This window comes from Nonomuraea typhae, assembly GCF_009760925.1.
GTDB classification, from domain to species: Bacteria; Actinomycetota; Actinomycetes; order Streptosporangiales; family Streptosporangiaceae; genus Nonomuraea; species Nonomuraea typhae.
Window position 1 is genome coordinate 169,048 of the sequence record NZ_VRLV01000008.1, and the last position, 55,893, is coordinate 224,940.

General features: G+C 70.7%; 55 protein-coding genes (1 of these 55 only partly in view). 26 read left to right on the forward strand and 29 right to left on the reverse strand.

All coding sequences use genetic code 11. The features are described from left to right. The 4 genes in view from FVE25_RS29490 to FVE25_RS29505 are tightly spaced (each overlapping or abutting the next) and all read right to left on the reverse strand, a layout consistent with a single transcriptional unit that may run on beyond the window. Positions 1-788, reverse strand: partial view of a thiolase domain-containing protein gene (locus FVE25_RS29490; protein ID WP_157250601.1) — the 5' portion only. The gene continues 361 nt to the left of window position 1, outside the view; only the first 788 of its 1,149 coding nucleotides appear in the window; it begins with the start codon at positions 786-788; the stop codon falls past the left edge of the window. Further along, positions 788-1,771: a thiolase domain-containing protein gene (locus FVE25_RS29495; protein ID WP_157250356.1), complete on the reverse strand. Its 984-nt coding sequence runs from the start codon at positions 1,769-1,771 to the stop codon at positions 788-790. The genes FVE25_RS29490 and FVE25_RS29495 overlap by 1 nt, the downstream gene beginning before the upstream one ends. Next, on the reverse strand, positions 1,771-2,667 hold the full coding sequence (locus FVE25_RS29500; protein ID WP_246267622.1) for a Zn-ribbon domain-containing OB-fold protein: 897 nt from the start codon (positions 2,665-2,667) through the stop codon (positions 1,771-1,773). Before FVE25_RS29500 ends, FVE25_RS29495 begins: the two co-directional genes overlap by 1 nt. After that, complete coding sequence (locus FVE25_RS29505) at positions 2,657-4,201, reverse strand: acyl-CoA synthetase (RefSeq protein ID WP_157250357.1); 1,545 nt, start codon at positions 4,199-4,201, stop codon at positions 2,657-2,659. The genes FVE25_RS29500 and FVE25_RS29505 overlap by 11 nt, the downstream gene beginning before the upstream one ends. 292 nt (positions 4,202-4,493) lie before the next feature. Between FVE25_RS29505 and FVE25_RS54460 the strand changes: the two genes are divergently transcribed. From FVE25_RS54460 to FVE25_RS29540, 7 genes are all read left to right on the forward strand, one after another. Continuing rightward, positions 4,494-6,056, forward strand: coding sequence for a hypothetical protein (locus tag FVE25_RS54460; protein ID WP_219825701.1), 1,563 nt, complete (start codon positions 4,494-4,496; stop codon positions 6,054-6,056). Positions 6,057-6,171: 115 nt separating this feature from the next. Further along, positions 6,172-6,804 (forward strand): class F sortase, encoded by a 633-nt coding sequence (locus tag FVE25_RS29515; RefSeq protein WP_157250358.1) that lies wholly within the window; start codon positions 6,172-6,174, stop codon positions 6,802-6,804. Between the two features lie 41 nt (positions 6,805-6,845). Next, positions 6,846-7,655, forward strand: coding sequence for a crotonase/enoyl-CoA hydratase family protein (locus tag FVE25_RS29520; RefSeq protein ID WP_157250359.1), 810 nt, complete (start codon positions 6,846-6,848; stop codon positions 7,653-7,655). Positions 7,656-7,690: 35 nt separating this feature from the next. Then, positions 7,691-7,972 carry a type II toxin-antitoxin system Phd/YefM family antitoxin gene (locus FVE25_RS29525; RefSeq protein ID WP_157250360.1) on the forward strand — a complete coding sequence of 94 codons (282 nt, stop codon included), beginning with the start codon at positions 7,691-7,693 and terminating at the stop codon, positions 7,970-7,972. A 16-nt stretch (positions 7,973-7,988) separates the two neighbouring features. Next, positions 7,989-8,369, forward strand: coding sequence for a type II toxin-antitoxin system VapC family toxin (locus FVE25_RS29530; protein ID WP_157250361.1), 381 nt, complete (start codon positions 7,989-7,991; stop codon positions 8,367-8,369). A 25-nt stretch (positions 8,370-8,394) separates the two neighbouring features. Next, on the forward strand, positions 8,395-9,303 hold the full coding sequence (locus tag FVE25_RS29535; RefSeq protein ID WP_157250362.1) for an RNA polymerase subunit sigma-70: 909 nt from the start codon (positions 8,395-8,397) through the stop codon (positions 9,301-9,303). Between the two features lie 37 nt (positions 9,304-9,340). After that, positions 9,341-9,742: a hypothetical protein gene (locus tag FVE25_RS29540; protein ID WP_157250363.1), complete on the forward strand. Its 402-nt coding sequence runs from the start codon at positions 9,341-9,343 to the stop codon at positions 9,740-9,742. Here the strand turns inward: FVE25_RS29540 and FVE25_RS29545 are convergent. Both FVE25_RS29545 and pgfA read right to left on the reverse strand, forming a co-directional pair. Continuing rightward, a complete protein-coding gene (locus FVE25_RS29545; protein WP_157250364.1) occupies positions 9,729-10,835 on the reverse strand; it encodes an NAD(P)H-dependent flavin oxidoreductase in 1,107 nt (368 codons plus the stop codon). The genes FVE25_RS29540 and FVE25_RS29545 overlap by 14 nt on opposite strands. 165 nt (positions 10,836-11,000) lie before the next feature. After that, the gene (gene pgfA, locus FVE25_RS29550; protein WP_157250365.1) at positions 11,001-11,912 is read right to left on the reverse strand and encodes a cell envelope lipid trafficking protein PgfA; all 912 of its coding nucleotides are present in this window, start codon (positions 11,910-11,912) and stop codon (positions 11,001-11,003) included. 134 nt (positions 11,913-12,046) lie between these two features. Between pgfA and FVE25_RS29555 the strand changes: the two genes are divergently transcribed. Together FVE25_RS29555 and FVE25_RS29560 are read left to right on the forward strand one after the other, a co-directional pair. Next, positions 12,047-12,766, forward strand: a complete 720-nt coding sequence (locus FVE25_RS29555) for a class I SAM-dependent methyltransferase (RefSeq protein WP_157250366.1) — start codon at positions 12,047-12,049, stop codon at positions 12,764-12,766. Next, a complete protein-coding gene (locus tag FVE25_RS29560; RefSeq protein WP_157250367.1) occupies positions 12,763-13,989 on the forward strand; it encodes an acyltransferase family protein in 1,227 nt (408 codons plus the stop codon). Before FVE25_RS29555 ends, FVE25_RS29560 begins: the two co-directional genes overlap by 4 nt. On the opposite strand, the gene FVE25_RS29565 is transcribed toward FVE25_RS29560, so the two are convergent. From FVE25_RS29565 to FVE25_RS29580, 5 genes are all read right to left on the reverse strand, one after another. Beyond that, positions 13,916-17,950 (reverse strand): alpha-(1->3)-arabinofuranosyltransferase domain-containing protein, encoded by a 4,035-nt coding sequence (locus tag FVE25_RS29565; protein ID WP_181019751.1) that lies wholly within the window; start codon positions 17,948-17,950, stop codon positions 13,916-13,918. The two genes, FVE25_RS29560 and FVE25_RS29565, sit on opposite strands and share 74 nt — an antisense overlap. Positions 17,951-18,054: 104 nt before the next feature. Continuing rightward, positions 18,055-19,182 carry a glycosyltransferase family 4 protein gene (locus FVE25_RS29570; RefSeq protein WP_246267623.1) on the reverse strand — a complete coding sequence of 376 codons (1,128 nt, stop codon included), beginning with the start codon at positions 19,180-19,182 and terminating at the stop codon, positions 18,055-18,057. Further along, the gene (locus FVE25_RS29575; RefSeq protein WP_157250369.1) at positions 19,179-19,982 is read right to left on the reverse strand and encodes a glycosyltransferase; all 804 of its coding nucleotides are present in this window, start codon (positions 19,980-19,982) and stop codon (positions 19,179-19,181) included. The genes FVE25_RS29570 and FVE25_RS29575 overlap by 4 nt, the downstream gene beginning before the upstream one ends. Positions 19,983-19,992: 10 nt before the next feature. Then, on the reverse strand, positions 19,993-20,127 hold the full coding sequence (locus FVE25_RS56445) for a hypothetical protein (RefSeq protein ID WP_281367923.1): 135 nt from the start codon (positions 20,125-20,127) through the stop codon (positions 19,993-19,995). A gap of 124 nt (positions 20,128-20,251) precedes the next feature. Continuing rightward, a complete protein-coding gene (locus FVE25_RS29580; protein WP_157250370.1) occupies positions 20,252-21,838 on the reverse strand; it encodes an MmpA family trehalose lipid delivery protein in 1,587 nt (528 codons plus the stop codon). Between the two features lie 85 nt (positions 21,839-21,923). Between FVE25_RS29580 and FVE25_RS29585 the strand changes: the two genes are divergently transcribed. Further along, on the forward strand, positions 21,924-23,744 hold the full coding sequence (locus tag FVE25_RS29585) for a DUF2339 domain-containing protein (protein ID WP_157250371.1): 1,821 nt from the start codon (positions 21,924-21,926) through the stop codon (positions 23,742-23,744). Positions 23,745-23,765: 21 nt separating this feature from the next. On the opposite strand, the gene FVE25_RS29590 is transcribed toward FVE25_RS29585, so the two are convergent. After that, positions 23,766-24,152 (reverse strand): nuclear transport factor 2 family protein, encoded by a 387-nt coding sequence (locus tag FVE25_RS29590; RefSeq protein WP_157250372.1) that lies wholly within the window; start codon positions 24,150-24,152, stop codon positions 23,766-23,768. A gap of 252 nt (positions 24,153-24,404) precedes the next feature. Here FVE25_RS29590 and FVE25_RS29595 point away from each other — a divergent pair, with 252 nt between their 5' ends. Both FVE25_RS29595 and FVE25_RS29600 read left to right on the forward strand, forming a co-directional pair. Beyond that, entirely contained in the window at positions 24,405-25,847 is a 1,443-nt protein-coding gene (locus FVE25_RS29595; RefSeq protein ID WP_157250373.1) for a serine hydrolase, read from the forward strand. A 55-nt stretch (positions 25,848-25,902) separates the two neighbouring features. After that, a complete protein-coding gene (locus FVE25_RS29600; RefSeq protein ID WP_157250604.1) occupies positions 25,903-26,568 on the forward strand; it encodes a response regulator in 666 nt (221 codons plus the stop codon). Here FVE25_RS29600 and FVE25_RS29605 read toward each other — a convergent pair. Continuing rightward, positions 26,503-27,663 carry a sensor histidine kinase gene (locus FVE25_RS29605; protein ID WP_157250374.1) on the reverse strand — a complete coding sequence of 387 codons (1,161 nt, stop codon included), beginning with the start codon at positions 27,661-27,663 and terminating at the stop codon, positions 26,503-26,505. The two genes, FVE25_RS29600 and FVE25_RS29605, sit on opposite strands and share 66 nt — an antisense overlap. A gap of 102 nt (positions 27,664-27,765) precedes the next feature. Between FVE25_RS29605 and FVE25_RS29610 the strand changes: the two genes are divergently transcribed. Then, positions 27,766-28,320: a DUF6461 domain-containing protein gene (locus FVE25_RS29610; protein WP_246267624.1), complete on the forward strand. Its 555-nt coding sequence runs from the start codon at positions 27,766-27,768 to the stop codon at positions 28,318-28,320. Positions 28,321-28,354: 34 nt separating this feature from the next. On the opposite strand, the gene FVE25_RS29615 is transcribed toward FVE25_RS29610, so the two are convergent. After that, positions 28,355-30,532 (reverse strand): acyl-CoA dehydrogenase family protein, encoded by a 2,178-nt coding sequence (locus FVE25_RS29615; RefSeq protein WP_157250375.1) that lies wholly within the window; start codon positions 30,530-30,532, stop codon positions 28,355-28,357. 60 nt (positions 30,533-30,592) lie between these two features. Continuing rightward, the gene (locus FVE25_RS29620; protein WP_157250376.1) at positions 30,593-31,696 is read right to left on the reverse strand and encodes a hypothetical protein; all 1,104 of its coding nucleotides are present in this window, start codon (positions 31,694-31,696) and stop codon (positions 30,593-30,595) included. Positions 31,697-31,840: 144 nt separating this feature from the next. On the opposite strand from FVE25_RS29620, the gene FVE25_RS29625 reads away from it, so the two are divergent. After that, complete coding sequence (locus FVE25_RS29625) at positions 31,841-33,262, forward strand: AMP-binding protein (RefSeq protein ID WP_157250377.1); 1,422 nt, start codon at positions 31,841-31,843, stop codon at positions 33,260-33,262. 19 nt (positions 33,263-33,281) lie between these two features. Continuing rightward, positions 33,282-34,364, forward strand: a complete 1,083-nt coding sequence (locus FVE25_RS29630) for a S1C family serine protease (RefSeq protein ID WP_157250378.1) — start codon at positions 33,282-33,284, stop codon at positions 34,362-34,364. On the opposite strand, the gene FVE25_RS29635 is transcribed toward FVE25_RS29630, so the two are convergent. Then, positions 34,361-35,002: an L-2-amino-thiazoline-4-carboxylic acid hydrolase gene (locus FVE25_RS29635; protein WP_157250379.1), complete on the reverse strand. Its 642-nt coding sequence runs from the start codon at positions 35,000-35,002 to the stop codon at positions 34,361-34,363. The two genes, FVE25_RS29630 and FVE25_RS29635, sit on opposite strands and share 4 nt — an antisense overlap. A 140-nt stretch (positions 35,003-35,142) precedes the next feature. Next, positions 35,143-36,324 carry an MFS transporter gene (locus FVE25_RS29640; protein WP_157250380.1) on the reverse strand — a complete coding sequence of 394 codons (1,182 nt, stop codon included), beginning with the start codon at positions 36,322-36,324 and terminating at the stop codon, positions 35,143-35,145. A gap of 58 nt (positions 36,325-36,382) precedes the next feature. On the opposite strand from FVE25_RS29640, the gene FVE25_RS29645 reads away from it, so the two are divergent. Then, a complete protein-coding gene (locus FVE25_RS29645) occupies positions 36,383-37,336 on the forward strand; it encodes an ArsR/SmtB family transcription factor (RefSeq protein ID WP_157250381.1) in 954 nt (317 codons plus the stop codon). Here the strand turns inward: FVE25_RS29645 and FVE25_RS29650 are convergent. From FVE25_RS29650 to FVE25_RS29665, 4 genes are all read right to left on the reverse strand, one after another. Further along, complete coding sequence (locus FVE25_RS29650; RefSeq protein ID WP_157250382.1) at positions 37,320-37,847, reverse strand: OmpA family protein; 528 nt, start codon at positions 37,845-37,847, stop codon at positions 37,320-37,322. The genes FVE25_RS29645 and FVE25_RS29650 overlap by 17 nt on opposite strands. Beyond that, the gene (locus tag FVE25_RS29655; protein WP_157250383.1) at positions 37,831-38,433 is read right to left on the reverse strand and encodes a hypothetical protein; all 603 of its coding nucleotides are present in this window, start codon (positions 38,431-38,433) and stop codon (positions 37,831-37,833) included. The genes FVE25_RS29650 and FVE25_RS29655 overlap by 17 nt, the downstream gene beginning before the upstream one ends. Positions 38,434-38,457: 24 nt before the next feature. Beyond that, positions 38,458-41,259, reverse strand: a complete 2,802-nt coding sequence (locus FVE25_RS29660; protein ID WP_157250384.1) for an AfsR/SARP family transcriptional regulator — start codon at positions 41,257-41,259, stop codon at positions 38,458-38,460. Positions 41,260-41,327: 68 nt separating this feature from the next. Then, a complete protein-coding gene (locus tag FVE25_RS29665) occupies positions 41,328-42,884 on the reverse strand; it encodes a serine/threonine protein kinase (protein WP_157250385.1) in 1,557 nt (518 codons plus the stop codon). Between the two features lie 127 nt (positions 42,885-43,011). Between FVE25_RS29665 and FVE25_RS29670 the strand changes: the two genes are divergently transcribed. Continuing rightward, positions 43,012-43,695, forward strand: a complete 684-nt coding sequence (locus tag FVE25_RS29670; RefSeq protein ID WP_157250386.1) for a DsbA family oxidoreductase — start codon at positions 43,012-43,014, stop codon at positions 43,693-43,695. On the opposite strand, the gene FVE25_RS29675 is transcribed toward FVE25_RS29670, so the two are convergent. Further along, on the reverse strand, positions 43,643-44,023 hold the full coding sequence (locus FVE25_RS29675; RefSeq protein ID WP_157250387.1) for a winged helix-turn-helix transcriptional regulator: 381 nt from the start codon (positions 44,021-44,023) through the stop codon (positions 43,643-43,645). The two genes, FVE25_RS29670 and FVE25_RS29675, sit on opposite strands and share 53 nt — an antisense overlap. Before the next feature lie 83 nt (positions 44,024-44,106). Here FVE25_RS29675 and FVE25_RS29680 point away from each other — a divergent pair, with 83 nt between their 5' ends. The 7 genes from FVE25_RS29680 (at position 44,107) to FVE25_RS56455 (ending at position 47,510) form a co-directional block, all read left to right on the forward strand. Beyond that, complete coding sequence (locus FVE25_RS29680) at positions 44,107-44,808, forward strand: helix-turn-helix domain-containing protein (RefSeq protein WP_157250388.1); 702 nt, start codon at positions 44,107-44,109, stop codon at positions 44,806-44,808. Positions 44,809-44,859: 51 nt separating this feature from the next. Further along, complete coding sequence (locus tag FVE25_RS29685; protein ID WP_157250389.1) at positions 44,860-45,411, forward strand: dihydrofolate reductase family protein; 552 nt, start codon at positions 44,860-44,862, stop codon at positions 45,409-45,411. Positions 45,412-45,500: 89 nt separating this feature from the next. Next, the gene (locus FVE25_RS29690; RefSeq protein WP_157250390.1) at positions 45,501-45,953 is read left to right on the forward strand and encodes a hypothetical protein; all 453 of its coding nucleotides are present in this window, start codon (positions 45,501-45,503) and stop codon (positions 45,951-45,953) included. 301 nt (positions 45,954-46,254) lie between these two features. After that, on the forward strand, positions 46,255-46,461 hold the full coding sequence (locus FVE25_RS29695; RefSeq protein WP_157250391.1) for a hypothetical protein: 207 nt from the start codon (positions 46,255-46,257) through the stop codon (positions 46,459-46,461). 71 nt (positions 46,462-46,532) lie between these two features. Further along, a complete protein-coding gene (locus tag FVE25_RS56450) occupies positions 46,533-46,661 on the forward strand; it encodes a hypothetical protein (RefSeq protein WP_281367910.1) in 129 nt (42 codons plus the stop codon). Position 46,662: 1 nt separating this feature from the next. Continuing rightward, positions 46,663-47,280 carry a TIGR00645 family protein gene (locus tag FVE25_RS29700; protein ID WP_157250392.1) on the forward strand — a complete coding sequence of 206 codons (618 nt, stop codon included), beginning with the start codon at positions 46,663-46,665 and terminating at the stop codon, positions 47,278-47,280. Between the two features lie 95 nt (positions 47,281-47,375). Then, positions 47,376-47,510 (forward strand): hypothetical protein, encoded by a 135-nt coding sequence (locus FVE25_RS56455; RefSeq protein ID WP_281367911.1) that lies wholly within the window; start codon positions 47,376-47,378, stop codon positions 47,508-47,510. Positions 47,511-47,664: 154 nt separating this feature from the next. On the opposite strand, the gene FVE25_RS29705 is transcribed toward FVE25_RS56455, so the two are convergent. From FVE25_RS29705 to FVE25_RS29725, 5 genes are read right to left on the reverse strand one after another with little or no spacing between them, the layout of a single operon-like run. Beyond that, complete coding sequence (locus FVE25_RS29705) at positions 47,665-48,663, reverse strand: amidohydrolase family protein (protein ID WP_157250393.1); 999 nt, start codon at positions 48,661-48,663, stop codon at positions 47,665-47,667. Beyond that, positions 48,660-49,418 carry an ABC transporter permease gene (locus FVE25_RS29710; protein WP_157250394.1) on the reverse strand — a complete coding sequence of 253 codons (759 nt, stop codon included), beginning with the start codon at positions 49,416-49,418 and terminating at the stop codon, positions 48,660-48,662. The genes FVE25_RS29705 and FVE25_RS29710 overlap by 4 nt, the downstream gene beginning before the upstream one ends. Next, positions 49,415-50,173 carry an ABC transporter ATP-binding protein gene (locus FVE25_RS29715; RefSeq protein WP_157250395.1) on the reverse strand — a complete coding sequence of 253 codons (759 nt, stop codon included), beginning with the start codon at positions 50,171-50,173 and terminating at the stop codon, positions 49,415-49,417. The genes FVE25_RS29710 and FVE25_RS29715 overlap by 4 nt, the downstream gene beginning before the upstream one ends. Further along, a complete protein-coding gene (locus FVE25_RS29720) occupies positions 50,173-50,904 on the reverse strand; it encodes an ABC transporter permease (protein ID WP_157250396.1) in 732 nt (243 codons plus the stop codon). The genes FVE25_RS29715 and FVE25_RS29720 overlap by 1 nt, the downstream gene beginning before the upstream one ends. Next, the gene (locus tag FVE25_RS29725; protein WP_157250397.1) at positions 50,901-51,869 is read right to left on the reverse strand and encodes an ABC transporter substrate-binding protein; all 969 of its coding nucleotides are present in this window, start codon (positions 51,867-51,869) and stop codon (positions 50,901-50,903) included. The genes FVE25_RS29720 and FVE25_RS29725 overlap by 4 nt, the downstream gene beginning before the upstream one ends. A 157-nt stretch (positions 51,870-52,026) precedes the next feature. Between FVE25_RS29725 and FVE25_RS29730 the strand changes: the two genes are divergently transcribed. Further along, positions 52,027-53,031 carry a LacI family DNA-binding transcriptional regulator gene (locus tag FVE25_RS29730; RefSeq protein ID WP_157250398.1) on the forward strand — a complete coding sequence of 335 codons (1,005 nt, stop codon included), beginning with the start codon at positions 52,027-52,029 and terminating at the stop codon, positions 53,029-53,031. Here the strand turns inward: FVE25_RS29730 and FVE25_RS29735 are convergent. After that, positions 52,997-54,163: an MFS transporter gene (locus FVE25_RS29735; RefSeq protein WP_157250399.1), complete on the reverse strand. Its 1,167-nt coding sequence runs from the start codon at positions 54,161-54,163 to the stop codon at positions 52,997-52,999. The two genes, FVE25_RS29730 and FVE25_RS29735, sit on opposite strands and share 35 nt — an antisense overlap. Positions 54,164-54,219: 56 nt before the next feature. On the opposite strand from FVE25_RS29735, the gene FVE25_RS29740 reads away from it, so the two are divergent. Beyond that, complete coding sequence (locus tag FVE25_RS29740) at positions 54,220-54,540, forward strand: ArsR/SmtB family transcription factor (protein ID WP_157250400.1); 321 nt, start codon at positions 54,220-54,222, stop codon at positions 54,538-54,540. On the opposite strand, the gene FVE25_RS29745 is transcribed toward FVE25_RS29740, so the two are convergent. Beyond that, complete coding sequence (locus tag FVE25_RS29745; protein ID WP_157250401.1) at positions 54,541-55,758, reverse strand: oxygenase MpaB family protein; 1,218 nt, start codon at positions 55,756-55,758, stop codon at positions 54,541-54,543. It abuts the gene before it with no gap. Positions 55,759-55,893: the final 135 nt, after the last annotated feature.

Below are 55,893 nucleotides of genomic sequence, written 5' to 3' on the forward strand. Positions count from 1 at the left end.
TGCCGGTAGACGTCGGCGGCGCAGTCCTTGCCGCCCTGGGGGCTGACCGTGTCGCGACCGGCCCGGAAGATCGGCTCGGACCGCATCGCCGTACCGTGGACCCAGGCGGGCGCGCCGGTCACGGCCGATTCCGCGGCGAGCACCATCGCGCAGGCGCCGTCGCTGGACGGGCAGGTCTCCAGGTAGCGGATGGGCTCCCAGAGCATGGGCGTGGCCTCGACCATTTCGCGGCTGATGCCGGGGATCTTCAGGTGGGCGTACGGGTTCTTCAGCGCGTTCTGCCGGTCTTTGACCGCGACGAGCGTGCCGATGTGCTCGGGAGCGCCGGAGCGGCGCATGTACTCGCGGATGTGCGGGGCGAAGTAGCCGCCCGCGCCGACGACCAGCGAGGCGTTGAACGGCAGGTGCGTCGACAGCGCCCACGTGGCGTTGGACTCCGACTGCTTCTCGAAGGCCACGACCAGCACCCGGTCGTGCACGCCGCCCTGGATGAGCGAGGCGCCGACCAGCGCGGTGGAGCCGCCGACGGAGCCGGCGGTGTGCACGCGCATCATCGGCTTGCCGGCGGCGCCGAGCGCGTCGGCGAGGTACGCCTCGGGCATCATGACGCCTTCGAACAGGTCGGGCGCCTTGCCGATGACGACGGCGTCGATGTCCTTGAACGTCAGCCCGGCGTCCTCCAGCGCCCGCAGCGCCGCCTCGCGCACCAGGCCGGCGATGGAGACGTCGCGCCGCTGGGTCGTGTAGCGCGTCTGGCCGACGCCGATCACCGCGCAGGCGTTTCCCATCATGCCTCCAGGACGGTCACGAGGTTGTGCTGCAGGCAGGGGCCGCCCGCGGCGTGGCCCACGGTGCGGCTCGCCCGGCCGTCGATGATCTGCCGGGCGGCCTCGCCGATGCGGATCAGGCCGGTGGCCATGACGGGGTTGGCGGCCAGCGGGCCGCCGCTGGGGTTGATCACCGTCTCCGCGGGCAGCTCCAGCGCCTCCTTGAGGATGATCTCCTCGTGGGCGAACTGGGCGTGCAGCTCGGCCACCTCGACGGGCCCCTTGCCGACCCCGGCCGCACGGGCGGCGTCGGCGGCGGAGGGCGAGCGGGCGAGATCGCGCATGCCGAGGTAGTGGGGTTCGATGCGGTGGGCGATGCCCCGGATGTAGGCGGGGTTCGCGCACAGCCCGCGGGCCTGGTCGCCGACCGCCAGGACCACGGCCGCGGCGCCGTCCGTTATGGGTGGTTCGTCGCCGTCGGGGGGAAGGTCCAGCGCGTAGGGGTTCGCCCGGCCGTCGGTACGGCTGCGCCGTACGATCTCGTCGAGCTGGGCCTGCGGCGCGCCCAGGGCGGCGCGCTGGAGCCCGGCCATCGAGAGCTGGTCGAGGCCCAGGGGCTCCAGGTAGTAGGGGTCGAGCTGGAGGGTCATGATCGTGCGCAGGTCGCCGAGCGAGGACTTGCCGAAGCCGTAGACCAGGGCGGTGTCCACGTCTCCGTGCTGAAGGCGGACCCAGGCTTCGTACAGCGCCCAGGCGGCGTCCATCTCGACGTGGCTCTCGGAGATCGGCGGCCAGGCACCGAGCGCGTCGAGCGCGGAGACGAACGAGAACGGCGCCCCGGCCAGGTAGTCGCAGCTTCCCGAGCAGGTGAAGCCGAAGTGGCGCAGCCCGGTCTGCTCGCGGACCGCGTCGATGACCGGGAGGATGAGCTCGGGTTCCGAGACGCCGCTGTCGTGGTCGGTGTGCTGGGTCTGGGCGAAGGCGACGACGGCCACATCGCGCATTAGAGCTCCGCGTCGGGTTCTCCGATGGGGGTGAACCACCGGATGTTGGACATCGACAGGGTGCGTTCTTCCTCGGGCACCCATTCGGCGCGCACGCGCATGCCCTGGCGTACCTCGTGGGCGGGGACGCCGCCGACGAGGGCGATCATGGGGACGTCGGCGCCGTCGAGGAGGATGTAGGCGGAGACGAAGGGCACTTCGGGGGCGCGGGGGTCGGGCAGGTTGTTGATGGCGAAGGTGGTGACGGTGCCGGTGTCGGGCAGTTCCACCTCGTCGGTGATGACGTTTCCGCATCCGGGGCAGGACAGGCGGTAGGGGACGTACACCTTGTCGCAGGTGGCGCAGCGGCAGCCGAGGAAGACGCCGCGCTTGATCCCCTCGAGGAACCGGGTGAGCGACTTGCTTGCCGTGATCTTGTAGGCCGCCCTGACCGGGGAGACGATCGTGGTGACCTCGGGGGCGAAGTGGGAAATGTCGGTGATGTGGCCGGTGCGGTCCCGCTTCCAGATCGGGCGCACCCGGGTGCCGTTCTTCAACGCCTTGAGGGTGCCCGCGTCCACCGCGTGCACCAGGGCGGTGTCGGCGCCGTCCATCGTGATCAGCGCCCAGGCGAACGGGCGGTCCAGCGGATGCCGTTCCAGCGGGGTTTCCACCCAGGTCCAGGCGGTGACCGTGCCCGCCGGGCCGACCTCGACGTACTCGTCGGTGACCGGCTCGCCACTGGCCGGGTCGTACTCCAGCGGCGGCACCAGCACCCTGCCCTCGACCGTGCGCACGCCGACGATCCGCCCGTCGCGCAGTTCGGTCAGGAACCTGCCGATCACCGGCCCGGTCGTGCGCGTGTAGCCGCCGGGGAACTCCAGGACGTGCTCGGCTACCAGCGGATCAGATGGCACGGCCGTGTCCCTCCCAGTAGGGCGCGCGGAGCTTGCGCTTGAGCAGCTTGCCGTTGGGCTCGCGGGGCATCTCGGCGATGAAGTCGATGGACTTGGGCCACTTCATCCGCGCCAGCCGCCCCTCCAGCGAGGCCAGGATCTCCCCGGCCAGCTCCGGACCCGGCACGCAGCCCTCGGCGGGCTCCACGACCGCCTTGATCTGCTCGCCCCACTCCTCGTCCGGGATGCCGAAGACCGCGACGTCGGCGACCTTCGGGTGGACCATGATCTCGTTCTCGATCTCGGCCGGGTAGATGTTCGCGCCGCCCGAGATGATCATGTCGGCCTTGCGGTCGCACAGGAACAGGAAGCCGTCCTCGGTCAGGTAGCCGATGTCCCCGACGGTGAAGTAGTCCTTGAGCCGGTTCGCCGCGGTCTTGGCCGGGTCGCCCTTGTACTCGAAGACGACGCCCATCATCTTCATGTAGATCGTGCCCGGGGTCCCGGCGGGCACCGGTTGCCCGGCGTCGTCCACGATGAGCAGTTCGCTGATCGGCCAGGCCTTGCCGACCGTGCCCGGATGCGCCTTCCACTCCTCGGGGGTGGCCAGGGTGCCGCCGCCCTCGGTGGCCGCGTAGTACTCGTAGATCACGTCACCCCACCAGGCGAGCATGTCGTGCTTGACCGGGACCGGGCAGGGGGCGGCCGCATGGATCATCCAGGCAAGCGATGACAAGTCGTACTTTTTCTTGGTTTCCGGGGGCAAGGCGAGAAGTCTCTTGAAATGGGTGGGGACCAGGTGCGAGTTCGTCACCCTGTGGCGCTCGCAGAGCCGCAGGGTCTCCTCCGCGTCCCACTTGTCCATGTAGACGAGCGTGTGCCCCATGTGCAGCGCCGTACCACCGAACTGCGTGACGGCGGTGTGGTAGTTCGGCGAGGTGACGAGGTGCGCGTTGGGCCGGCCCGGCGTGATGCCGAACAACGACAGCAGGAACGTCATCAGCTCCGCGCCGTCGTCGGGGTCCAGGCCGCTCAGCTTGCGGCGCACGCCCTTGGGCTTGCCGGTGGTGCCCGAGGTGTAGTGCATGGTGGCGCCCGCGGTGCGCTCCTCGGGCGCGGTCTCCGGACGGCCCGCGGTCAGCTCGTCCATCGGGCGGAAACCCTCGATCGGGTGTACGGCGAAGCGGCGGCCAGGCTCGATGGCCTCGGCGCCCCGGGTCCCTTCCTCGGCGAAGCGGGGGTGGACGAACAGGGCCCGGGCCTCGCTGTCCTCGACGATGTAGGCGATCTCGGGGCCGGTGAGATGCCAGTTGATCGGGGTGTAGTACCAGCCGGCCTGGAGCGCGGCCAGGTAGAGGACGAGCCCGTCGGCGCCGTTGGGGACCAGGCCGCAGAAGCCGTCTCCCGGCTTCAGGCCGAGCTCGCGCAGGCCGTGGACGAGCTGGTTCGATCGGGCTAAGAGGTCACCGGCCCGATGCTCGGTGCCGTCGGGGTCCACGGCGGCGATCCAGTCGGGATCCGCCTGCGCCAGCCGCCAGAATCCGAGCGTGCCCATCGCGCTCCCTGGTGTGTCGGGGGGTAGAGCTTCTGGCGAGCGTAACGCGGGAGCAAAGCCCCGAGCAAGCGCTTGATTTCACACATGTCACACCCAGCACCACGAGTCGACTAGAGTTGCCGATTTGTAGGTCTAGCTGCCTAAACGTAATGAAATAGTCAAGAATCTTCACTTATGTCCGCTTTGGGCACTTCTGTCACAGTTGTTGCGGGATGATGTTCGACGCGAGGCGGCGTGTTCCCGAGATCGGGGGTCTCCTGAAACCCCGCGCCGCCTCATCGATTGGGAGAACATGCGCTTCAACAAATCCCTGGCGGCCGCCGGTGCCCTCGGCCTCGCCGTACTGACCGCGAGCCCGGCTCTCGCGGAGACCCCCGCGGACATCCCCGCGGCCCCGGTCGAGACCACGTCTCCCGAGGCTCCTGTCGACAAGCCGGCCGAGCCGACGGAGCAGCCCTCCGAGAAGCCGGCCGACAAGCCCTCTGAGAAGCCCTCCGAGAAGCCGTCGCAGAAGCCCTCCGAGAAGCCTTCGGACAAGCCCGCGGCCAAGCCCACGGAGTCGGCCAAGCCCAAGCGGAGCGAGGCCAAGGCCGAAGAGAAGAAGGAGGTGGAGCAGAAGGGCTCCATCACCCTCAGCACCGCCACGGCCAAGCCGGGCGAGGTCATCACGGTCTCGGTCACCTCGACCCGCGAGGCGATCCGGTCCATTTCCTCGCGCGCCTTCTCACCCGGCTCGTGGAACGTGGAGGGCGACCGCCTGGAGTACCGCTTCCAGGTCCGCGTCTCCAACGAGCCCGGCAGGCACCCGGTCGACGCCCGCTTCGCCGACGGCTCCTACGCCCGCGCCGAGCTGACCGTCCAGGAGCAGTCCGCGGTCAAGACGAGCATCACCGTCGACCGGTCCACGGCCAAGCCCGGTGACATCGTCAACGTGAGCGTCAAGTCGGACGGCCCGGACGTCAAGGCCATCACGTCCCGCGCCTTCTCACCCGGCTCCTGGAACGTTCCCGCCGGCTACAAGGAGTACCGCTTCCAGGTCCGCGTCTCCAACGAGCTCGGCCGCCACGCGGTCGACGCCCACTTCGCGGACGGCTCCTACGCCCGCACCGAGCTGACCGTGAAGTCGGCCGACAAGCCGGTGCCGGTGACCGGGCTGAGCCTGGACCTTTCGCCCAGCAGGATCGTGGCGGGCCAGAGCTACTACGCCGGCATCACCACGCAGAACGTCGAGCCCGGCACCCCGGTCACCCTCACGGACCCGGCCGGCCGCAAGCACGTCGTGCGCGTGAACGGCTGGGGCGAGGCCCACGTCAGGCTGTCCTCGCCGAAGGGCACCGACCCGGGCCGCTACACCGTGCGCGCCTCGCTGCCCAGCGGGCAGAGCCACTCGGCCACCCTCACCGTGGTCAAGCGGCACCCGCAGACCCAGCTCGAGCTGATCCTCGACCCGAACCGGGTGTACGCCGGCGGCAAGTTCACCGCCATCGTCGCCACCTCGTCGTTCGGCAAGACGAACTGGGCGACCATCACCGACCCGTCCGGCAAGCGGTTCTCCGTGAAGATCGGCAAGTCGGGTGTGGGCGCGAAGAAGTTCCACGTGCCCTCCAGCACCCGCGCGGGCACGTACTGGTTCAAGGCCACGCTGTCCAACGGCAAGACCGACTGGGCCAAGCTGACCGTCAAGCCCAAGTACCGCGCCAGCAACTACTCGCTGACGCCCAAGGGCGGCGCGGCGACCGGCGGCGGCCTGCCTGAGGGCAACGCCGGCTTCGGCGGCGTGGCGCTCGGCGGCATGCTGATCGCGGGCGGCGCCGGCTCGGCGCTCTTCGCGCGCCGTCGCGCCGAGGAGTCCTGAGCTCCTGTAGCGGCGATCGGGGAGCGCGGTCCGGGCTGACACCGGGCGGCGCTCCCCTCAGGGGTACGGCCCCGCCGGGCCGTACCCCCGTTTTCGACAATCCGGGGGGAATGTCATGATCAGGAGCACCCTGATCCAGGCCGCGGCGGCCGTTCTGGTGTTCTCCGGCGGCCTGGCGATCGCCGGTTCCGTCAAGGGCGAGCCGGCGCCGGCACAGGCTGCCGAGCCGGCCACGACCACGGGGCAGGTCACGCAGCAGGCGCCGGCGTTCGCCGAGGCGGACACGTCGCTGGCGAAGTCGGAGCCGGTCAGCGTCTCGATCGAGAAGATCGGGCTGAAGGGGGCGCCGATCGACCCGGTGGGCCTCAACGCCGACCAGTCGGTGGAGGTGCCGCCGCTGGACCGGCCGGAGCTGGTGGGCTGGTACAAGCACCGGCCGACGCCGGGTGAGGCCGGGCCGGCCGTACTGCTGGGGCATGTGGACGCGCACGGCAGGCCGGCCGTCTTCGCCAAGGCGCACACGCTGCGGCAGGGCGACACCATCGCGGTGAAGCGGAAGGACGGCTCGACGGCGCGCTTCGCGGTGGACTCGGTGGAGCGGGTGGACAAGGACGCCTTCCCCACGGACAAGGTGTACGGCGCGACGGACGGGGCGGAGCTGCGGCTGGTCACCTGTGGTGGGGCCTTCGACCAGGCGAGCGGCCACTACGAGGACAACGTCATCGTCTACGCGCACCTCACCGTGTAACCTAACAAGCGCTTGATAACTCAGCATCCCGGAGGTTGCCCGTGGAACTCCTGCCGATCAGCACCCCGCACTGCCGGATCGAACGCGACGGCCACGTCGTCATCGTCACCATGAACCGGCCGGAGGCCCGCAACGCGCTCTCCTCCGACATGTTGATCGGCCTGGCCTCGGCCTGGGCCTACGTCTCGCGGGAACCCGGCGTGCGGGCGGCCGTCCTGACCGGCGCCGAGGGCACGTTCTGCGCCGGCGCCGACCTGAAAGCCATGGGCCAGCCGTCCGCCGACCCCGAGGTGCAGGCCCGCGCCGCCCAGATCCCGAACTTCCACTGGAAGGGCCTGCTGCGCGAGGACCTGCCCGCCAAGCCCGTCATCTGCGCGGTGGAAGGCTACGCGGTCGCCGGCGGCACCGAACTCCTCATCGGCACCGACCTCCGGGTCGTGGCAGAATCCGCGACCCTCGGCCTGTTCGAGGCGAAACGCGCCCTGTTCCCCATGGGCGGCGCCGCCATCCGCCTGCCCCGCCAGATCCCGTACTGCCACGCCATGGACCTCCTCCTCACCGGCCGCTCGATCACCGCCGAGGAAGCCCTGGCCATGGGCCTGGTCAACCGCGTCGTCCCCGACGGCCACGCCCTGACGACCGCCAGGGAACTGGCCGACGACATCGCCGCCTCCGGCCCGCTGGCCGTCCAGGCCATCCTGCGCACCTACCGCGACACCCTGGGCCTGGCCGAACCGGAGGCGCTCAAGGTCTCCGACGAGTACGGCTGGCCGGTCATCGGCTCCGAGGACGCCCGCGAGGGCTCCCGCGCCTTCAAGGAGAAGCGGCCGGCGGTCTATCGCGGTGCATAACACAGAGGGGCACACGTTGCTACGATGGTGGCATTATGCAGGTCATCACTCAACGTGAGTTCCGCAATAACTCAGCCGCCGTCATGGATCAGGTCGAGGCGGGAGAGACCTTCCACATCACCCGCAACGGCGTCGAGATCGCCGAGTTGCGCCCTATCCCGCGGAGGCGACACCTCAGCACTGAGGAACTTATCGCACGCCGCCGCCATCTTCCGAAGGTCGACTACGCGGAAATGCGCCGAGAGGCCGACGAGTTTTTCGGCACTGAAGATCGCATCGGCGACGACGACGACCCCTGGGAGCGGCGACGTGCATGACCGCCGTCCTCGAGGAGTGATCGACACCTGTGTCGTCATCGACTTGGTCGAGATCCCCATCGAGGACCTCCCCCGCATCTCCGAGATCACCGCCGTCACACTCGCCGAACTCCATCAGGGTGTGGCGATGGCGAAGTCAGCGACGGCACGTGCGATCCGGATTGAGACCCTTGAGCAGGCGGTCATGGACTTCGACCCACTGCCCTTCGACACTGAGGCCGCGGCTCGATACGGCAGTCTGGTCACGTTGACGCTCGCGGCAGGACGCGACCCACGCTCGAGACGCCTGGATCTGATGATCGCCGCGGTCGCGTCAAGCCGCGGCCTGCCTCTCTACACGCGCAACACCGACGACTTCGTCGGCCTGGAGAGCCTGGTGACGGTCGTTTCCATCTGAATCGGACGCCCGTTAGGGTTGGCGCGTGGTGGAAGAGGCGGAGCGGTATCGGCGGGAGTTGCACGTGCACTGTTACCGCATGCTCGGCTCCTACACCGAGGCCGAGGACGCCGTGCAGGAGACGATGGTGCGGGCCTGGCGGCGGGCCGAGACCTATGAGGGGCGTTCCACCTACCGGGCCTGGCTGTACAAGATCGCCACCAACGTCTGCCTCGACCTGCTGGCCAGCCGCAAGGACGTGGTGTTGTCCGAGGCGCCGATGTCGGATCTGCCGTGGCTGGAGCCGTACCCCGATGACCAGCTTCCCGAGGAGCTGGCCGTGGCCAGGGAGACCATCGAGCTGGCCTTTCTGGCGGTCATCCAGCATCTGCCGGCGCGGCAGCGGGCCGTGCTGATCATGCGGGACGTGCTGGGATGGCCGGCCGAGGAGACCGCCCAGGCGCTGGAGATGACGGTGGCCTCCGTCAAGAGCGCGCTGCAGCGGGGGCGGGGGACCCTGCGCAAGCATCTGCCCGAACGGCGCAGCGAGTGGGCGGCGGCGGTCGAGCCCAGCGCCGAGGAGAAGCTGGTGCTCAAGCGGTATGTCGAGGCGTCGCTCAAGGCCGACATGGGCACGCTGGCCGCACTGCTGCGGGAGGACGCGCTGCAGGCCATGCCGCCGTCGATGGAGTTCTTCCCGGGACGGCAGGCGATCCTGGAGATGTGGGCGCCGGTCATGTCCGGGCAGGAGGCGTGGGGCGAGTGGCGGGCGCGCACGACCACGGCCAACCGGCTGCCCGCCGTGGCCAACTACGTGCGGCGGCCCGGCGAGGAGTGGTTCAGCGCGGTCAATCTCGACGTGCTGCGGATCGAGGGCGGGCTGATCGCCGAGATCACCACGTTCCCGCCCTCGACGCTGGCCTCGTTCGGGCTGCCGGAGAAAATCTTCGAGTAGACCGATTCCTTTCCCGGCGCCGGCCGGTCATAAGGGCATGGAAACTTACGACAGGCTCGTCGGCACGTGGAAGGTCTCCGGCGGCACCACCGGGACGATCACCTACCGTTGGATGGAGGGGCGTCACTTCCTCATCCAGGACATCGCCATGGACAGCGACCACGGCCCGGTCCGGGGCATGGAGGTCATCGGGCGCGAGATGCCGTTCGGGGCCGAGGCGCCGAGCGCGGACGTCAAGTCGCGCTACTACGGCGCCGGCGGCGAGACCTACGACTACGTCTATGAGCTCGACGGCGACACGCTGACGATCTGGGGCGGCGAGAAGGGCTCGCCCGCCTACTACCGGGGCACGTTCAGCGCCGACGGCGACACGCTGACCGGCGCCTGGCACTACCCGGGTGGCGGCGGGTACGACTCGGTCTCCGTCAGGATCGCGTGATCCCGTCGAGCCGCTCGGTCGCCTCGACGTACTCCTCCACCAGCTCGAACACGACGTCGCTGACCGGCCTGACGCGGTTCGTGATGCCGATGATCTGACCCGCCGGGAACGTGGCCAGCTCGGCGGCCTCAGATCGGCCGATGCGCCGCAGCGCGTCGGAGACCAGCATGAACTGCAGCGGCATCGGCAGCGTGCCCGGGGAGTCCGCGGCTTCCCAGGCGTCGGTCCAGGCGTTCTTGAGCAGGCGGGCGGGCTTGCCCGTCCAGCTGCGGGAGCGGACGGTGTCGCGCGAGGTGGCCGCCAGGATGCGGGTCTTGGCCATGGCCGGGGTGTCGGCCTCCTCGACGGTGAGCCAGAGCGATCCGGTCCAGACGCCTTCCGCGCCCAGGGCGAGCCCCGCGGCCATCTGGCGGCCGTTGCCGATGCCGCCCGCGGCCAGAACGGGCACGTCCACGGCGTCCACGACCTGCGGGATGAGCACCATGGTGGAGATCTCGCCGGTGTGCCCGCCGGCCTCGGTGCCCTGGGCCACGACGACGTCCACGCCGACCTCGACCTGCTTGATCGCGTGCCGGGGCGTGGACGCCAGCGCGGCCACCTTCACGCCGTGCCGGTGCGCGAGCTCGACCACGTCGGCCGGCGGCGGGCCGAGGGCGTTGGCCAGGAGGGCGATCGGGTGCCGCAGGGCCACCTCGACCTGCGGGCGGGCGGTGGCGTCCGTCCAGCCGAGCAGCACCTTGCCCGCCTCCGCCGCGGCCGACAGCGGGGGCACGCCGTGCCGCTCCAGGAGGGACTCGACGAAGGCGCGGTGGTCTTCGGGGATCATCCCCTGGAGCCTGCCGACGAGTTCCTCGGGCGCGAAGTCGGCGCCCTCGTAGGAGGCGGGCATGACGACGTCCACGCCGTACGGCCGGCCGTCCACGTGGTCGTCGATCCACTTGAGCTCCGTCTCGAGCTCGTCCGGGGTGAAGTAGAGGGCGCCGAGCACGCCCATGCCGCCCGCGCGGCTGACCGCGGCGACGACGTCCCTGCAGTGACTGAAGGCGAAGATCGGCAGTTCGATCCCGAACATCTCCGTGACACGGGTTCGCATGGGTTGACGTTAATCCCGCCGTCGATTGAATTGCAACACGTTCTAGTCGAGTGCGAATCCTTGGTACTGGCGGGTAACATTCTGCGAGAACATGTTCTAGTTACGAATGGTGACAACGAAAAGGCCCGTCCCCGGATTTCGGGGGACGGGCCTCGCCGTACTCGATCAGCGGGCGGCGCGGCGGCCCAGCAGCGCACCGGCCAGCACGAAGGCGATGCCGACGATCAGCAGCACCAGCGGGATGGTGTTCTTGAGCAGGTTGATCTGGCTCTTGCCGCTCTTGGCGCTGGAGACCAGGTCGCTGACGGTCTGGTCGGTCATCTTGGCCGTGGCCACGAAGGCCACCGAGCGCTCGACGCCGTCCTGGGTCTTCAGCACCTCGTGGCGCTGCTGCTCCTGCTTGACCGGGGCGCCGGTGGACGGCTCGACCCAGAAGGTGTTCTTGCCGTCGTACCAGCGATCCACCTGGACGTCGCCCTCCTCGGTCATGCCGAGGACGGAGGCGGGGGCGGTCAGCGTGTCGGTCTTGGTGGCCGGGATCTGCTGCTCGAAGACGTAGGCGGGCAGGCCGTTGACCGTCTCCTCGCGCACGAACGTGGCGTCGAACGCCTTCTGCACGCTGCCGTTGAACACCTTGTAGGTCTTCTTCTCCACGCCGAACGGGAACTTGTAGATCTGGCCCTCGAGGGTGACCGGGGCCTTCTTGACGTTGACGGCGCAGCAGTTCACGCCGGCGCCGGTGTACTTGTCGAAGGCGCTGCGCCGGTCGGACAGGTCGATCTGGGGACGCCGGTTGGTGACGTCGTTGACCACCGTGGCCTCGTCCCAGACCACGACGTTGTCCTTGGACTCCTTCACGTCGCCACGCGTCGTGACGATGATGTCGAGGTCGGCGGTGAGGACCTTGAGATCCTGCCTGGAGAAATACTGCGCGCTCGTGGCGGTCAGCCGCGAGATGCCGAACTGGTTCGCGGGAGCGGCGATGATCCTTTCCGCGGCCCAGAACTTCACCAGCGGGGCTAATGCGATGAAGAACGCTCCGACCCCGATGAGAACGAGCGTGGAAATGCGACCCATCAACGGCTCCTAGAACGTGTTGTCGTATGACCCGGCGCTAGGGCACCAAAGTATGACAGTGAGTGACATGCGTCACCGGGCGGTATGGACCCGCAACCAAATCGATAGAAACAGGTTCTAACGTGGGTTGGGCTATGGAAGAGACTCCGGTGCGCGCCGATCTCGCGCGGTCCTTACGGCTGTTCCGCGCGTTCCGCTCCGAGCAGAGCGACGGGGACGCCTACTACACCACGCTGGCTGCGGACACTGCCGCTCAGGTCGTGAAATATGTGGACCTGGGTGGGCGGACCGTGCTCGACGTGGGCGGCGGGCCCGGGTACTTCGCCCGGGAGTTCCGGCGGCGGGGCGCCCGGTGCGTCTGCGTGGACGTCAACGCGGGCGAGCTGGCCGGGGGCGGACTGCTCGGAAGCGCCCTCGACCTGCCCTTCCGCGACGGCAGCGTGGACGTCTGCTTCTCCTCCAACGTGCTGGAGCACGTGCCCGACCCCTGGCGGATGGCCGGGGAGATGGTCCGGGTGACCCGGCCGGGCGGGCTGGTCTTCCTCGCCTACACCAACTGGCTGTCGCCCTGGGGCGGGCACGAGACCTCGCCGTGGCACTACCTGGGCGGGGAGCGGGCCGCCCGGAAATATCAGGAAAAACACGGGAAGCCGCCGAAGAATCGGTACCAGGAGAGCTTGTACCCCGTGTCCATCGCCGCCGGGCTCCGCTGGGCCCGCCGTACCGGAGAGGCCGAGCTGGTGGACGCGCTGCCGCGCTACCTGCCCGGGTGGTACCGCCCCATGCTGAAGGTCCCGATCATCAGGGAGTTCGCGACGTGGAATCTGGTGCTCGTCCTGAGGAAACGCCCGTGAGAAAGCCCCCGGAGGACAAACTCGTCTACGGCACCCCCGGCACGGGCCGCCGCCCCCCTGCCCGCCCCGAGCCGGCCGGCGGCGGGCGAGACGCCGCGCTCGACGGGATCCGGGGGCTCGCGGCGCTCGGCGTCTGGCTGCTGCACGTCGGCGGCAACACCGGCGTCATCTACCGCGACGGCATGTTCGCCTGGATGACCACCCGCCTGGGCATCGCGGTGCCGATCTTCTTCCTGCTCTCCGGCCTGCTGTTGTTCCGCCCGTGGGCGAAGACGTTCATCGAGGGCGGCCCGGCCCCGAGCACGCCCCGCTACCTGTGGCGCCGCCTGCTGCGCGTCTTCCCCGCCTACTGGCTGGTGACCGCGCTGGCGTTGTGGGCGTGGAGCTCCCTCGACGGGTACGGCTGGGCCACCTGGATGCTCATGCTCCAGAATTACACCTCCCAGGGCCAGGCCCCGGACGGCCTCTACCAGATGTGGACCATGCCCATCGAGCTCGCCTTCTACCTGGCGCTGCCGATCCTGGCCTGGCTGCTGGGCCTGTGGGCACGGGGCGGCAACCGGCCGGTCAGGCTGCTGGGCGGCATCGCCGTACTGCCGGTGATCTCGATCGCGACCGTGGTGGCCGCGCACGTGTGGGACCAGCCGCAGCTGGCCCTGTGGCTGCCGCACCACCTCATCTACTTCGCCGCGGGCATGGCGATGGCCGTGCTATCGGTGTGGATCAAGGAGTCGCGGGCGGTGGACTCGCTGGCCCCGCAGCTTCTGGTGCTGGCGGTGCTGCTGTACGCGATGCTGAGCACGGAGCTGGCCGGGCCGCGCACGCTGTCGCTGCCGTCGATGTCGCAGTCGCTGTGGCGGATGATCCTGGAGACGGCGGTGGCGGTGCTGGTCGTGGCCCCGTTCGCGCTGGCGCCCAGGACGGGCGCGCTGCGCCACCGGGTGCTGGGCAACCCGGTCTCCGCCTACCTGGGCCGCATCTCCTACAGCGTCTTCCTGTGGCACGCCCCGGTGATCACCCTGTACTACAAGGTGACCGGCGCCGAGCCGTTCAACGGCAACTTCTGGCCGGTGGCCGCGTTCACGCTGATCGGCACGCTGCTGGTCAGCGCGGGCAGCTACCACCTCGTCGAGGAGAGCGCGCTGCGCCTCAGCGGGCGGCGGCGAGCTCCTGCTCCGCCGCCTGCTGCCGAAGCCGGGGCGCCGGCGGCTCCGGCACGCTGACCAGCGCCCCGAACAACGCCCCCATCGCCCCGCACGCGAGGAGCTGGGAGACCTGGTCGGTCAGCACCGGCAGGCCGAAGCGGATGCCGGCCGCCACGGCGGCCCCGGCGGCCACGAGCAGCACCGCTCCCAGCCACGGCGACCGCAGCCGGAACACCACCACGGCCGTGACCACGGACACCGCGATCATGCCCGGCCAGTTCGCCACCCAGCCGCCGAAGACGAGCGCGAGCACGATCACGTACGGCACCCGCCACCGGCCCAGCCGGGAGTCGGCGGCAGGGGCGGTCTGCAGCACGTGCTCGGGCCGCGGCCCCCGCATCACCAGCGCGAGCAGGGCCAGCACCGCGATCCCCGCGAGCCCGGCGGCCAGGGCGTACCAGTAGGTGCGGTCCGGCAGGTACTCCATCCGGACGGTGCCCGTGGTGCCCGCGGGCAGCTCCCACGCCTGTTTCCAGCCGTCGATCCGCGCCGGGCGCAGGGTCTGGCCGTCCAGCTTCGCCTGCCAGCCCTGGTTGAAGTTCTCGTTGACGACGAGGAAGGAGTCCTTGGGCGCGGTGACCCGGACCTCGCGCACGGACGGCGTCCAGGTGCCCTGCACGGCCGCCCCGGCGACCGCGGGCGTCCCCGGCTGGACCGAGCCGATCATCAGGGTGGACAGCGCCCACGGCTCCCAGCCGGGCATCCTGACCCGGTTGTCGCCCGCCGCGACGGCGGCCCTGGCGCAGCTCACGAACCGCACCGGCCGTTGTTCCAGCAGGTCGGCGTAGGTGCCGCTGACCTTGGTGGCGACCCGCTTGCCGTTCAGCTGCACGGACGGCCCCTGCCCGCAGCCGAGACGGAACGGGATGCCCTCGGGCCGGGCGGCCGGCCGTACACCGGGGATGATCAGTTCGGTGACCTGCAGGCGCCGGGAGGCGGCGAAGAAGCGGAGCTTCAGGGTGCGCGTGGTCATGGGCTTGAAGGTGAAGTAGCCGGCCGCGGTCACCCGGGCGCCGCGGGAGACGCCCTTGTCGCCGGTGGCGATGACGTCCAGCGGCTCCTTGTCGCCGCCCGGGCGGGCGATCTGGATGCGCGAGATCGTCACCGGCTTCTTCCAGCCGAGAGTCAGCGCCGGCTCGGCGTCCGGTCCGGCGGGGATCCAGGTGGTGCTCGCGTCGGCGTCGAAGGCCGCGCGCGGGGCCACGACCGGATCCTTGCTGACCTGCGACGAGCCCTTCACGCTCGGCAGGTCGTCGGTCAGGCGGGTGTAGCGGTCGACGAGCGCAGGGTCGCGCAGGACGGCGAAGCCGCTCAGCCCGGTCTGGACGGCGTCGCCGGCGGTGAAGGTCCGGTCGAACCCGGCGCCCTCCTCCCCGGGCTTGTCCAGCAGCGGGTTGCAGACCCAGCGGGCCTGGTTGCGCATGCAGCGCGGGCGCTCGTCCACGCCGCGGTCCATGACGTACACCTCGCCGGTGGCGCGCGGCAGGCGGACGGTACGGCTGGGCAGCAGGCCCGGGATGGAGACCTCGCTGACGCCGATCCGCTGCACGAAGCTCCACGACTGCTCGACGGTGGCGACCACCTTGATCCGCACCCAGCTCGTGGCGCCGGACGGCACCCGCAGCGCCTGCGCGGAGTTGGTCTGCTCGACGTCTTGGACGATGCGCCCGGCCTCGGTCTCCACGGCCACCGTCTTGACGGACTGGCCGATCAGCACGTTGTTGGTGAAGGTGACCTTCATGCCGGGCAGCGTGCGCTCGCCGGGGAAGTCGATGCGCAGCCACTGGCCGGTGGGCGGCTCCCAGCCGCTGGTCTCCCAGTTGGTCTCGTAGTCGCCGTCCAGTGCGGCCCAGGGGCCGCGTCCGCTGGTGCTGATGCCGGGCACCGCGGCGGCGTCGGAGGCCGAGGAGGAGGCGGTCACGGCGGAGACGCCGTCGTACTCGGCGGTGGCGGTGTCGTCCAGCCAGCCGTCCTCCAGCAGGTCGAGGGCGCGCACGCCGGTGAACTCCTCGCGCTGGTCGGCGGTCAGGGTCGGCGAGTAGTTGGAGCGCATCTCGCCGAAGTGCCGTTCGCGCAGCCGGAGCGCGTCGCTGACCACGGCGGGCGCCTCGCGGGTGCCGGCGTCGCCGTTGACCAGCACGGGCGCGTCGCCGAGCAGGCCGAGGTCGCCCATGGACAGCAGCGAGTCCGGCCCGCCGCGTACGGCCAGCGTGTCGCCGGCCGGGAGCACGCCGACCACGCCCGAACTCCCGGAGACCTCGTACAGCTCCAGGGCGGGGAAGGGCCAGTCGACGGAGTTCTCGGCGTCGTCGGTGACGGTGTCGCCCACCTCGCCGCCGAACGCGTGCAGCCGGGTGATGCCGGGCGACTCGCGCAGCGCCTCGTAGATCCTGGCCGGGTAGGCGCCGGCCACGACGGCCCGGTTGAGGTCGTTGCGGACCAGCAGATAGCGCACGCCCATGCGGCGCAGCACGTCGGTCAGGCCGGGCGAGCCGTGCCCGGCGGCCAGGCGCTGGTCCACCGCGTCGAGCAGGCGGCTCAGGCCGACCGAGCCCGCCGCCGTCACCTGCCGGGTCGTCCAGCGTGCGGTGAACATCGGCTGCATCGGGTCGTCCATCGGCCGGCCCCACAGGTACTCGCCGAACTTCGCGCCGGGCACGATCAGCACCCCGTCGTCACCGGCGTTCTGGTTGAGCCAGGCCGCCGCCTCGCGCCAATAGAGCGGCACCTCCTTGAACGACCCGGGAGCGGCCAGGCCCTGGTTGAACACGGGCAGCACCAGCACCGCGAACGCGGCCACGGCGACCGCCTTGACCGGCACCCTGACGCGAACCAGCAGGTGGGCCAGGCCCAGCGCGAGCGGCAGCCGTACCAGGGGGTCGAACTTCCGCAGGTTGCGCAGCGGCGCGAGCGGCCCGTCGAGCAGCCAGCGCACGGGCTCGGCCACGACCGGCTCCAGCGCGCTCATGTGCCCGGCGGTCAGCGCCACGACGCCCACCAGGAACATCGCGATCACGAAGCCGCGGGCGGGCAGGTCACGATGGGCCAGACCGGCCAGGCCGAGCGCGGCGATCACCGCGGTCACCACGATCATGAGCGCGGAGGTCGCGATGGCGTACCCGGGCGGCTGGGTCTCCACGCCGTTGACGGTCAGGAAACGCACCCAGTCGGAGGCGCCGCGCAGCACGTTCGTCAGCGAGGTGACCTGGGTGGTGGCGCTGGTGGTCTCGGTGTAGGGCAGGAACGAGAAGGCGTAGCGGCCCACCAGCAGCAGCGGCAGCCACCAGAACACCGTGGCCACGCCCACCGCGCCGCCCCACCAGCCGAGCATCCGCCAGCGCGGCACCGGCTTCGGCCGGGTCAGGATGTAGATCACCGGCACGACCAGCACGGCCAGCACGGCCACCGCGTTGACGCCGCCGCACAACGCGACGGCCAGGCCGGACCTGACCGCCGCCCGGGCCCGCTGGCCGGTCTCCGCCGCGGTCAGCAGCGGCAGCAGGATCCACGGCAGCATCGCGGCGGGCAGCCACTCGGCGGAGATCTCCCCGATGATCGACAGCACCCGGGGCGCCAGCGCGTAGGCCAGGGCGCCGGCGATCCGGGTGCCGTCGCTGCCGATGCCGAGCTGCCTGGCCAGCCGCTCCACGCCCAGGAAGGCCACGCACATGAGCAGCGTCAGCCAGAGCCGCTGCGTCACCCAGGCGTCCAGGCCGACCAGGTCGCCGAGGGCGAAGAACGGGCCCATCGGGAAGAGGTACCCGGCCACCTGGTTCTGGAGCTGGCCGAAGTGCTGGGCGTCCCACAGGTGGGCCAGGCGCTCCAGCCAGCCGACCGGGTTGAGCGCCAGGTCGATCTTGGTGTCGGAGATGATGGCGCCCGGGCTCGTGGTGAAGGCGAGTACGGCGAAGCCGAGACAGCACAGCACCAGCCAGACCCGATGCCGGGCCCGCGCACCGACCGGAACACCAGGGCTCACACCGGCTCCCGGCTTCGCCCCGGCTGCCCGTGTCATACCGGCTCCCGGCTTCGCCCCGGCCTCCTGCGTCACGCCTGCTTCCGGTTTCGCCTCGGCTGACCGGGTCACGTCAGCTCCCAGCCGAACACCCGCATCCGGCCGACCGGGCGGCCGAGGGCCAGCGTCGCCAGCCGTTCCGCGCTGTTGTCCCAGCGGAACCCGGAAGCCCAGCTCCGGCACCTGTCGCTCTGGGTGCCGTCCAGTTCGTCGATCGCGGCCGCCACCCCTTTGGCCAGGTCGGCGCCCTCGGCCACCAGCCACCCGGTCTCGCCGTGCCGGATGGCGTCCCTGAGGCCGTCCACGTCGAAGGCGACCGTGGGCACGCCGAGCGCGGCCGCCTCCAGCACGCACAGCCCCCAGCCCTCCCCCTGGGAGGCGTTGACCTGCAGCCACGCGGTGGAAATGAGCTCCTCCTTGACTTCTTCCCGCACGTAGCCGTGCATGGTGACGCCTTCGGGCAGCCGTGCGCGCAGCCGCTCCTCCTCGGGGCCGCGCCCGACGATGTCCACGGTCAGCCCCGGCCAGCGCGCACGCAGGTCCGGCACGGCGTCGAGCAGCAGGTCCACCCGCTTGTGCGCGACCAGCCTGCCCACGCACACCAGCTTGGGCGCCCGGCTGCGCGCCGCCCGCGGGCTGCCGGGCTCGACCCCGTTGGGGACGATGGCGATCGGGCCCAGCCAGTTCAGCCGTTCCCGCATGGCCGCGACGGTCGAGGGCGAGACCGCGACGCTCTGCCGCCCCCGGTAGGTCCAGCGCGAGGCAGGGCCTTCGAGGAAGCGGCCGAGCATGGCCTGCCAGCGTGACAGGTGCACGCCGAACTGCCGGTCGTGCACGTGGTGGACGACGCAGATCACCCTGGTACGGCGGTGCAGCACCCACGGAGTGAAGAACGGGATCCCGTTCTGGCAGTCGAGCACCACGTCGAACCTGCTCCGGCGGCGCAGCAGCCACAGCAGCACCAGCGGGTAGACGGTGAACAACCCGCCCATTCTGGCCAGCCGTACCCCGTCGACCGTCTGGCGGCGGGCCTGGCCAGGCGCCCGAGCCGTCACGAAGCACACCAGGGCGCCCGCGGCGGCGAAGCGGCTGGCCATCTGCCAGGCGTACGTCTCCGCGCCGCCGGCCGCAGGGTGCCAGGGGTCTCGCCAGTTGACGACGGCGATCCGCTGACCGGCGAGTTCTGACGGGATCACGGAGATCCGACGGGGTCGGGCGCGTGCTCCCACGCGGGCCGCACGACACCGTGGGACTCGGCGTGCAGGCGCAGCCAGATCCGGCCGAGCTCCAGCACGATGCCGGCGCTGTGCCGGGCCGGGGAGAAGCGCGATCCTGGCATGTCCCGCCATTGGATGGGGATCTCCATCGCCTGAGCGCCTGCCGCGGCGCAGCGGGCCAGGAGTTCCACGTCGAAGGCGAACCCCGGCGTGCGCAGTCGCGCGGCGACCTCGCGGGCCAGGCGGCCGTCGAAGAACTTGAAACCGCACTGGGTGTCGCTCACCCCGCGCACCAGGCGCCGCGCGAGCGCGCGGAAGCCCACCGCGCCGAGTTCGCGCACCCGGCTGTGGCGGTTCTCGACCTCGGAGAAGGCGTGCGCCCGCGACCCGATGACCACGCGTTCGCCACCGAGCAGCAGCCCGACGGCCACGGTGATGGCCTCGAGGTCGGTGGCCATGTCGGCGTCGCAGAATCCGACGAGCGGGGCCTTCGTCACCAGCAGACCGGCGCGTACCGCGGCTCCCTTGCCAGGGATGGCGCACTGGACGAGCCGGACCGGCACCTCACTTTCCGGCCAGTTCCTGATGATGTCGGCGGTGGTGTCCGTACTGTTGTTGTCGACGACGATGACGGCGGTTGGGAACGGCATTTGGGCAAGCTTCGCGCACAGCTGCAATAGGCCCCCGGGAAGTCGCCGTTCCTCGTTGCGGGCGGGAACGACGATCTCCAGCAGTGGTGTTCGGCTCGTCCTCTCGTCCCCTTGGGGGGAGGGCGGCATGGCGTGTGGTCTACCGGTCGCCGTAGTTGTAAAGCGGCCTGTTGACAGGTGTGGCCGTAGAACCCGTCAGCGAAACGGTGGTGATCGTCGTCACCAGAGCGGCCACGGCGATGCCGATGATGGCTGCTAAGAGGATCTTCATCACGGGGGTTCCTCCTCTAGCGGGCTTGCGATGTGGGGGGCCGTCACAAACCTAGAACCAATTCTAGCTACTCGGAAGTAGCTAGACGGAATCTTAATATTCCGGACTTGTCGGGGAGGTGGTCAACCTAGCCCGTAATGCCCCCGCCGAGCTCATAAAGCCGCAGATCCGGGGCGTCCATCACCAGCCGCGCCCCCGGCAGCGGCCCCTCAGCACCCGGCACATCCACCACCACGAACCGGATCCCCGCCCCCGCCAGCCGCACGGGCTCCCCCAGCATCCCCGCCACCCTCTTGGCCCGCGCATCCTCCGTCCCCACCACCAGATCGCCGACCCTGACCGAGTCGTTGACCACCACGTCCCTGCCCGCGGTCGCGAAAAAGCGCTGCGCCGGATCCAGCACCGCCCGGCCGGCGTTCCACGGGAAGCGCCGGTAGGACTCGAACGGCAACACCAGCACGTCACCCGGCGCCGGGTTCCGTGCGACGATCTCCCGCGCCCGCATCCAGCTTTCCGGGTACGGCACGGCCGCCAGGGCGCCGGAAACCCCCCACGCCATGGTCGGCAGGACAGCCAGCGGCACCAGCGCCATGGCCACGGCCCACCGGGCGGTCACCCTCGCTGTCAGCGCCCCCAGCCCCACGGCCACCAGAAGCGCCAGGGGTGCCAGGTACTGCTGACCGTCACGGAAGACCGCGAAGCCACTCCAGACACCGATCAACGCCTTGAGCACCTCCCTGCCGGGTTCCACCGCTCCCAGGCAGGCGATCAGCAGCCCCGTCCCTGCCGCCACGGCCAATCCGCCAAGCCCTTGGCCGCCGGCCTCGCCGCCCGCCGGGCCGCCACGCCACGCGAACCAGAACCCCACGACCCCGGCCGGCACCAGGGCGAGCCTGGCCACCGCGCTCACCGGGTCGTCGAAGCCCGGCGGCACCGCCCAGGCGTTCCAGATGCCGCCCAGGGACAACACGCTGCCGATCGTGCCGAGGGGTCCGTCGGCCCGGACCGCGAAGGCGTCCACGCCCACCGGGTCGCCGATCAGGCCGTCGGGACGGATCAGCGCGGTCACCAGCCACGGAAGGCTGAAGGCCACCAGCAACCCGGCCACCCCTCCCGCCGGCCTCCACCTCGCCACACCCTCCCGCTCAGCCACGCCCTCCCGCCCCGCCGTACCCGCACGGATCGCGCCCCGGAGAGCGACGGGCAGGGCCGTGAGGGCGGTGACGGTCATCGCGGCGAACCCGCCCACGGCGGCGGGCAGGAGGGCGGCGGCGGGGAGCCGGTGGCGGATCAGGGCGCGCACCACCCAGGGCAGCCCCGCGTACCCGAGCAGCAGCGCCCACTGCCCCATGAGCAGCCGCTCGGCCACGTAGGGGTTCCAGACGTAGAAGGCGCCCGCGACCAGCCGGGGCGCGAGGGCGGCGGCGGGGACCAGGAGGGCCGCGCCCGAGCAGCCGAGCATGAAGACGCCCAGCAGGACGAGCTTCTGCACCAGGTCCGCGGGCACGATCTGGGCCAGAGCGGTCACGACCAGGTCACTGGGGACGGCCCTCGGTGCGCCGCCGGTCAGGCCGAAGGTGAAGGACGAGAAGGCGGGGTCGGGGACGAAGACCATGTCCTGGAGAAGGATGTAGCCAGGTGCCAGGCCGGGGCCGACGCACAGGGCGCCCAGGGCGAGGCCGAGCAGGGCAGCCCAGCGCCCATAGCGCGACACCTGCGGAAACATTCCGATATAACACCACATCACAACCGGACAACGCCCATTCCATCGGGATCAACGGCGTCGTTAGCCTTCATGCGTGACGGCGGCGAGCGAGACCGTGGTGGAGCCCAAGCAGTGGCTGCGCGGCGACGGCGTGCTCGCCACGGCCATGGTGATGATCGCCGTCCAGCTCGTGTGGAAGTTCGACCTGGTCCGGCGGACCTACTTCAGGCAGGACGACTTCACCTTCATCGCCCGCGGCCTGGAGAACGACCTGACCTGGGACTACCTGATGCGGGCCGAGTACGGGCACCTGATGCCCGGCCCGTTCGGCGTCCACTGGGCCATGGGCCGCCTCGGCGTCTACAACGACGTGCTCATGCACGTGATCACCATCGTGCTCATGGGCGCGGCCGCCCTGGCGTTGTTGCGGCTGCTCTTCCTGTTGTACGGCTCCCGCCCGGCGATCCTCGTCCCCTTCGGCTTCTATCTGCTCACCCCGCTGACGATCTCGTCGCTGTCCTGGTGGGCGGTGGTCATCGAGACGCTGCCGTTCCAGGTCGCGCTGCCGATGGCCCTGGCCGCGCACGTGCTCTACGTCAGGACCCGCCGCTTCCGGCACGCGCTGGCGGCCGCCGGGTGGACGGTCTTCGCGATGGTCTTCTTCGTCAAGGCGCCGTTCATCCCGGTGCTGGCGTTCGTGCTCACCGCCGGCTGGCTGGGCGGCATCCGCCGGTGGCAGTGGCCGGCATGGGCTCTCTACGTCACGGTCGTGGCCGGGTACGCGGCGATCCTGTTCCCGGCGTTGTTCACCTCGGTCCAGCTGACCAACGACACCATCCAGCCGAGCCTGCCCCCGCTGGGCGTGGCCGCCGCCTTCGCCTGGCGGTTGTTCTCCGGCTCGCTCGTCGCCTCCTCCCTCGGCGGGCCGTGGCGCTGGCACCCGATCGGCGACGACTACGCCATCGCCGCCACCCCGGAGCCCGCCATCTGGGCCGGGCTCGGCGCGGCCGCCCTCGTCGTGGCGCTGACGATCCGCTACCGGCGGCGGGCCTGGCTGGCCTGGCTCATGCTGCTCGGGTACTTCGCGCTGGCCGACGTCGTGCCCGTGATGATCGGCCGGATCGAGCAACTGGGCCCGGACCTGGGCGGGTTCGAGCTGCGCTACGTCGCGCCCACCGCCACCCTGCTGGCGATCGTGCTGGCGCTGGCGTTCGTCCCGCGCGAGGGCGAGCGCCGGCTGCGCTTCGTGTGGATCCCCTTGGCCGCCGTCTTCACCGCCGGATCGATCTGGTCGATCACTCAGTACACCCGCCTCCCCCTCGGCGTCCACGTCAGGTCCTACGTCGAGACCGGCCGCATCGCCCTGCGCCGGGCCCCCTCCGGCCTCGTCGTCCTGGACACCCACGTGCCCGCCAAGGTCGTCTACCCGATCTTCTTCTACGACTACGCCCTCACCTCCCGAGTGCTCGGCCCGATCGCCGGGCGCCCGGTCACCTGGGTCCGGAAGCTCGACGGACCCGTGCGCAACCTGATGACCTTCGACGACCGCGGCCGGTTGCGGCCGGTGGACATCGAGGGCCTGACCCTCCCGGCCGGCGCCGCCTGCCGCCCGATCGGCTCCGGCACCGAACGTTTCCGCCTGCCCCTGCCTCTCCCCCAGGGCACGTGGACCGTCCAGGTCAGCTACCTGAACCCCGCCCCCGCCCGGCTCTCGATCGGCCTGGGCGCCGGCTCGGCCGACGTCCAGGCGGGCAAGGACCTCGGCTGGACCTACGCCACCGTGAAGGGCGGCGGGCAGGAACTGACCATCACGTCACCGGGCGGCGCACGCCCCTGTGTCGGCGAGATCCGGGTAGGAGTGCCCATGCCCGCCAAGAACGCCGCCCCGATACCCCTCCAGCCCGTCACCCCCTAACCCGTGCCGCCCCAGCCCATCTCACCCCGCCCAGAACGCGTCATGCTCCTCCTGGTCGGCGATGACCTCCCAGCGCTCGGCCACCAGGCCGTTCTCGAAGCGGTAGACGTTGACGTTGTCCATCGCGATCCGGCGCCCGCGGCGCTCGGCCGTCCAGTGGTGCAGGACCACCGCGTGCGAATCGTTGGCCAGCACCGAGCGTAAGTCGGTGCGGAAGGTGCCGCCGGTCTCCCCGAGGACCAGCGTGCCGAGCCGTACGACGGCGTCGATCCCCCGATGCGTACCGGCCACGATGCTCGTCCCGTCGACGTGGAAGACCACGTCCTCGGCGATCAGCGCCCGGTATGCCTCGAGATCACCGGCGGCCAGCGCGTCGTACAGGCGGCGGGTGACGGCTTCGGGATCCATGCCGCCAAGCATGCCGGGAGGGCGGGACCGGCACATCGCCCCAGGGTATGACGCCGCCTATGACCAAGGACATACTGCTCGAGGAGGTTCCGGCGCCCGGAGCTCACGGACATCCCGGGTGGCGCACTGACCATGCCGGCAACTTGGTGTCAGCACCACGCCAATCCGCCGACCCCCGCCCACCTGCGCAAACCCGCCTCCTGCCCAGGTTTCTCCACCCCGGACCAAGATCCCTCCCTAAGATCACCTGACATGTCGATATTTCAGAAGAGCCGCCGCGCCGCCGCGGGGGTAGCCGCCGGCACCCTCTTCCTGACGACCCTGGGGACCTTGGGTGTCACCCCCGCCCAGGCCGCGGCCGAAGGACGGCCCAGCCCGGTCTCCGCGTTCCTGAAGCGGACCATGGACGAGGCCCGCTTCCAGGAGGTGCTCGACCTCGCCCCGCCCGGCTCGGCCCAGGCGCGCAGGCTCGCCGAGGTCGAGGAGAAACTGGCCGAGTCGCCCGCCGGCTACGCCGCCCGGTTCGCCGCGGCCGATCCCCAGCCCATCGTCCAGCAGCCGCAGCTCGACGTGACCGTCCTCGAGCTCGACCGCTACGGCCGGCCGACGTCCTCCGGCACCGTGCTGATGAGCCCGGACCACCCGGACGGCGTCATCGTCCCGGTGGACCGGAACTTCCGCACCACCGCCGTCCGCTGGCGGCAGTGGGACGACGCCGGCTGGTACGCCAACCAGGGCAAGGGCACCGTCGACATCGTGCCCGGCCGGGAGAACGCACCCATCGACTTCATGTCCCCCTACCCGGCCTCCGTCCTGAAACTGATGGTCGCCTTCGGGGTGCTGCGCCTGGTGGACAAGGGCACGATCGCCCTCACCGACACCTACGACTACCGGCCCACCGAGACCAGCGCGCTGTGTGAGACCCAGAACCCGACCAGCAAGACCGTCGGCACGTACCTGGAGGCCGCGCTCACCTCCTCCAACAACCCGTCCACCTGCGCCCTCGTCAAGCTCCTTCACGACAAGGGCGCCGTGACCGAGCTCAACCAGACCTTCCAGGACCTCGGCCTGGAGACTCTGCAGTTCAAGAACACCAACCCGGCCACCGGCGGCCGGTGGTCCAACCCGGTCACGATGAGCTCGCTCGACACCGCCAAGCTGCTGGCGCTGATCAACGGCGTGCCCGGCCGCGCCTGGACCGCGCCCAACGGCTCGCCGGTGACCTCCGGCGTGCTGAGCGCCTCCTCCCGCCAGGTGTTCAAACGGCACCTGGCCGACCAGGGCTGGAACGACATGCTCTCCACCGTCAACCGGTGCGGCGGCGCGTACCCGGCCCCCGGCATCCCGCACACGGTCGCCCAGCGCTGGATCGGCGCCGACGGCACCGTCACCGTCGCGGGCAACAGGTTCGGCCGTGACGTGCGCCCCTGCAACGACGCGGCCGAGGTGAGCTTCGCCCACAAGACCGGCTGGGTCAACAACTCCGGCGCCGACGCCGGCATCGTGCGCTCGCTGCCCGGCAAGGACGGCAGGCACTACATCGTGGTCGCCTTCACCAATCTCGGCACCCAGTACACCGACGCCAACCGGCCGCCGGCCGAGCCCGGCATCCTTCCGGTGACCTCCACCGAGAAGCTCGCCCGCCTCGGCAAGGCCGTCGACGCCTTCGAGGCTCGCAGATGGGCGAAGCGGTAACGGACGCCCGGTGCGGCCCGGTCCCCGGGCCGCACCCGCTACCTTGTGAACCGTGATGATCCGACTGGCCGTGGTAGACGACCAGCCGGCGGTACGGCAGGCCCTCCGGTTCTATCTGCGATCCGAGCCCGACATCGAGATCGTCGCCGAGGCCGGCGACGGGCAGGCGGCGGAGGAGGTCGCCCGCCGGTTCGAGCCCGACGTGATGCTCATCGACATCCGGATGCCCGGCACCGACGGCCTGACCGCGATCCGCCGCATCTGCGCCCGCGGCCCGCGCCCCGCGGTGCTCGCGTTGACCACGTTCGACCTGGACGAGTACCTGTTCGGCACCCTGCGTGCCGGCGCCGCCGGGTTCCTGCTGAAGGACGGCCCGCCCGAGATGTACATCCAGGCCGTCCGGCTCGCCCACCGGGGCCACGGCCTGATCGACCCGCAGGTGACCCGCCGCCTCATCCAGCGGTTCGCCCACGGCACGCCCCCGTCGCCCGGCATCCTCACGGCCCCGGCCGAGACGCTGACCCCGCGCGAGCACGACATCGTCCGGCACGTGGCCCGCGGCCTGTCCAACCGCGACGTCGCCCGCCGCCTCGGCATCGGCGAAGGCACCGTGAAGACGCACATGAACCACATCTTCGCCAAGCTGAACCTGCAGTCACGCGCCCAGGTGGTCATCTACGCCTACGAAAACGGCATCGTCACCCCTGGCGACCCCGCCTGACCCGGCCAGGGGCAGCTCGGCCGTCACCCGCCAGCCGTCCGGCCCCGGTCCGGCCTCGAACGTGCCGCCCAGCGCCTCGGCCTTCGCCCGCATGCCGTACACGCCCCAGCTGGGCGCGGCTTCGGGGTCACCGCGGCCGCCGTCGTCGCGGACCTCGACCCGCAGCGTGTGCGCCGAGGTGGTGACGCGCACGTCGGCCGTGCTCCCGCGCGCGTGCTTGGCGGTGTTCGTGAGCGCCTCGCGCACGATGTGATAGGCCGCCTCCTGTACGGCCGGCGGCACGTCACCCGGGTCGGGCAGCGGCGCCAGCCGTACCTCCAGGCCGCCTCCCCCGAGGCGGCGGACCAGGTGGGGCAGCCCGGCGAGCCCTTCGCCCGGCGCGGTGTGGGCGGCGAGCAGGCCGCGGACCTGCGCCAGCGCCTCGTCGGCCAGATCGGAGATGGTGCCCAGCGTCTGCCCCTGCGCCTCGGCGCCCGCCCGACGTCCGCCCACGGCCTGCATCCGGATCGCGACCAGGTGGTGCCCGACCACGTCGTGGATCTTTCCGGCGATGCGCAGGCGCTGCTCCAGCTCCCCCGCGGCCAGCCGGCCTTGCAGCTGGGCCCGTCGTTCCCGCTCCAGCCGCAGCGCGACCCCGACCCCGACCAGCATCAGCCCGCGCAGCAGCGCCTCGATCACCATGGCGGGGCTGACGGCCGCTCCGGCGTACGCCTGGTTGATCACCACGCCGGAGAGCATGGCGGCGGAGACTCCGAGCCCGGCCGGGAGGGGCGGGCGATGGTAGGCGGCCGAGACGAAGACGGCCAGCACCAGGATGTCGCTGCCCGGCACCCAGACGCCCGCCAGATGCCCGGCCGTCATGACGGCGGTGCAGGCCAGCCCGGTGAGCACGGGTAACCGGCGGCGCCCGACGACCAGCGCGCACATGAGCACGGCGAGTCCGAGCGCGGCGGGCTCGACCGGGAAACCGCGCGAGCGCCCGCCCCAGAGGAGCTCCAGGCCGGCCATCGTCAGGCAGCCCAGCAGGCCGGCGGCGCCGAGCGCCAGGTCACGGGTGAGTGGGGGCAGCCTCCGCCACCGGCTCACGAGCCTCATGGAGCGATGATCTCAACTCCTGGCGGCCGGCGCCTCCCTCGGCCGAGGGATTGTCGGTCGCGGCTGTCATGATGCCGGGCGTATCCGATCGAAGGAGTTGCCGTGGCCGACCTCGGCGAGATCTATTGCGTGTCTTTCGTGCGCGGCGTGGCGCCGGAGGAGGTGCTGCGCAGGTTCGGGGTGGATGAGGACACCTTTACGGAACTATCCATCGACGAGCTGGCCAGCCGCTCATGGGAGGAATACGCGGAGGACTCGGCGGGCTGGATCGGCGCCGCCTCACTCGGCGACTGGACCGTCCTCGTCGAACCAGGCGGGTGGAAGACGGCCGTGGACGAGGAGGTGTACACGAAGGTTTCCCATGCCGCCGAGCTGGTATCGGTCTGCCGGCACGACTACGCCAACGACAGCTTCCTCTACGCGGTCGACGGCCGTGGGATCACCTGGTTCGACCCGGAAATACCCGACAGCCGCGTAGGCGCCGAGCCCGACCGGCTGCTCGACCGGATGCGCAGGCTCGGGCTCGACCCCGATGCGGAGGAGATCGACGACGCCCTGGAGCGGGCCTTCAAGCTGGCTGACGAGCTCACTGGGCTGACCTACACGCCGGAGTTGCTCGACCGCCGCTTCCTTGCCGCCGAGCCGGTCTACGACTGAGACCGGGGACGGAGATGCGCCGTCCCCGGTGGGGTCAGCGGCCGGGCTCCGGATCGCGGGGCAGGCCGAGCATGCGTTCGCCGATGATGTTCAGCTGCACCTCGGTGGTGCCGCCGTAGATGGTCATCGCCCTGGTCGCCAGCACGGCGCGGTTCCAGTAGCCGGGGTCGCCGAGCTTCATGTCGGCCGCCGCCGTCGCCCGCGCGCCCAGGAGGCCGACGGCGGCCTCCGAGACGTGCTGGGCGTGGGAGGTGGACAGCAGCTTGCGCACCGACGCGTCCGCGCCGGGCTCGCTGCCCGCGAGCTGCTTGAGCGTGACCCGGAGCGACAGCGCGTTGATCGAGTGGCCCTCGCAGATGACGCCGGCCAGTTCGGCCGCCTCCACGGGGGTGAGCTCGCGGCCCAGCCGGGAGACCAGGCCGAGCAGGTCGGGGACGGACGCGCCGGTGCCGCCCGCGCCCGACGAGAGCGAGACCCGCTCGTTCGACAGCGTGTTGCGGGCCACCCGCCAGCCGTCGTCGACCGCGCCCACGACCAGGTCGTCCGCGACGAACACGTCGTCGAGGAACACCTCGTTGAACAGGTTCTCCCCGGTCATCTCGGTCAGCGGCCGGACGGTCACCCCCTCGCCCTTCATGTCCACGAGGAAGTAGGTGATGCCGTCGTGCTTCGGCTTGCCCGGGTCCGTACGGGCGATGCAGATGCCCCACTCGGCGACGTGCGCGACGGAGGTCCAGATCTTCTGGCCGTTGAGCCGCCAGCCGCCCTCGACCTTCTCCGCCTTCATCTGCACGTTGGCCAGGTCGGATCCGGCGCCGGGCTCGGAGAAGAGCTGGCACCAGATCAGCTCGCCGCTGAGCGTCCTGGGCAGGAACCTCTCCTGCTGCTCGCGCGTGCCGTACGTGGCGATGGACGGCACCACCCACGCGCCGATGATCATCGCGGGCAGCTTCACGCGGGCGGCCTTCAGCTCCTGCTGGATGAGCACCTGCTCCAGCGGCTTGGCGGCACGCCCCCACGGCTTGGCCAGGTGCGGCATGACGAAGCCCTGCGCGGCCAGCGCCCGCTTCTGCTCCTGCCCCTCCAGCTCGGCGATCGCGGCGAGCTCGGCGGCGATCCCGGCGCGCATCTCCTCGGCGCCCTCGGGCAGCTCGATCTCCATCTCGCGGGCGACGCCCTGCAGCGCGAGCGCGGTCACGGAGGCGGCCCACTCGGCGCTCGGGCCGAGCAGCGCGCGCAGCGTGAGCGCCCGGCGGTAGTACAAGTGGGCGTCGTGCTCGTAGGTGTAGCCGATGCCGCCGAAGGTCTGGATGGCGTCCTTGGCGCACTGCACGGCGGCGTCGGGCGCCATGACGCCCGCGATCGCGGCGGCGTACTCCAGCTCGCGGCCCTCCGCGCGGGTGGCGTCCCAGACGGTGGCCCTGGCCTGCTCCAGCGCCACCAGCATGCGCGACAGCTTGTGCTTGATGCCCTGGAACTGGCCGATCGGCCGCCCGAACTGCTCGCGCACCTTGGCGTAGTCGGCCGCCGCCCGCACACACCACGAGGCCAGGCCGACCGCCTCGGCGCCGAGCAGGATCGCGGCCAGGTTCCGCACGTCGGGTCCCTCGACGCCGTCGAGGATCCGCTCAGCCGGTACGGCTGCCGCCGCCAGCTCGACCTTGGCCACGGCGCGGGTGATGTCGAGCGACGGGACGGCGGTCACGGTGGCGGCGGAGGCGTCGACGGCCACCCATTCCTCACCGTCGTCCGTGGTGACCGGCAGCACGAGGATGTCGGCCGACGCCCCGCCGAGCACGGGCTCCGCCGTACCCGAGACGACCAGGGAGCCGTCGCCGGAGCGCGTGCCCGTGAGCACGGAGCCGAGCGCCACGGCGGCGGTCAGCGTGCCGTCGGCCAGGCCGGGCAGCAGGGCGTGCTGCTTGGAGGCGTGGATGACGGCGCCGGCCAGCACCGTGGGGACGTACGGCCCCGGCGCCATCCGCTCGGCCAGCGCCTCGATCGCCACGGCGGCCTCCAGGAGGCCGTAGCCGGATCCGCCCGACTCCTCGGGCAGGTGCAGGCCCAGCAGCCCCTGCTCGGCCAGCCCCGGCCAGAACGCGGGGCGGCCTTCCTCGCTGGATCGCAGCAGTTCGGCGGGGATGTTCCGCTCGGCCCAGCCGCTGACAGACTCGCGGAGCGCCTCGTGCTCCTCGCTCAACCCGATCGCCATTACCCAACCTCCAGCGGGTCCCGTGCCATGACAGAACCATATTCTAGAGGATGCTTCTGTCTATAGCGGGCGCACGCCTTTCACGAGCGTGGCCAGATCGCGCCACTGCGCCTTGCGGGTGTTCGGTACGGTCGCCAGCAGCATCGCCGGCTTGCGCTTGCCCACCTCGACCACCGCCACCAGCGCCTCCGAGAACGTGCTGCCGTGGGTGACCCGGTAGCCGAGCAACCAGCCGGTGCCGGTGGCCAGCGGCTGCGAACCCGTCCAGGTCAGCGTCGCGCCCGCGGGGAACTGGGAGCGCAACGACCACCGCGCCGCCCGCACGGCCAGCTCGCGGTAGCCGGTCTCCTCCGCCGGCTTCGCCTTGGGGACCGTGATCGGGTACTTCGCCGAGACGATCATCGTGTACGGCCGCGCCACCTTGCCGATGCGCTGGGCCACCGTGAACGGGGCATACGACTTGGCCCTCCACGGGACGCCGAGCCTGGGGTACACGATCCCGGTCTCGGTGTCGGCGACCAGGCCGATGACCACCGCCGCCTTCCCCGCATAGGCGGGGAACACCTTCGTGGCCGGGACCGGCGGCAGCGTCACCTCCGCCCCCGGCCCGCCTCCGGCCAGGGCGGGAGTCGCGGAGGCGCGCTTGGGGGCGCGATCCGGGGTGTCGCCGCCGAAGAACACGAAGATGAGCACGACGGCGAGGATGGTGGCGATGATCGCGCCGACCATGTAGACGACGCGGAACGGGATCTCGCTGATCCCCCGCTTGCGCGGCGGCGGCGCGATCATCGGCATCCGCGGCCCCGGCGCCCTGGGCACCGTCACGGTCTCACTCGCCGCCTTCGCCTCGCGCGGAGCCGGGGGGACGGGCGTGGACGGACGCCTGGCCGGGGGCGCGGGGCGTGGTGGCGCCTGCTTGGGGGCGGGGCGGCGCACGTACATGGTGGTGCTGTCGTCCACCTCGGCGGACACCTCGTTGGCCACCTCGGCGGACACCTCTGCGGACACCTCGGCGGGTGTCTCTGCGGGCGCGGCCGCAGGCGCTTTCGGCCGCACAGGACGGCGGACGTGGACCGTGGTGTTCTGGTCGGCCTCTTCGGGCTCGGGTTCCAACTCCTCGGGCAGGACGATCCGCGGCATCTGGACGGTGTCGTCAGCGCTCACGTCGGCAGGCAGGACCACCCGCGGAATAGGCCCGGTTGGAGCATCGCAGGAAGATACGTGGTCGCCGACGTCCGCCATGACGCGAGGTTAACCGAGAATCCCCCTATTCCCGGGACAGAATGTAATTCTGTAGTCTCCCCAGACATGAGGGGTTTCTACGAGATCGCCACCGCCGACCCCGAACGTCCTGCTTTGCTGGGAGACGACCAGCTCACCTACGGTCACCTGCTGAAGCGGGCCAACCGCTTCTCCCACGGCCTGCGCGCCATGGGCGTGGACAGGGGCGACAGCGTCCTCACCGTGCTGCGCAACGGCCGGGACGCGCTGACCATGATGCTGGCCACCTACCAGATCGGCGCCTACCACGTCCCGGTGAACTGGCATTTCACCGACGACGAGATCGCCTACATCGCCGCCGACTGCGGCGCCGGGGCCGTCTTCCGCGGGCCGATCGGCGGGCGTTTCGACGACCAGCCGGACACCCCGCCCGAGCATCGCAGCGCCGGATCGATGATGCTCTACACCTCCGGCACCACCGGCCGCCCGAAGGGCGTGCGCAGACGGCTCCTCGACCTCTCCCCCGAGGAGCTCTACCCGATCCTCATGCGCAAGAGCTGGCGCCACTTCGGGCTGCCGATGGACGGCGTGCACCTGGTGTGCTCGCAGCTCTACCACTCGGCCCCGTACGGCCAGGCGATGATGGCCCTGCAGTTCGGCCATGCGATCGTGGCCCCGGACCGCTTCGACGCCGAGGACACGCTGCGCCTGATCGAGCGCCACCGGGTGACGAACGCGTTCATGGTGCCGACCATGTTCCACCGGCTGCTGGCCGTACCGGATCGCGAGAGGCACGACCTGTCCTCGCTCACCCACCTCTACCACGGCGCCGCCCCCTGCCCGCGGGCCACCAAGCAGGCGATGATCGACTGGCTGGGACCGGTGCTGTGGGAGTACTACGGCTCCACCGAGGCGGCGGTCGCCACCATGGTCTCCTCCGAGGAGTGGGCCGGGCGTCCGGGCACGGTCGGCCGTCCACTGGACGGGATGTCGTTCACGATCGTGGACGAGGACGGGCACGAGGCCCCGGCCGGAGCCCCCGGCCTGGTGTACATCGGCGGCATCAACCGCTTCGAGTACCACGGCGACCCGGCCAAGACCGCGGCCGCCATGCGCGAGCACGCCTACACCCCCGGCGACATCGGCTACCTGGACGACGACGGCTACCTGTTCCTGCTGGACCGCAGGACCGACCTGATCATCTCCGGCGGCGTGAACATCTACCCCGCGGAGGTCGAGGCGGCGCTCCTGGAGCATCCCGCGGTGGCCGACGTGGCGGTGATCGGCGTGCCGGATCCCGAATGGGGGCACAAGGTCGTGGCCCTGGTGCAGCCAGCCGGGAGCGCGGTGCCGGGCGAGGAGTTGTCCGCCGCGCTCCTGGCCCATTGCGAGCCCCGGCTGGCCCGCCTCAAACACCCACGGGTCATCGAGTATCGGACGTCTCTCCCCAGAACGCCCACAGGCAAGCTGAGCAGGAGCAAGGTAAGAAAGGATTATCTTTCCTCCTGACCTGGGAAGATATCCCCGCATGAGGTTGATCGCGGCAGGTCTCGCCGTCGTTCTGGCCGCCGGGTGCGGCGTCTCCACGCCCACGCGTGAGGGCACCGCTTCACCGACCGCCACGGCCACGCCGGGCACGACGTCAGGCGGTACGGCGGCGCCGGCGAAGGCGGCGTCCACGCAGGAGCTCGAGACCGCCTACGAACAGGTCATCGCCCAGGTGCTGCCGTCCATCGTGCAGATCACCACCAAGGTGGGACTGGGGTCCGGCGTCGTCTTCGACACCGCAGGACACGTGGTGACCAACGCGCACGTCGTCGGCCAGGCCACCGAGATGGAGGTCTCGCTGGCCACCGGGGGCACCTCGCGCAAGGCCAAGCTGGTCTCGTCGTTCCCGGCGGGCGACCTGGCGGTCATCAAGGTGGAGAACCCGGACGGCCTGAAGCCGGCGGTGTTCGGCGACTCCTCCAAACTGCGCGTCGGCCAGCTCGTGCTGGCGATGGGCAACCCGCTGGGCCTGTCGGGCAGCGTCACTCAGGGCATCGTCTCGGCGCTCGGCCGCACGGTCAGCGAACCGCAGAACCCCGGCTCGCCCGGCGCGACCATCTCCGGCGCCGTCCAGACCTCGGCCGCGATCAACCCGGGCAACAGCGGCGGCGCGCTGGTCGACATGGCCGGGCAGGTGATCGGCATCCCGACCCTGGCCGCCACCGACCCCGAGCTCGGCGGCGGCGCGGCGCCCGGCATCGGCTTCGCCATCCCGAGCAACACCGCCTCGGACATCGCCGGGCAGATCGTCAAGCACGGCAAGGTCGTCAACAGCCACCGCGCCGCGCTGGGCCTCCGGGGCCGCACGGTCCTGGGCGAGGACGGCCGCGCCGTCGGCGTGGCGGTGGCCAGCGTGGAGGCCGGGGGCCCGGCCGCGAAGGCGGGCATCAAGTCCGGCGACGTGATCGTCTCGCTCAACGGCAAGCCGACGCCCACGATGTCCGACCTGTCGGAGATCCTCACCACGCTGAAGCCCGGCGACCAGGTGAAGGTCGAGGTGATCCGCCCGGACGGCCAGAGCGAGACCCTGGCCGTCACCTTGGGCGAACTCCAGGCCGACTAAGCGCGGCTGAAGTGGAACGGGCAGTGGGTGCCGCCCGTCCCGATGGTGGTGGTGCGCTCGAAGCGGAAACCGTGCCGGTCGGGGTCGATGCCCTCGATCCAGTTGGCGTCGAAGGCGCACATGACCGGCATCAGCTCCGGCGTCCCGTTGGCCACCATGACGTCGTTGTAGAAGCACCTGTGCACGTCGAGGTGGTAGCGCTGCTCGTCATCGACCGCCCGGTCGAAGACGAACGCCGCCCCGAAGGCGTGTTCCTCGCGGGACTTGCTCATCTCGACCATGGCGCGGAAGGCGTCCGGCGCGTGGTCCAGCATCGCCCTGGTGCCCTCCTTCATGGTGTCGCCGAGCGGTTCGATGAAGGCCGCGCGCACGGCCGCGACGGCCGCGTCCGCGCCGAGCCGCGGCAGGAGGGTTTCGTAGGCGGCCACCAGGGCCAGGGTCATGCGGAGGTTGTGGCGGGCGGCCTCGTCGACGACCATGGCCTGGTTGGCCGCTTCGAGCTCGGCCTGCCGTACGCGCATGGCGCCGGTGAGGTCGCCGGGCAGCGCGGCGTAGAAGGCGTCGAGCAGCAGCGTGGTGTCGCGATCGGGATCGGGGACGTAGTCGCCCTCGGCGAGCCCGAACTGGTCGGTGGACATCGTGGTCCTTTCGGGTACGGCTCCGCGCGCACACGACCGCGATACCGCCTGGCGGCGTACCTGGCCGTGCTCGCGAAAGAGCGAGCAGGCCAGCGCGCTCCACCGACCAACCAGGCGCTGACAAGCTTTACGTGAATATGTCAGCGCAAGTCTGGCACGCGGCTCGCGGCCACGTCCAACCGGGCCGTCAGCGTCCGCCACAACAACGCCGTGGTCACCAGCGACCCGGCCGCCGCCAGCACGATCGTCCAGTTGACCGCCACCACTTCGGCCACCGTCCCGGTCAGCGTCGCGGCCAGCGCCTGCCCGGTCTGCATGCCGCTCCCGGCCAGCCCGAGCGCCTGCCCGCGCAACCGCTCGGGCACCGCATCCAGGTAGCGCTCCTGCGTCCCGAGATGCCCGGCGAAGCCGAACGAGGCCACCGCCACCAGCACCGCCGCCACCCACACCCCCGGCGAGAAGGCGAACATCAGGTACGGCACGGCCAGCAGCACGTACAACGGCACCGCCAGCCGCAGCCGGGAGTCCGGGCTCGTCCACCTGCCCACGACCGCGTCCCCGGCCAGCATCCCCCCGGCCGCCGCCATGAACAGCACCCCCGCGGACGCCCCGGCGAACGGCACGAACAGCGCCTCCGCCCCGACGATCAGCCCGTTCGGCACCCACTGCGCCAGCAGCAGGCCCCGGACCGCCCGATCGCCCAGCAGCGCCCGCGTCCCGCCGCGCGTGCGCCCGCCGGTGGACCGCGGTGCCCTGGCCCGGAGCCCGAACCGGTAGATCCCGCCCACCACCACGGCCATCCCGGCCGCGGCCAGCAGCGCCGCCTTGGGACCGATGGCGGTCAGGAGCAGTCCGGCCACGCCGTACCCGGCGATCTGCATCGCGCCGACGGCCATGTTGAGCACCGAGCGGCCGAGCACGTAGCCGTTGCCCGGCAGCAGGTCGGCCACCAGCGCCAGCCCGGCCGCCCGGACCGGCGATTCGAGGAAGCCGACCACCATGACGACGGCGAGCATCCCCCAGACCGGCAGCGCCCCGGAGGCGATCAGCACCAGCATGGCCGCCCGCACCACCTCCCAGCCCGCCATCACCGGCCTGGGCGGCAGCCGGTCGGCCAGGGAGCCGATCGTCAGCGCGCCCAGCACCTGCGGCAGGAACCCGGCCAGATAGGCGACCGCGGCCAGGAACGGCGAGCCGGTGTGCGCGTACACCAGCGTGGACAGCGCGAGCATCGTCATCGTGCCGCCGGCCACGGCGCCGGTCTGCCCCGCGAACAACACCCGGAACTCGGCAACGGCGAAAACATCCTGATAAGTCCGCATGCGGTGAGGATCACCGCGCGTCCCGCGCCTTGGCTAACCTTTCGGCAGGAGGCGAAAGATGGCGTATCTGGAGTGCACGCCGGAAGACCTGACGAAGACCCGGTTCGCGCTGTCGCCGATGTCGCAGGCCATCGGCGCGCTGGGCGCGCTCGGCGGGCGCGTGGTCCCGGGCATCGCGCAGTGGACGGCGCGGGTGCGCGAGCCGTACCGCCGGTTACGCGCGGCCACCCCCGTCCTGCGCGCGCTCGACGAGCTGATGCAGTTCACCACGTACGTCCCCGACTTCTTCTGCGTGCCGCCCGAGGGGCTGGAGACCACGTTCGAGCAAGAGGTGCGGGCGGTGCGCGCGATCACCGACGAGCGGGCCCTCGCCGACCTGCGTCTCGCCTACGGCGTGCGGCCCATCGATCCCGTGCTCGCCGCCCCGGACGTCGCCGTCCGGGTGGCCGACGCGCTCGCCCTGCTCTGGGACTCCCTCCTGGCCGACGACTGGCCGCGGCTGCGCGCCCTGCTCGAACGCGACGTGATCATGCGCGCGGGACGGCTCAGCGTGTACGGCTGGGCCCGCGTGTTCGCGTGCATGGACCTCGACATGATCAACGACGGCTCGACGATCCGGCTGGGCAGGTGGCCGGGTTCGGTGCATCGGCTGGGCGGCGTCGGGCTGGTGCTCATACCCAACGTGTTCGGGATGACGTGCCTCTATCTCGACCCGCCGCGTTCCTACGGCAGCACCTACCAGGCCCTGGGGGCGGCCGCCCTGTGGGAGTCGCCCGCACCCGCCCCCGCCCTGGCGGAGTTGCTGGGCAGGGGACGCGCCACCGTACTCCAGGCCCTGGACGGGCCCGCCACCACCACGCAGCTCGTCGCGCAACTGTCGATGACGCTCGGCGGGGTCGGCGACCATCTCGGGGTGCTCCGGCGGGCCGGGCTGGTGACCAGGGCTCGGAGCGGCAGATGGGTGCTCTACAGCCGTACGCCCATGGGCGACGCGCTCATCGGGCCGCAGTGAACACGATCTCCACCCGGCGGTTCTTGGCCCGGTTCTTCTCCTGAGGGCGGCCGTCGACCAGGTTCGCCAGCTTGGGGCGGGCTTCGCCGTACCCCTTGACGTCGAAGGCCGTGCCGGTCAGCCCGCCCTGGAGCGCCCGGCGGACCGCTTCGGCGCGGCGGCGGGAGAGGGTCAGGTTGTAGGCGTCCGCGCCCTGGTCGTCGGTGTGGCCCTCGATCGTGACCACGCCTCCGGCGCCCTCCGCCTTGATCTTCGCCGCCACCTCGGTCAGGCGCCGGCCGGCCTTCGCGGTCAGGGTCCACTTGTCCAGGGCGAACAGGACGTCGCTGGTCAGCGCCACGCGTACCTGGTCGCCCTGCTTCGTCTCGCTCTCGGCGCCGTCCAGCGACTCGACCTCCGGGACGATGTCCTCGACCGGGAAGACCAGGTCCTCCACGGGGAGCGTGGCGGCCGGGGGCGGCGTCGGTGACACCGCGATCAGCACCGCGGCCAGGCTAAGAGAGAGGGACATCGTTGAACACTCCGAGGTCGCCCATCTCCACGTTGACCTTGGTGACGTCGGCGGGAGGGGCGCCGTAGACCGCGTACATCTCCATCGCGCCGCCGCCCGCCTTCAGATGCTGGTTGACCCGGCTGCAGACGCAGGCCGCGTTCTCGCCGGTGCCGTTGCGGGCCACCCGGTAGCGCTTGCCGTTGACCGCGTCGATCAGGGCGACCGCGGAGGTGGTGAAGTCCAGGGTGTCGGTGCCCAGGTTGCTGCCGATGTACCAGCTCTCGTCGGCGCTGGTGTTGGTGACCGTCCAGGTCAGGGTGACCGTTTTGCCGGTGCGCTTCAGCTGGGTGATGTCGATGCGCAGGGTGGAGTCGTCGTGCTTGACCTTGCGGCTGACGACGGCCGGGAGCGCGGCCGCCTCGGCGGGCTGCTGCTCGGTGGGTTGTTCCGTCGGCTGGGTCGTCTCCTGCTTGGTCTCGGAGGTGGGGGCGGGGCTGCTCGCCTGCTTCTCCTCGCCGCCCGCGCCCACCTGGGCCGGCAGCATGCCGCAGCCGGCCAGGGCCGGGATCGCCAGCAGGAGGGCGAGCTTGTTGCGCATCGTCATGTCACCTTTCTAGGAGGGCGACATTCAGGATCCGTATAGCCCGCGACGCCGCCGCGCCTCCCGCGCCAGCCTGTCCGCCTCGGCCAGGCCGGGCCGATCGCCGAGCAGGTCAAACTCTCCCATAGCACTCTCAATTACCTCAACAGCCACATCTACCTCATCCAGGTCGAGATGTGCCTCAGCCCTGACAAGCAGCGCCTGCCCCGTCCCCCGCCGATCGCCGAACTCCCGGAACACCTCGGCGGCCTGCGCCGCCACCCGCGCATCCGGACGCCCCTCCGCCCGCGCGATCCTGGCCAGCGCCAGAAGGCTCGCCGCCTCCGGCAGCCGGTCACCGAGCCGCCGATTGATCACCAGGCGCCGCTCGGCGCACTCACGCGCCTCCTTGAGCCGCCCGCCCTCAAGATGCTGTACGGCGAGGCCCAGCAACGCCTCGGCCTCGCCCCGCGGGTCCCCCAGCGCCAGATACCCCGCCAAACTCTCCTCCAGCAGGCGCCGGTCACCGCGCAACGCCCCGAGCGCCCGCAGGGTGTCGGCCCTGCCCCGCTGGTCACCGGCCTCCTCGAACACGGCGAGGCAGCGGGTGAACGCCCGCTCATCCCCCGTGACCAGCCCCAGCCTCAGGGTGACCCGGGCCAGCTCCAGCCCCTGAACCAGCGGCTGCGCGGCCCGCAGCGCCGCGGCGGCCGCCGCGGTGTTCCCCTCCCGCCGGTGAAGATCGGCCAGGCCCCGCAGGAGCAGCGCCTCACCCTGCCGATGCCCGGCCGCCCTGGCCGCGTCGAGCCCGGTGGCGGTCGTCTCGTGCCAGTCGTCGTGATGCGCGCCCAGTTCGTAGAAGGGCGCCAGGTAGAAGGCCAGCCGCCATGCCGCCTCATGCAGTCCTGCCCGGTGGAAGTCGTTCACGCATGCGGACAGGAACCGCCTCTCGGACCGCAGCCAGCCCGCTGACTCCCGCAGCATGATGGTCGCCGGCATCTGCTCCTCGGTCCGCGCCACGGTCCGCCCGGAACCCGGCTCCGCGGGCAACAGCAACCGCCTGGCCCGCCTGGCCCGATCGAGCACCTCCCCGGCCACGTCCCGCAGCACCTCGCCGGCGGCCGGGAGGGGTTCCTCCGTGGTCAGGCATTCTGCCGCGTAGATGCGGGTGAGGTCGTGCCAGCCGTACCGTTCCTGTCCTGACTCGTCCAGGCCGCGCGACTGCAGCAACCCCGCCTCGGCCAGGCCCTCCAGGTCGCCGAACACCCACGCGGCGAAGTCGGGGGCGGACAGGACGCCCAGGCGGCGGAACAGGGCGCGTTCCCGATCGGCCAGGCCGTCATAGCCGAGGGCCAGGCTGCCGCGGACGGCCAGGTCGCCGGCGGCCAGCTCGTCCAGCCGGCGCCGTTCGTCACTCAGGCGCCCGGCCAGATGCGCGAGGGTCCAGCCGGGTTTCCTGGCCAGGCGGGATCCGGCCACGCGCAGGGCGAGCGGGAGGTGCCCGCACAGGTGGGCGATGCGGGCCGCCGCTTCGGGCTCGGCGGCCAGGCGGCCGGGGCCGGCCATCTCGGCCAGCAGGTCCACGGCCTCCTGAGGGTTCAGGACGCCCAGTTCGAACGCGCGGGACGCCTCCAGGCCCGACAGCGGCGAACGACTGGTGATCAGCGTCATGCTGCCCGCGCCGGTGGGGAGCAGAGGGCGTACCCGCGCCTCGTCCACGGCGTCGTCCAGGACCACGAGCAGCCTTCTGGAGGCGGTCATGCTCCGGTAGAGCCGTACGCGCTCCGCCATCGCCGCCGGGACCGCGCCCTCCGGGCAGCCGAGCGAGCGCAGCAGGTCCTCCAGCACGGCTCCGGGAGCCCGCTCGCGCAGGGTCGCGAACAACACCCCGCCGGGAAACCCACCGGCCGCGAGGGCCGCCGCGTGTACGGCCACCGCCGTCTTCCCCGACCCGGGCGCCCCATGCAGCACCAGGTGAACGGGCGCCCCCGAAGGCGGCGGCGTGGCGTCACGAATCCACCGCAGGACCGCGGCCCGCCCCGTGAAATCCGAAATATCCGGCGGCACCTCATACGGCGGCGCCACCGTCTCCTCCCCCTGGAGAACCTTGGCGTGCGCCTCCCGCAGTTCCGCCCCCGGCTCCAGGCCGAGCTCGTCCACCAGCACCCGGCGAGCATCCTGGTAGGCGGCGAGCGCGTCCGACCGCCGCCCCGCCAGCCGCAGAGCCGTGATCAGCTGAGCCCAGGCCCGCTCCCGCAGCGGGTAGGCCCCCACCAAGGCCCGCAACTCGCCGACGACCTCGCCGCCGCGCCCCAGCTGAAGGTCCAGCTCAACCCGTTCCTCGAGCGCGCTCAGCCGCAGCTCCTCCAGAGGTACGGCATGCGAACGCCGCAGGTGAGCCGAGTCCACGTCGGCCAGCGCGACCGTCCCGCGCCACAGCCCGAGGGCCGCCCGCAACGCGTCGGCCGCCTGGGACAGATTCCCGGCCCCTCTGGCCCGCCGCCCCCGCTCGACAAGCTGCTCGAACCGATACCAATCCACCCGCTCCGGCTCCACCTCCAGCAGATAGCCGCCGGGAACCGTCCGGATCCCCTCCACCAGCTTCCGCAACGCACTGATGTACACCCGCAACACCGGCTCCGCCGACACCGGCGGATCGTCGTCCCAGACCACGGCCATGAGCCGCGCCAGCGGCACCGTCCGCCCGGGTGACAGCAGCAGAGCGGCCAGCACAGCCCGATGCTTGGCCGCCCCCGGCACCACCCCACCCGGCCCCACCAACGGCCCCAACACCCCAAGCGCCCCAGAAACGCCAGGCGGCCGGGAGGGGAAGGGTGGGTTGGGGTTCACTGGTGACCCGGACGGGGCGGGCGGCTTGGCGTTCACGGGTGGCTCGGACCGAGTGGGCGGGTTGGGGTTCACGGGTGGCTCGGATCCAGGGTGAAGGTGGCGAAGCGTACGCGCAGGTCCCCGTTGCCGGCGGGCGCCGCGTGCACGCCGGCGTTGTCCGCCCGGTAGGGCCGGTCGGTGTCGACGGCCTCGCCGATCTTGCGGCCGTTGACCCACAGGGCCAGCGCCACCCGGTCGGCGTCACCGGCGCACCGAGCCACGATGCGGGTCTCGGCCCCGGTCTTCACCTGCGCCGGGCCGTACAGGATGGTGGGCTGCCCGCCCGCGCGCCGTTTGACGATCGTGGCCTGCCCGCCCGCGTTGACGGAGAACTCGTACCGGTCGCCCGCGTCCGGGGTGCCGTGACACCACACGCCGTACTCGCCCGTGCCCTCCTCGATCTTGGCCCGCGCGCTGACCGTCGCCCCCTCCCCCGGCTCGCTCCTGGGCGCGGACTTCCACAGCCGCCACCCCGGCTTGGCGGTGAGCACGTACCCGGTGCCGTCCACCCGCGACTCACCGCCCTGCGTGGCGCCGACCGCCCACGCCTGCCCGAACTCCGCCCGATACGGCCACTTCTCACCGATCAATGCAGGTACGGCTACCGCCGCTCCTGCCACGGCGAGCACCACGGCGACCCCGGCCACCCACGGCCACCGCCTGCGACGACCACCGCCGGAAACGACCGGCACCCCGGCGGCGCCCGAAGGCGGGCGGCCCGCCGTACCGGACCCGTCGCCTCCCACGGGGACGGTCCAGGTGCGCTCCACCACCTCGCTGGCCGCCGCCGGAGCCGCCTGCCGCGTCCCGACGAGCGCGTCGAGCAACTGCTGAGCGCTGGGCCGCCGGGCGGGGTCCTTGGCCATCGCCCATTCCACGAGCCCACGCAGGCGTTCGTCCAGCCCGTCCAGGTTCGGCCCGTCGTTGACGATCCGGTACAGCACCTCGTGCGGCACCCCGCCCCCGAACGGCAGCCGCCCGGTCCCGGCGAAGGCGATCACCCCGCCCCAGGAGAAGACGTCCATGAGGGGGGTGACCGGCTCCCCCCGCACCTGCTCGGGCGCCATGAACGCCGGGGTGCCGAGGATGGCCTGGCTGACCACGCTCTGGGAGTCCACCAGCTGGGCGATGCCGAAGTCGATCACCCGCGGCCCCAGCGGGGACAGCAGCACGTTGCCCGGCTTGAGGTCGCGGTGCACGACTCCGGCCCCGTGGATGGAGCTCAGCGCCGTGGCGATGCCCACGGCCAGCGCCTCCAGGTTCGAGCCGCCGAACGCCCCCTGCTCGCGTACGGCGGCGGCGAGGTCGGGGCCTTTCACGTATTCGGTCACCAGGTAGGCGGTCTCGCCGTCGAAGCCCGCGTCGATCAGGGGCGCGGTGCAGAACCGGGCCACCCGGCGGGCCGCCGCCACCTCCCGGCCGAAGCGGCGCCGGAAGGCCGGGTCCCTGGCGAGCTGGGGGTGGATGACCTTGACCGCGGCCAGTTCTCCGGTGGGGCCGGTGGCCAGGTGCACCTCGCCCATGCCGCCCCGGCCGAGCACGCGCCGCAGCGTGTACCCGCCGATCACCCGTTCCGTACCGTTCATCGCAGGAGACAGGTTAGCCAGATCCCGAAATTTCCGGACCCCCGCCGCCCCTCGCCTTCACCCAGGTAATGAACTTACCTAAAAGTGCATACTTCTCCACATTGCACAGACTTTCTATTATCAACACATGACAAATCACGATATAACGATAAAAGTCGAGCTATTCTCGGACATGGTCTGCCCGTTCTGTCACATCGGGAAAACCCTCCTCGACCAGGCCCTCGACCAGTTCGACCAGCGCGACCAGGTAGAAGTCGTCTACCGGAGCATCCAGCTCGACCCCTCCGCAGCACGCGTCGCCGGAGAAACCCTCCCCGAGCGGGAAATGCGCTTTCACGGCCTGTCCCGCGCGGCGGTCAGCCGGCGCCTCGGCACGGTCACCGCCATGGCCGAGGCGGCCGGCCTCGCCTACGACCTGGACCGCGCGCTGCCGGTGCACACGTTCGACGCGCACCGGCTGACGCACTTCGCCGCCGAGTACGGCAAGGCCGGGGAGTTGTCCGGGCGCCTGCTCCAGGCATATACCTCGGAGGGCCGCTCGCTCGCCGACCACGACACCCTGGCCGAGCTGGCCGCCGAGACCGGCCTGGACGCCGAGGAGGCCAGGGCGGTGCTGGCCTCCGACCGATACGCCGACGCCGTCCGCGCGGACATGGACCGTGCGGCACGGCTCGGCGTCAGCGGCGTGCCCACGCTGGTGATCGACGGGTATCAGGGGATCCCGGCGATCGAGTCCCCCGCGGTGCTCGTCGAGGTGTTCAGGAAGGCCCTGGCCCGGGCGGGCGAGCGTGCCGGCGCTGAGCTTCGGTGATGTCCGCGGTGTGCGCCACGATCCAGTCGAGCAGCGACTGCAGGTGTCCGCCGAGCCCCTGGCCGAGCTCCGTCAGCGCGTAGCTGACCTTGGGCGGCGAGGTGGGCACGACCGTGCGCTCGACGAGGCCGTCGGCGGCCAGCACGCGCAGGTTCTGGATGAGGATCTTGTCGCTGATCCCGTCGACGCGGTTGCGCAGCTCGTAGAAGCGCAGCGGGCCCGGGCTCAGGGTCGAGAGGATCAGCACGCCCCAGCGGCCGGTGACGTGATCGAGGATGGCCCGTCCCGGGCAATCCTTGTCGAATTCCTTCCCGATCGGGTGAGACATACCCTGAGCCTACCGAAAGATAGGAGCTTCCCATCAGTAAGTAAGTGGTCGCATCATCGCCACCTGTCTGCTTTCATGACCAGATGGCGTTGGACGTCGAAAGCCGCCCTTCTGGCTCGCCGTACATAGAAAGGGTGTGGCGCAGCCGCAGCACGGACGTCGACCAGATGCTGTCCATCGCGGCGGCCACCTGGGACCTGGTCTTCTGGGAACACCGCGGCCAGGTCAGCGCCGCGATCCAGGGCCCGGAACCGTGGGCCCGCCCGGCGCCCGTCCCCGAGGAGGCCACGTTCTTCGGGATCACGTTCTCCCCGGGCACCTCGATGCCGCACGTCCCGTTCACCGGGCTCGTGGACGGCGCGGCCGAGATCCCCGGCGTCACCCGCAGGTCGTTCTGGCTGAAGGGCTCCGCCTGGCGCGTGCCCGACTACGGCAACGCCGAGGCGTTCGCCGGGCGGCTGGTACGCGAGGGCGTCCTGGAACGCGACCCGGTCGTGGCCCGCGTGCTGCGCGGCGAGCCCGCGGGACTGTCGGCACGGACCGTCCAGCGCCGCTTCCTGGGGGCCACCGGGCTCACCCGCGACGCCATCCGGCAGATCGACCGCGCCAGGCGCGCCGCGATCCTGCTCCAGGAGGGCGTGGCCGTCCCCGACGTGGTGCACCGGCTCGGCTACTTCGACCAGCCGCACCTGGCCCGCGCGTTGTCGCGCTACATCGGTCGTACGGCGAGGCAGCTGCGTGACCCCGACCAGCCGGAGCCGCTGTCGCTTCTGTACAAGACCTGAGGGGCGCCGGGCATTAGCCTCCTCGGGCGACCTCACCCGCAAAGGAGCATCATGGGAAAGATCATCTCGTACTTCTTCATCTCGCTGGACGGCGTGGTCGAGTCGCCGGACAAATGGCACTTCCCCTACTGGAACGACGAGATGGGCGGCGCGGTCGAGGCCGGGATGCAGCAGGCGGCCGGCCTGCTGATGGGCCGCAAGCTCTACGAGGAGTGGTCGGCGTACTGGACGTCGCCGGAGGCGGACCAGGAGATCGCCGGCTTCTTCAACGACCGCCCCAAGTACGTCGTGTCGAACACCCTGGAGAAGGCCGATTGGGCCAACACGACCATCGTCCCGCGCGACGCCGCCGCGGTGCGGGCGCTCAAGGAGGAGGTCTCCGGCAACCTGCAGCTGTCCGGCTCGGCGACGACCGTGCGCTGGCTCCTGGCCAACGGGCTGCTGGACGAGCTGAGCCTGCTCGTCCACCCGATCGCGGTCGGCAGCGGGCAGCGGTTGTTCGAGGACACCCCGACCTACCCGCTGAAGCTGGTCAAGTCCGAGATCTTCCAGACCGGGGTGCTCAACCTGTCATACATCCCCGAGGACATCGGCTCACATTAACCGCCCGTTTCTCAATTATTTCTAGATGGGCCGGGTCGCCGCGAAATCAAGGTTTACTTCACCCATGGCGCATGCAATTATCAACGCCCATGGCGCACATCATCACCGAGCTTCTCGACGACACGGAGATATCGCATTACCTGGACGGCGTGGTGGACTCCGCCGCGATACGGACCGTCCATGAACTCGTGCCCGACGCCGGCGGCTGGATAGGAACCAAGGACAACGCCATCGCGATCGAAGAGGGCATGAGTGAGCGGTGCCTGCTCAAATACGAGCTCTGGAACGCGCACCCGCCACTGCTGCGCTCATGGGACCGGACCTGGGACGGAAGCCTGCGCCTGACCTCGGGGAAGGTGTTCGCGGTGAGCGGCTACTCCGGCGAGGAATTCTACGGCCAGGAATTCAATCTCGGCCGCCGCGACAGCATATGGAATCTCCGGGTCTACCGCAAAGCACTCGGGCACGAGGAATTCACGCCGCAGCTCATCAGCTTCACGTTGCTGAAACTGCAGTTCTGGCCGGGCCGGCAGACGACCTGAGCGTATGAATCATGCGGGTACGGCGGGGCGGCGCCGTAGCCAGAAGACGACGGGCGGGCGCCACAGCCGATCGCCATCCCCGCAGCCGGGTGCTCGGACCCCGGCTCCAGCGCCACGAGGGGATGCCGGCGGCCGGGTACGCCACGTACGCCGGCGGCACCGACCTACGGACCGGGCCTCGCCCTTGCCGGCAGGCTGTCCTAATGGTGTGAAGATCCTGACCCAAGGCGGCAATCACTTGAGCTCAGCGTTACTGATCCACTACTGTCAGTAATCGTTGTCGTCCGCCACAGGAGGTTCCATGTCCCGCACGACACGACTGCTCACCGTCACCGCCCTCACCGCAAGCGGCCTGCTCCTGGCCACCGCGCCCGGCGCCAACGCCGCCGTCGACCCCGCCACCCTCATCTGCGTCGCGGAAACGGCCGCCGACGTCACGGGGCTGATCGACCCCGCCAGCCCCGCCGTACCCGCTGAAGTACCCGCGCTCCACTGCCTCCAGCCCTGACCTCAGCCAAGCGGCGCGGCCAGCCGCGCCGCCCCCACCCCCCGGCAGGCGCCCCCCACGGAGGAGTTCCCTTGACCATCCGAGCCTTCGCCACCCTCGCCATGCTCGCCACCGCCCTCCTCATCGCCGGCAACGATCCGGCCAGCGTCAATGTGCAGGCCATCGTCGACAGGGTGAATCTGTACGTACTGACCTCCTGACATGCAACCGCTGCCGTCCATAGCCCGGCTGCCGCAGCCGCACAGCGCGCTGCGGCGCCTCGGGTACCTCATGTTCCTCAGCCGCTGGATCCAGGCGCCGCTCTACCTCGGACTCATCGTCGCCCAGGTGGTCTACGTCTGGCGTTTCATGGCCGAACTCCTGCACCTCGTCGTCCTCGGCTTCGGTGGCAGGCCCGCCGAAACCACCGTGATGCTGATCGTGCTCGGCCTGGTGGACGTGGTGATGATCTCCAACTTGCTGATCATGGTGATCGTGGGCGGCTACGAGACCTTCGTCTCGCGGCTGCGCATCGAGGGCCACCCCGACCAGCCCCAGTGGCTCTCCCACGTGAACGCCAACGTGCTCAAGGTCAAACTGGCCATGGCGATCATCGGCATCTCCTCCATCCACCTCCTCCAGATCTTCATCAACGCGGCCAAGCCCGCCATCACCGACAGAGAGCTTCTATGGAAAACGCTCATCCATTTGACCTTCATCCTCTCCGCGGTCGCGCTCGCCGTGATCGACCGCATCATGGACGGCCCCCGTCCCGCCAGCCGCCCCGCCAACCAGGCACCTGGCACCAACGAGGCGCCCCGCAAGCAGATCGCCGCCTGACCGCCGCACTGGCCGCCCTGGCGTCGGGACTCCTCGGCGGAGCGCTCCTGGCACCGCCCGCCCACGCGAACACCGCCCCCAGCCTCATCGGCGACGTGATCGTCTTCAACGACGAGATCGTCGAACCCGTCTCCGTCCCGGTGAGCACGTGCGGCGGCCCCATGGTCCTCTTCAGCGCCTCGGCCACCGACTGCGCCGGCGCCTCACGCGTCTCCGACGACGACGCCTGACCCCGAGCCGGGTGCCCGCGTGCCGCCGCGGGCACCCACCACCTAGGTGTAGATCGTCAGCACGCCCAGCGCATCGAGGCGCCCGACGACCTCACGCCTGGCTGCTGAATCCGTCCTTCGTCCAGTTCATGGCGACTCCGCGAGGGATTCCGGGCTAGAGCCCGATCATGGAACGGATGTTGAGATGGTAGATCCGCTCGCGAGCGTCAGGCGAGAGGTCGAGGCTGCCGAGTGCCTTGATGGTCTCCCGGATGTACATAGGCCCTCCTTCCGGGTCGAACGGGCAGTCGGTGGCGAACAGGACGTGGTCGGCGCCGAAGAACTCGAGCCCGCACCGCATCCCGATGGCGGAACCCGACAGCGCGGTGTCGGCGTAGAAACGGCGGAAGTACTCCAGCAGCCCTTTCGGCAATGCCACATCGAGCATGTCGCCCTCCGTCCGGCTGCCGAGCTGGTCGCTCCAGCCCAGGCCGATCCGGCCCTCCAGGTACGGGATCATCGCGCCCATGTGATGGGTGATGATCTTTATGGCGGGATGGCGTTCGAACAGCCCCGAGAAGACCAGCCTGGACATGGCGACACTCGTCTCGTACGGCCAGCCCAGAGCCCACCAGATCTCATAGCGGGAGCTGTCCTCGCTGGCGTAGTCGGCGAAGGCGGCGCCCCGTGCCGGGTGCATCCAGATGGGCAGGTCCCGCCTGGCCATCTCGTCGAAGACGGGCCGGAACGCCGGATCGTCCAGCGGTCGGCCGCTCACGTTGGTGAAGACCTGGACGCCACGCGCGCCGAGGTCGTCGATGGCGTGGGCGAGCTCGGCCATGGCCGCGTCCGGGTTGTTCATCGGCAGGGATGCGACGAAGGCCGGGAAGCGGTCTGGGTACTTCCGGCACAGCTCCAGCATCGACTCGTTGGCCAGCCGCGCCAGCTCCGGTGACGCCGACGGCCCGGCCAGCAGTTCGATCGGCGGCGAGGACAGCGTGAGGATCTGCTGGTAGTCGTCGCCGAACTCGGCCATCATGCGCAGCCGCTCATCGACGTCGTGCAGGGCGGGCAGTTCCAGCCAGCGCTTGAGCGCGCCCGGGTTGACGGCCAGTTCGCGCATGCGGGCGAAGTAGGGGGCGGGCAGGATGTGGCTGTAGGCGTCGATCTTCATTGGTTTCCTCTCGAGGTTTGCGGAACCCAGCCGGTGAGCCTGCGGTCCACGAGCTGGACCACGCCGATGGCGCCCAGGGCCACGGCGATGACGACCAGCAGCACCGCCAGCACGCCCGCGCTGTCGAAGCGCCCTCCGGCCTCGGTGACGATGTGGCCGAGGCCGACCACGGCGATGAACATCTCTCCGTTGATCATTCCGGTGACCGCTCTGCCGACGCCGAGCCGTACGCCCGCCATGATCATGGGCGTCGCGGCGGGGAGCAGGATCCGGAGCAGCACCTGGCGCTCGCTCGCGCCGTAGGAGCGAGCCATCTCCACCAGGTGCTCCGGCACGGACCGGATCGCCGAGGCGGTGTTGACGACGATGACGAACGTCGCGTACATGACCACCACGGCCACGATCGAGCCGCGCCCGTCTCCCAGGAGCGAGAAGAAGATCGGCGCGAAGACGAGCGCGGGCGCGGTGAGCAGGGCGTAGACGTACACGCCGAGCGCGGCCTCGACCTTGGGGTAGCGGCCCATCGCGACCCCCGCGAGCAGGCCCGCGGCCAGGGAGATGGCGAAGCCGAGCAGCAGGTTGAGGAGGCTGTCCACGGCGCTCGGGACGATCTCGCCCGCCGCCGTCATGTCCGCCAGCCGGGCCGCCACGGTGCTCAGCGGAGGGAAGAACGGCACGCCCGCCAGGCGGCCGATCAGCTCCCAGGCGACGGCGCCGGCGGTGAGGCTGATGACGGCCGGCGCGGGCGCCCTCATCGCGCCGCCCGGTGCTCGTCGTGCATGTCGCGCAACCTGTCCCAGAGATAGGCGGTGATCTCGGCGCACTCGCCCGAGCGCGGTCGCTTGAGCGGCACCGGCACGATTTCGGCGATCTGTCCCGGGCGGGCGCTCATCAGCACCACCCGGTCCCCGAGCAGCGCCGCCTCCTCCATGCTGTGGGTGATGAACACGACGGTCAGCCGGCTCTCCTCCCAGATCGACAGGAGTTCCTCCTGCAGCAGCCGCCTGGTCTGCTCGTCGACGGCGCCGAACGGCTCGTCCATCAGCAGCACTCTCGGCTGTACGGCCAGCGCGCGGGCGATGCCCACCCGCTGCTGCATGCCTCCGGACAGCTCGGCGGGACGTTTGGTCTCGAACCCGGCCAGCCCCACCATGGCGATCAGCGCCCGGGCGCGCTCCTCGCGCTCGGCCCTGCCGACGCCGCGCATCTCCAGCCCGAACGCGACGTTGTCCAGTACGGTCGCCCACGGCAGCAGGGCGAAGTTCTGGAAGACCATGCTGCGGTCGGGCCCGGGGCCCAGCACCGGCACGCCGTCCACCCGCACCTCGCCGGAGTCGGCGGGGACGAGTCCCGCGACGATTTTCAGGAGCGTCGTCTTCCCGCAGCCGCTGGGGCCCAGCACCGTGAGGAACTCGTTCTCGGCCACGTCGAGATCGACCTCGCGCAACGCCCGCACCCGGCCGCCGTCCTGGCCGACGAAGCTCTTGTTCAGGCCACGGATCTCTATCATCAGGCGCTCCTTCCGGTGAGCTTGCGTTCCGCCCAGCGAGCCGCGGAGATCAGCAGGAGCGCCTCCGCCAGGATGATCGCGATGGTCGCGTAGAGCTGCGGCGCCTTGAGCAGGCCGCGGTATTCGAGCATCAGCCCGCCGAGGGCGGTGGAGACCATGAGCAGTTCGACGAGCACCATCCCGGTGACCGCGCGGCCGATGCCGAGCCGGATGCCCGTCATGATCGCCGGCAGGGCGCCGGGCAGGAGGATGCGGGTCCAGATCTGCCGTTCGCCCGCGCCGAAGGAGCGCGCCATCTCGATCAGCGACGGGTCGGCCTGCCTGACGCCCGCGCGGCTGTTCACCACCACCATCACGATGGCGAAGACCGCGACGAGGATGACGCGGGCGGCCAGGCCGTACCCGACCGACATCCCGAGCAGCGGGCTGATCGCCGCCATGGGCGTGACGAGCAGGATGTTGAGATAGACGTCCGTGAAGCGCTCGAGCGTCCGGAACCGGCCGAGCACGATGCCCAGCGGCACCCCGACGCCCACGGCGGCGGCGAAGCCGAGCACCAGCGCCTGGTTGCTGGCGTACAGCGCATGCCACAGCTCCGCGCTGCCCAGGAGCACGACGGTCGCCTGGACGGTCTCGGTGAAGGTCGGGATCAGCAGCCCGCCACGCACGCGGGCGTAGACCTCCCAGCTCACCGCGAAGATCGTGAACGTCAGCACTTGGTACCGGGTCATGCCGCGGCCCTGATGAAGGACAGGTCGGTCGCGTCCTTCGCCGTCATCCCGGGCGCGATCACGCCGGCGCGGGCGAAGAAGTCGATGGTGGCCTGGACGTTGCGTTCCGTCAGGCCCGCCGCGTCGAACAGGCCGGCTTCGACGGAGCGTACGGCGACGGCCGCCACGTCATCGCTCTCCTCCTCCGGCAGGTACGCGGCCACCAGGCGCACCAGGTGCCGGGGATCGGCGTTGATCTTGGCGTGCTCGCGCACCAGGGCGGAGACGAAGAGCTGCGCCACGTCCCGGTGCTCGGCGAGGAATCCGGCGTTGGCGTAGACCGTCTGCGGACGCAGGTCGGGCAGGCTCTTGCCGAAGTCGACGACCTGGGCGAAGGCCGAACCGGCCGACCTCTCCAGGGCGACGACGTCGGCCAGTTCCAGCGCCGTGGCGTCGATCTGGCCCGCGACCAGGGCCTGGGCACGCACGTCCGATCCGCCGATGGTCAGGTATTCCGGTTTTCTGCCTCCGGTGCACTGCGTGCGCACCCACTCCTCGGTCATCGCGGTGGCGACCGCGCCCTGGCTGAAGATCCCGAACGGCCGGCCGTTCAGGTCGTCACAGGCGACCCGGGACCTGCCGTAGATCGCCCACTGGTTGCCTATCGCGTCGGCGATGATCCTGATGGGGGCGTCCTGCTCGATGGCGCTCAGCGCGGGGCTGGTCGCCTCGGCGGAGATCGCGTACCTGCCCTCGGCCAGGCCGCCGATGGCCAGCTCGGGCTCGGCGAGTTCCACCACCTCGACCTTGTGGCCGGCCTGTCTGACCACGTCGAGGGCGGCGAGTATCGGCACCGTGGTGATGTCGGGCTCCGTGATGGCGACCGAGAATGTCAGTGTCCCGTCCGGATTGGTCTCGCTCCCCCGAACGCCGCAGGCAGCCAATGCGGACATGGCTGCCAGCGCCGCGAACCTCTTCAGACGCATGTTGCTCCTTGTCACCGGCTAGGCAAACGTCTTCCTTCACTGCAGCATAGGGAGAAGGATCACGTTCGCGTCAAGGACTTTCTTCACATAGGACGTCAGATCCGGCCGCCGACCTCGAGAGATGAAGGCAAACGTTTTCTTCGCTATGCTGGTGGCCGTGAGCTCATTGGTGGAAGTCGCACGAGCGGCCGGAGTCTCGGTGTCCACGGCGTCGCGGGTGCTGGCCGGCTCCAGTCACCCGATCTCGGCCAAGACCCGGGCCAAGGTCATCGCAACCGCGGAGAAACTGGGCTATTCACCCAGCGCCCTCGCCCGTGCGCTGGTGTCCCGGAGCAGCAGGCTCATCGGCGTCCTGGTCAGCGACATCGTCAACCCGTACTTCTCCGTCATCGCCCGGGGCATCGACGACGTCGCCAGCCGGGCCGGATACGTCACCATGCTCTCCAACGTCGACCGGCGCACCAGCACGGAGATCAGCAGGCTGCAGACGATGCGCGACTACCGAGCCGCCGGAGTGATCATCGCGGGCAGCGGCCTCGACGCCGACCCGCTCGCCGCGGACCTGGCCAAGGCCGTACGGCAGGCCAAGGAGCAGGGCATCCAGGCCGTGTCCCTGGCGACCCGCGACATCGACTGCCCGGTCGTCACCGCCGACAACGAGAGAGCCGCCCACGACATCACCGACCACCTCGTCTCGCTCGGCCACCGCAGGATCGCCTTCATCGAAGGACCAGCGGGCATGACCACCAGCCGGCAGCGCCGCGACGGCTTCCTGGCCTGCATGAACGCCGCGAAACTCGGCGACCTGGCCCAGTGCCTGCCCGGCGGCTTCGACTTCGAGGCAGGCCATCTGGCCGCCATGCGGCTCATCGCCCGCCCCCCGCTGCCCGACGCCATCCTCGCGGCCAACGACGAGACCGCGGTCGGCGCGCTCAACGCGCTCAGGCAGGCGAACATCGACGTGCCGGGCGAGATCTCCGTCGCCGGCATGAACGATCTACGGGTCGCCCAGTTCGTCGGACTCACCACGGTGAGCCTTCCGCTGTACGAAATGGGCGCCATGGCCGCGCAGCACGTCATCGACAACCGGCCAGGCGAGGCGACGACCACCTTCCTGAGCCACCGCGTCATTCCCCGCGAGACCACGACACGGCGGACCTAGCCCGGCGGGCGACGACCAGGTGATAGAGCAGCGCCAGGGCCGTGACGACGGCGGCGGGCAGCCCGAGCGCGGCGGGCGCGACGGCGAACCACTCCTGGGCCAGCCCGCCCAGTCCGCCGCCGAGGGCCATTCCGGCGTAGATGGCCGAGGAGTTGAGGCCGAGCAGAACGGGCGCCGCCGCCGGGCTGAGGGCGATGAGCCGGTGCTGCTGGGGGACGACGACGATGCCCAGGGTCACCCCCCAGATCACGGCCCAGATCAGGGTGGAGGCGAGCGTGGCGGTCGCCACCGGGGTCAGGGCCAGGGCGAGGGCGGCGACGAGGAGGGGCACGGTCAGCACCCGCGCGGGCTCGCGCCGGTCGACCAGCCGTCCGGCGACGACGTTCCCGGCCAGGACGCCGATCCCCCAGGCCAGCAGGATGACGGTGAGCAACGAGGCGGAGCCGCCGGTCGCGGGCTGCAGCGCCGGGCCGATGTAGGTGTAGAGGGTGTAGGCGGCCAGGAAGACCAGGGTGGTGACGGCCAGCAGCGCGAGCACCTGACCCTGCTTGAGCGGGCGCAGCCGTTCACCGAGTGAGACGGCGGGCAGGCTCACCCTGGGCAGCCCGACGGCGATGCCGAGGGCCGCGACGAGGCCGACGCCGGCCACGGCCCACAGGGTGACGTGCCAGTCGGTGCTGCCGATCAGCGTGCCGAGGGGAAGACCCAGCGCCGACGCCAGCGTGAGGCCGCCCAGCACGAAGGCCAGCGCCCTGCCCCGGCGTTCCGGAGGCGCGATGGCCGCCGCGGTGCTGGACGCGGCAGAGTTGATCATGCCGGCGCCGATCGCGGTGACGATACGGGCGATCATGACCACCTCGTAGGTGGTGCCCAGGGCGGTGGCGGCGTTCCCTGCCACGAAGATGCCCAGCGCGATCAGCAACGCCGACCGCCTGTCCAGCCCGCTCGTGAGCGTACCCATGATGGGCGCCGACAGGGCGAGCACCAGGGCGAACACCGTCACCAGCTGCCCGGCGGCAGGGGTGGAGACCTGCAGGTCGGTGGCGATGGCGGGCAGAAGGCCGGCGATGACGTAGTTGTCGGTGCCGACGGCGAAGGTCGCCAGGGCCAGGGGAAGAAGTCGTTTCAACACGGCGACACCATACATGGATGCTTGTCCATATATCCATGTATGGATAGGGTAGGACCATGCGTGAGGTGTCACAACCGGCCACCGAGGCCATCCGACTGGTGGAGGTCCTGCGTGCGCTGGCCGATCCGGTGCGGCTGGAACTCGTCCACCGCCTCGACAGGATGGGCGAGGACGTCTGCAACACGATCGGCGGCGACATCGACGTCCACCAGACGACGCTGTCGCACCACTACCGGGTGCTGCGCGAGGCCGGGGTCACGTGGACGACGATCCAGGGCCGCTCAAGGCTCGTACGGCTGCGCCGCGACGACCTCGAAACGCTGTTCCCCGGCCTGCTCGACTCGGTCCTGGGCGCACACCGCCGGACAGCCTCGTGATCAGCCGGGCCGGTTGCCCGTCGGGATCACGATCTTGGTCTGCGCTCCCCTGGTGAGGTAGTACGTGGTCCACTTCTTGACCATCTCGTCGAGAAGCCAGGCGGCGGCCGGCACCAGCGGCAGCCCGATCAGGCCCTCCCGGAAGCGCACCAGCAGCGGCCAGGCGGTCTTGACCACCGGGTCCCACACCGGCTCACGCCGGATGCCGTTCCAGTCGGCCACCTGGTTGCCGGTGAGGTACCTGGCGAACGCGTTGACGAGAGGCTTGTCGATGCCGCCCGGACTGGTCAGCTCCGCGAGCATGTCCCGCAGGATGCCGTTGAGCTCCACGCCCTCCCTGGTCGGCCCCATGTTCCTGGGCAGGACCAGATCCGACTGGGCATAGGAGGAGTCCCAGGTGGCGGGGAGGAACTCGTCCCTGATGCCGAGCATGTGCCCCAGCATCTGGACCGAGTGCAGGTATCCCTCGGCCTCGGCGGAGGAGATCCGTACCTTCCACTCCCGCATCCCGCGCATGGAGTACGTCGCCAGGGTGTGCCACGTGACGAGCATGTCCTCCTGGCTGATCGGGATGGGCCCGGACCAGTGGGGCGACGACTTCAGTAGGTGCCGTACCGCCGCGTGCACCAGCCGGGTCTTCACCGCCTCGACCACGGCCGTGCCGCCGGCGCCCCAGGCGTTCTGGGGCCTGACGGCGTACGCCAGGATGTTCGTCTTGGCGATCCGGTCCTTCAGATCCGCACCGCCCGCGGAGTAGTAGACCGCGCGCGCCTCCTTGGGGATGGCGGTGGCCAGCATCCCGGCGCCGACGATGGTGAGGACGACGATGTAGTTCCCCTTGAGCGCGTGGAAGCGCGCCCCGGCGTCCAGCTTGGCGGGATCGGCCCACGCCGGCAGCTGCCGCGCCCGCTCGATGAAGGCCCGCAGATCCTCCGGCAGCCCCGCGGGAAGGGGCTGGTCGTTGCGGTTCCAGTCATGCAGCAGCCGATTGACCTCGGGTACGGCTCCGCGGTCGAGCAGTGAGGCGAGAAGCGGATCGGCTTCGTCGTCCCACACCCACCGGGGGTCGGCCCCGCTGCCGGAACCCGCGATCGAACCGCTGGCCGGCCAGGTCCAGTCGCCGGAGTCCGCCTGGGCCGGGGCGGCCATCCCTAACGCGCCCAGCGCTCCCAGGGCGGTGCCCGAGATCAGTACCTCGCGCCTGCTCAACTCTGCCATGCTCTGCACTCCTTCGAGGTGGGGGTCCCGGTCAGGACATGCGAGAAAGTCGTGATACTCAGAAACAAATCCTGAATCTGTGTATCATCAGACCATAGTGTGATGAGCATCACAAGGGTGCACTTGAGACAGAAC

Excerpts from the sequence above, each read along its gene's own strand:
- FVE25_RS29495 (WP_157250356.1), bottom strand. The coding sequence starts at position 1,771 with ATGCGCGATGTGGCCGTCGTCGCCTTCGCCCAGACCCAGCACACCGAC.
- FVE25_RS29505 (WP_157250357.1), bottom strand. The coding sequence starts at position 4,201 with ATGGGCACGCTCGGATTCTGGCGGCTGGCGCAGGCGGATCCCGACTGG.
- FVE25_RS54460 (WP_219825701.1), top strand. The coding sequence starts at position 4,494 with ATGCGCTTCAACAAATCCCTGGCGGCCGCCGGTGCCCTCGGCCTCGCC.
- FVE25_RS29515 (WP_157250358.1), top strand. The coding sequence starts at position 6,172 with ATGATCAGGAGCACCCTGATCCAGGCCGCGGCGGCCGTTCTGGTGTTC.
- FVE25_RS29525 (WP_157250360.1), top strand. The coding sequence starts at position 7,691 with ATGCAGGTCATCACTCAACGTGAGTTCCGCAATAACTCAGCCGCCGTC.
- FVE25_RS29540 (WP_157250363.1), top strand. The coding sequence starts at position 9,341 with ATGGAAACTTACGACAGGCTCGTCGGCACGTGGAAGGTCTCCGGCGGC.
- FVE25_RS29545 (WP_157250364.1), bottom strand. The coding sequence starts at position 10,835 with ATGCGAACCCGTGTCACGGAGATGTTCGGGATCGAACTGCCGATCTTC.
- pgfA (WP_157250365.1), bottom strand. The coding sequence starts at position 11,912 with ATGGGTCGCATTTCCACGCTCGTTCTCATCGGGGTCGGAGCGTTCTTC.
- FVE25_RS29555 (WP_157250366.1), top strand. The coding sequence starts at position 12,047 with ATGGAAGAGACTCCGGTGCGCGCCGATCTCGCGCGGTCCTTACGGCTG.
- FVE25_RS29575 (WP_157250369.1), bottom strand. The coding sequence starts at position 19,982 with ATGCCGCCCTCCCCCCAAGGGGACGAGAGGACGAGCCGAACACCACTG.
- FVE25_RS29590 (WP_157250372.1), bottom strand. The coding sequence starts at position 24,152 with ATGGATCCCGAAGCCGTCACCCGCCGCCTGTACGACGCGCTGGCCGCC.
- FVE25_RS29595 (WP_157250373.1), top strand. The coding sequence starts at position 24,405 with ATGTCGATATTTCAGAAGAGCCGCCGCGCCGCCGCGGGGGTAGCCGCC.
- FVE25_RS29600 (WP_157250604.1), top strand. The coding sequence starts at position 25,903 with ATGATCCGACTGGCCGTGGTAGACGACCAGCCGGCGGTACGGCAGGCC.
- FVE25_RS29605 (WP_157250374.1), bottom strand. The coding sequence starts at position 27,663 with ATGAGGCTCGTGAGCCGGTGGCGGAGGCTGCCCCCACTCACCCGTGAC.
- FVE25_RS29615 (WP_157250375.1), bottom strand. The coding sequence starts at position 30,532 with ATGGCGATCGGGTTGAGCGAGGAGCACGAGGCGCTCCGCGAGTCTGTC.
- FVE25_RS29625 (WP_157250377.1), top strand. The coding sequence starts at position 31,841 with ATGAGGGGTTTCTACGAGATCGCCACCGCCGACCCCGAACGTCCTGCT.
- FVE25_RS29630 (WP_157250378.1), top strand. The coding sequence starts at position 33,282 with ATGAGGTTGATCGCGGCAGGTCTCGCCGTCGTTCTGGCCGCCGGGTGC.
- FVE25_RS29635 (WP_157250379.1), bottom strand. The coding sequence starts at position 35,002 with ATGTCCACCGACCAGTTCGGGCTCGCCGAGGGCGACTACGTCCCCGAT.
- FVE25_RS29640 (WP_157250380.1), bottom strand. The coding sequence starts at position 36,324 with ATGCGGACTTATCAGGATGTTTTCGCCGTTGCCGAGTTCCGGGTGTTG.
- FVE25_RS29645 (WP_157250381.1), top strand. The coding sequence starts at position 36,383 with ATGGCGTATCTGGAGTGCACGCCGGAAGACCTGACGAAGACCCGGTTC.
- FVE25_RS29650 (WP_157250382.1), bottom strand. The coding sequence starts at position 37,847 with ATGTCCCTCTCTCTTAGCCTGGCCGCGGTGCTGATCGCGGTGTCACCG.
- FVE25_RS29655 (WP_157250383.1), bottom strand. The coding sequence starts at position 38,433 with ATGACGATGCGCAACAAGCTCGCCCTCCTGCTGGCGATCCCGGCCCTG.
- FVE25_RS29665 (WP_157250385.1), bottom strand. The coding sequence starts at position 42,884 with ATGAACGGTACGGAACGGGTGATCGGCGGGTACACGCTGCGGCGCGTG.
- FVE25_RS29670 (WP_157250386.1), top strand. The coding sequence starts at position 43,012 with ATGACAAATCACGATATAACGATAAAAGTCGAGCTATTCTCGGACATG.
- FVE25_RS29675 (WP_157250387.1), bottom strand. The coding sequence starts at position 44,023 with ATGTCTCACCCGATCGGGAAGGAATTCGACAAGGATTGCCCGGGACGG.
- FVE25_RS29680 (WP_157250388.1), top strand. The coding sequence starts at position 44,107 with ATGGCGTTGGACGTCGAAAGCCGCCCTTCTGGCTCGCCGTACATAGAA.
- FVE25_RS29685 (WP_157250389.1), top strand. The coding sequence starts at position 44,860 with ATGGGAAAGATCATCTCGTACTTCTTCATCTCGCTGGACGGCGTGGTC.
- FVE25_RS29690 (WP_157250390.1), top strand. The coding sequence starts at position 45,501 with ATGGCGCACATCATCACCGAGCTTCTCGACGACACGGAGATATCGCAT.
- FVE25_RS29695 (WP_157250391.1), top strand. The coding sequence starts at position 46,255 with ATGTCCCGCACGACACGACTGCTCACCGTCACCGCCCTCACCGCAAGC.
- FVE25_RS29700 (WP_157250392.1), top strand. The coding sequence starts at position 46,663 with ATGCAACCGCTGCCGTCCATAGCCCGGCTGCCGCAGCCGCACAGCGCG.
- FVE25_RS29705 (WP_157250393.1), bottom strand. The coding sequence starts at position 48,663 with ATGAAGATCGACGCCTACAGCCACATCCTGCCCGCCCCCTACTTCGCC.
- FVE25_RS29710 (WP_157250394.1), bottom strand. The coding sequence starts at position 49,418 with ATGAGGGCGCCCGCGCCGGCCGTCATCAGCCTCACCGCCGGCGCCGTC.
- FVE25_RS29715 (WP_157250395.1), bottom strand. The coding sequence starts at position 50,173 with ATGATAGAGATCCGTGGCCTGAACAAGAGCTTCGTCGGCCAGGACGGC.
- FVE25_RS29720 (WP_157250396.1), bottom strand. The coding sequence starts at position 50,904 with ATGACCCGGTACCAAGTGCTGACGTTCACGATCTTCGCGGTGAGCTGG.
- FVE25_RS29725 (WP_157250397.1), bottom strand. The coding sequence starts at position 51,869 with ATGCGTCTGAAGAGGTTCGCGGCGCTGGCAGCCATGTCCGCATTGGCT.
- FVE25_RS29740 (WP_157250400.1), top strand. The coding sequence starts at position 54,220 with ATGCGTGAGGTGTCACAACCGGCCACCGAGGCCATCCGACTGGTGGAG.
- FVE25_RS29745 (WP_157250401.1), bottom strand. The coding sequence starts at position 55,758 with ATGGCAGAGTTGAGCAGGCGCGAGGTACTGATCTCGGGCACCGCCCTG.